Genomic DNA, 57,671 nt, shown 5'->3' with positions numbered 1-57,671 from the left:
ACGCAATGTAGTAGATCTCACTGAAAAAACCAACGGAAAACCAGAATACAAAAATATGAATGCCTTAGCAAAAACACTTAAAGTAATGGCATTCCAGCGTCTCACAGATTTATACGGAGACATCCCGTATTTTGAAGCAGGTTTAGGCTATCACAAAGTAGTTCTCTATCCCAAATACGACAGCCAAAAGGATATCTACACTGACTTTTTTAAACTTCTGGACGAAGCTTATAACCAACTACAATCAGGTACAGATCCGATAAGAGGGGATATTTTTTATGCTGGCGATATCTCAAAATGGAAAAAAATGGTTAATTCATTGAGATTACGCTGCGCGATGAGGATTTCAAAAGCAGATCCTGCCCTTGCCAAAGAGCAAATTCAAAAAGCCGTTACCAATGGTATATTTACGAGCAATGATGACAATTGTTTCATGAAACACGACTCGACACTTCCGGAAACAAGTGGGGCAACAAACAATGGTAATGGACTTTCTCACGCCTTTAAAGGCAATGAATTATTCGATCGTGCTACCATCACGATACTTAACGCACTGGGGGATGATCCGAGGAAAAAAATATGGTTCTTACCCGTAAATGGCAATTATGTTGGTATTGACCCAAACATCTATGGATACGAATTCGCACCCGGAGGAAGCGATGGCCTTTCTAAAATACAACCTTATTTATACGAAAACAGTGCTCCGTACCTGCATCTCACCTACTCTGAAACACAACTCCTTTTGGCAGAAGCTTCTTTTAGAAATCTATACACAGGCGACATCAAAACTCTTTACAAAAAAGGAATTGAAGCCGGAATCAGACAATGGATTATTTTTAAAGATGCCAGCATTATCGACAACAACGCTATTACTGCTTTTCTTGCTACTAAAAATCTTACCCCCGGAAAAGAATTGGAAGAAATTGCCACACAACAATGGCTTACTTTATTCTTAAACGGAATGGAAGCTTATAGCAATTACAGACGCGTAAATTTTCCAACTTTGATTAAGATAACCACTGTAAGATCTACAACAAACGGAATTATGCCTTCAAGACTACCCTATCCGCCTGAAGAATCTACCGCTAACAAACAGAACTACCTTGCTGCCAGTGCTAAATACAACAACAACAGCTGGTTTGCTAAACTTTGGTGGGATGTAGATTAAACTACTAAACCCTATCCAACACAACTCCTTTCATGTTGATCCTAATACCATTCGTAATTTATAAAGAATTGCGAATGGTATTTTTTTAGGCCTTTCCGATCAAAAACAAGCAAAATCACCGATTCCTACCAATCTAAAAATACGAATTTTAAGATTAAAATAAATTCTTTCCAAAAAAACTCAATCTGCAAAATTTTCTCAGAACACCTTTAGAAACCTCATTTCTTTTGGATTATAAAAACACTTCAGAAAAAAATATTGCAAAAAAAATGCATTTTATGCAAAAAAAATGCAAATGAATAGAAATTATCTATATATTTGATCGCCAATAAAACCAAAATAAAACATGAAAACCAAAGTATTATGAAAGCAAAGCTAATTTCATTAGTATTTATTGGGGGAGTAATCTTCTCAGCAAATGCAAAAGAGACTGCAATTAAAACGCATCTCTTTGAACAAAAAAGCAGTCAGATTGAAATTTCGGGCCAAGTCATTGGTCAGGACGATGGAATGCCAATTGCCGGAGCTACTATTTACGCCAAAGGCAATACGAAAACAGCTACTATAACCGATGAAACAGGAAAATTTAAACTAAATGTTCCGGAAAATGAAACTCACATCATCATTTCTTACATGGGTTACGGAACTTTAGAGTATAAACTAGATAAGGTCACAGATGTAGTAATAAGTTTAAAACCTGCTGAAAATGTACTCGAACAGGTTTTAGTAACTGCACTGGGAGTTAAAAAAAGTACAAAAGCAATTTCTTATGCTGTAACCGAACTTAAAGGAACTGAATTTACAAAAGCCAAAGAAACGAACATCACTAGTGCCCTGGCAGGAAAAATTGCCGGTGTAAACGTGAGTGGTACTGCAACAGGGCCAACCGGATCAACCAGAGTTGTAATTCGTGGAAATGGTTCCTTAAACGGAAACAATCAACCGATGTACGTTGTAAACGACTTGCCAATAGACAATACACAATTAAACTTACCAGGTACCGGAAATGCACCGGGATCACCAAGAATTAACGTAGACCGTGGTGATGGTACTTCCGTTATCAATCCCGATGACATCAAAAGCATCACGGTACTAAAAGGAGGAACCGCTGCTGCACTGTATGGTGCAAATGCTGCAAACGGTGTGATCTTAATTCAGACTAAAAGAGGATCAGCTCAAAAAGGAATTGGTGCAGAATACAACACTTCCTTCACTTTTGAAACTCCGGCTATTAAACCGGACTGGCAATATGAATACGGATCCGGAGATGCAGGACAAAAGCCATTAACTCAAGCAAAGGCTATAGAATACGGACGCTGGTCGTGGGGAGCTAAAATGGACGGGACAGACGTAATTCAGTTCGACGGTGTAAAAAGACCTTACTCTCCTCAAAAAGATAACATTAAAAACTTCTACCAAACCGGAACTACATTTATCAACTCTCTAGCTTTATCAGGAGGAACCGACAAAGCATCCGGACGTCTTTCGTTTATGAATATGGACAATCAGGGTATTGTACCTAATACTTCTTTTAATCGAAAAAGCGTCAACATTGCGAGTAATGTTAACGTAACAAACTGGTTAAAATTTGACGTTGTCGCACAATACAATATCGACAAAACAGAGAACAGAACTACAGTATCTGATGCAGAAGCAAATCCGAACTGGGCAACTTATATGATCGGCAATACAGTCGACATTAGAAATCTTTCTCCGGGTTATGATGCGAATGGCAGAGAGGTAGCCTGGAATCCCGTTGCAGTGGCTACCAACCCTTACTTCGCCGTTAATAAAATTAAAAACAACGATACCAAAAACCGCTTTATCGGTATGCTAAACGTAAAAGTGAACTTTACTCCCGAATTATTCCTTCAGGGAAGAATCGGGCAAGACTATACGAATTACGATTTTTACGCCTACATTCCTAAAACAAGTTTAAACAATCCTGTTGGATACGGACAGGGATCAAAAGTTAAATTATCCAATTTAAACTCTGAAGCCATTCTGAACTACACTAAGAAAAACATCTACAAAGATTTCTCTTTGAATGCTTTGCTTGGAGTTAACTCCCGTACCAATGTAAGAGATGAAGTGAGAATAGACGGATCTAATTTTATATTAGACGATTTCTACTCTTTAACCAACTTAGCCACCATAACCTATGCTTATCCGTATGGAAAAACCAAAACAAATTCTGTGTACGCTGCCGCAGATTTAGATTATAAAAATGTGGTTTTCTTAAACTTTACTGGACGTCAGGACTGGTTTTCTACCCTTTCAAAAGACAACAATAAGATATTCTATCCGTCAGTAGGAACAAGCGTAATTCTTTCAGACATTGTAAAAATGCCGGAATGGATTTCATTCAGCAAAGTAAGAGCTTCCTGGGCACAAGTTGGTGGAGCTACTCCGGACCCATACGCCTTAAACCAATCCTACTCTATGATTCAGGGTGGACATAACGGTCAATACTTACAAAGTACAACAGGTTCAAGAGTTCCAAATTCGACACTAAGTCCATTAACTTCAACAACTGTGGAGGTTGGAACAGACATGGGATTCTTCAACAATCGCTTAAATCTTGATTTTGCCTGGTACAATCGCGAAACCACAAATGACATTGTAGAAACTACCATCTCCAACGCCTCAGGAGCAAGAACCGCATTACTGAATCTTGGAAAAATGAAAAACACCGGAGTTGAACTTTTACTGAGCGGAAAAATCATTAACAACGATAACTTTTCATGGGAAGCCAGCATTAACGGATCTTACAACAAAAACACCGTTGAATCACTTACTGGTCAATTGAATTCGCTTACTATGGCAACTTCTGTGAACGGATATGTCACCGTGAACAGCGACGTTGGTCGTCCTTACAGTACTATAAAAGGTTACAAACCTCTTAAAGATGCCAATGGCAACACAGTGTATAATGTAAGCGGCAATACGGCAACTGTCGCACAAGGTCCTCTTGAAGAATTGGGTCAGGGTGTTCATCCCTGGTCGGCAGGTATCAGTAATGAATTTAAATACAAATCAGTATCGTTCAGCTTTTTAATTGACGGTAAATTTGGTGGAGATTTATACTCCGGAACTGACTTGTACGGAACCCGTATGGGGTTGACCAAAATGACACTGGAAGGTCGTGAGAACGGATTGCCAATTTCAGGTGTTGATCCTAAAGGAAATCCTGTAAATATGGTTATTGCGCCGGCAGATCTAAGAACTTATTATGACGGTTTAAGAAACATATCTTCATATTTCGTTTACGATGCCAGTTTCATAAAACTAAGACAAGTAATTATTGGCTATCAACTGCCAATTGAAAAATTCGGTTTTTTATCCAAACTTCAGGGAGCCTCAGTTTCTTTTATTGCAAGAAACCTGTTCATTCTTTACAAGAAAACTCCAAATGTGGATCCTGAATCTGTGTTTAGTGCAGGAAATGCTCAGGGTATAGAGCAATTTGGAGTACCTAGAACAAGAAGTTTCGGACTAAGTTTAAATGTTAAATTTTAAAGAACAAAACCATGAAAAAAAGAACCATTTTATATATGGCAGGTATACTTTTAGGAAGTATGACAGCCTGCACCAAAGATTTTGAAGAAATCAACACCAACCCCAATTCGGTTGAAGTACCAAATGCGACTTTTATTTTTAGTCAGTCACAACTTGATGGCCTAAACAACAACTACTTTTTTACAAACGTGCTGCAATGCGGAGGTATGCTCCAGCATTATGCTACCTACAAAGAAGCATCAGGTGTGGGAGACAAGTACTTAAACAACGAGTCTTACTATTCTGCTTACTTCAACAGAGGTTATCCAACTGCTGTCAATGAAATCCAAACGGTAATTAACACTTTAAAAGATAATCCGGTCGAGAGCAACAAACTCAATATCGCAAGAATCTGGAAAGCCTATATCTACCACCGTATGACCGATTTATATGGAGACATTCCTTATACCGAGGCATCAAAAGCTTATACTAACGAACATTTTCTTCCAAAATACGACAGTCAGGAATTCATCTATAAGGACTTACTAAAAGAACTTGATGAAGCAGCAGCAGCCTTAGATCCGGCCAAAGCAAGTTTTGGCAAGGCCGATTTTATTTATGAAGGCAATATCGCCAAATGGAAGAAGTTTTCTTACTCCTTAATGCTTCGTCTTGGTTTACGACTTTCAAAAGTTGATCCTGCATTATCCAAAACCTGGGTAACAAAAGCCATTACCGGTGGAGTAATCGTAAACGGAACGGACAATGCGCTTATTAAATACACTGATGGGCCAAATGATTTCAACAGAAATCCTGCCGGTATTGACTCCAGAAGTCTTGATTTTGCCAAAGACTCCTTTGGACAAAAAAATACAGAAGGCGGAAAACTGGCCAAAACTTTCATCGATGTACTAAAAGCTACTTCAGATCCAAGACTTAGTGTTTATTCTGGTGTTTGGCAGGGAACGGTACAAAATACAGATCCTGCAGTACAAAAAGGTTTTCCGAACGGAACTAAAACGGCTCCGTCTCCGGCAGAACAAGGTACTTATTCTGAACCTAACCAAAGTACTGTGTTCCGATACGATGCTCCGATGATGATCCTGAGCAATGCCGAGACTAATCTTTACCTGGCCGAAGCAGCCATAAGAGGATGGTACACCGCTGAAACCGATAAAGATTTATATGAGAAAGCTGTAAAAGCATCTTTCCTGAACATGGGAATTTACGGTGCAGCTTATGCTATTACCGACGCAACAGCGTATCTAACAACAAATCCGTATAATGTGGCAGGAACTTTTGACCAAAAGATGAATCAGATACACAGCCAGATCTGGATCGCATTGTTTGTAGACGAGCAGGAAATTTATGCCAACTGGAGAAGAACCGGGTATCCTGCATTAGTCCCGATAAACTTTCCCGGAAATGTTACAAACGGAACCATTCCGAGACGTATCAAATACCCGGTAAGTGAATATTCCGTGAATTCAGCTAACTTAGCAGAAGCAGTTAAACGTCAGGGACCTGATGCGTTTACTACAAGAATCTGGTGGGATAAATAAAAATAATAACCGTTGACAAAATCAAACACATAGAAACATAGATTCTGCAATCCTAAAAAGATGTTTCACTTGCATTAATACGCATCCCGATGCATCGGGACTATGTTTTAAAAGCTGACTTTTTTGTTATTCTTTTATTAAGTAAAAAAATCTATGTTACTATGTGTTTAATAAATTTTAAACGAATTACTCTCAACGGAGTTAATAATACAAATAGATAAATGAGCATTTTAATTCTTACGGCATGCATTGCGTTTCTAATCGTCCAGATCGCCTGGCTTAAAATCAATCCGTTTATCGCCTTTATCATAACAGCTTTATTAGCAGGCCTTTTTTTAGGTCTGCCGATAAACACTTTATCACAAACTGTACAAAAAGGTTTGGGCGAAATGTTAGGATCTATTACGCTGATTATTGTTTTCGGAACCTGTATTGGTAAACTTACCGTTTCATCAGGTGCCGCCAATGTTATTGCTAAAACGGTTATGGGATGGACGGGTAAAAAATACGTTCGCCTTGGCTTAATGATTACCGGATTTATTGTTGGGATACCTCTATTTTATAGTGTTGGTTTTGTTTTGTTAGTACCCTTAATCTTCTCAGTAGCCCATCAATTTAAGCTGTCAAAAGTATATCTCGGTATTCCAATGCTGGCGTCGCTTTCAGTAGCACACGGTTTCTTACCCCCACATCCGTCACCCATGGCTTTAAGCAGTATTTTTAATGCCGATCTTGGACTCGTTTTAGTTTATGGAATTATCATCGCCATACCAACCATTTTTATTGCAGGTTTATTGTTTTCGAATTTACTCAAAAACATCAAAACCGAATCGGATCACGAAATCTTAAATGTTGAAGAAGTTGTAAACGAAGGCAAACTTCCGAGTTTTTCACTGAGTTTGTTTTCTGCTTTATTTCCGGTTTTCGGATTAACAGTGACCTCGATAGTACCCATGATTTCTAAAAATGAAACTCTGGCTGATATCTGCAAAACAATCGGAGAACCGAGCATGATCATGTTGATCTCTTTACTGATCTGTACTTATACTTTAGGCATCCGAATGAACCGCAGCATCACCTCTGTAATGGAGGACTATGCCGTTGCGATAAAAGATGTTGCCTTAATCGTTTTAATTGTTGGAGGAGCCGGCGGTCTGAAAGAAGTCATGATTGTGAGCGGTGTTAATGAAACCATCGTTACAGCTTTAACACAAATAAACATTCATCCTTATCTATTGGCATGGATGATGGCAGCAATTATTCGTGTTTGTGTAGGTTCAGCAACAGCGGCCGGATTAATGACCGCCACGGTTCTATTGCCTTTATTACAAACAGCCGGACTTGATCCTAACCTATTAGTACTGTCTGTTGGAGCAGGAAGTTTAATGTGCTCTCACGTAAACGACCCAAGCTTCTGGATGTTCAAAGAATATTTTAACATCAGCCTGAAAGATACTTTCAAATCATGGACCGTTATGGAATCCTTAGTATCCGTTTTAGGAATCATTTTCGTTTTTATTTTAAACTCTATAATACATTAATATCATGAATTTATTACCACAAGAAAAATTTGAAACCCTTGGATTGTCTCTTCCTCCGGCGCCTCAGCCTTTAGGAATATACAAGCCCTATTTAGTTGATGGTAAATATTTATACCTTTCAGGTCACGGGCCTGTAAGAGACGACAAATCCTTAATCATTGGCCGAATTGGCGATGACATGGACATCGAAGAAGGAAAATTAGCCGCAAGGCAAGTCGGATTAACCATGCTCTCTACAATTGTAACCAATTTTGGAAGTCTGAACAAAGTAAAAAAAGTGATAAAAGTACTCGGAATGGTGAACTGCAATGGCGAGTTCTTAAGACATCCGTACGTTATAAACGGCTGCAGTGAATTATTTGCTGAAGTTTGGGGACCCGAAAACGGAATTGGAGTACGAAGTGCCGTAGGAATGGGCTCTTTACCGGACAATATTCCTGTTGAGGTTGAAGCCGTTTTCGAATTATATTAAAAAAAGTTATGCCACAGATTACAGGATTAAAAAGAATTATTTTTCCGTCCGTTGTGACGAACAAACGAAACAATTTATGAATTTCACCACTACGGCAGTAAATTAAAAATTCGTGAATTGCTTCGCCTGTTCGCTATCGTTCGAGTAGTTCGCTAAAAAAAAATTAACCGTACCTTTAATAAATCCTTGAAATCCATATAATCTGTGGCAAAAAAACAAAAAACATGAATACAAATACCTCACAAACAAAAATCGCAACTTTCGGTGAATTATTACTCCGGATGAATGTTGCCAACGGAAATCGATTTACACAGGCCAACGAAATAAAAGTTTACGTGGGTGGTGCCGAGGCAAATGTTTGTGTTTTGCTTTCCCAACTAGGAATACCTACCGATTACATTACCCGATTACCTCAAAATGACTTAGCGCAATTGGCTGTAAACGAACTTCAGAAATACAAAGTAAACACCTCGAAATGTGTTTATGGCGGAGACCGTTTAGGTTTATATTTTGTCGAAGCCGGAAATCAAATCCGACAATCACAAGTGATTTACGACCGAAGCAATTCGTCTTTCTCGACCATACAAAAAGATCAGATTAACTGGGATTTGGCTTTGGCCGATGTCACCCATTTTCATTGGTCCGGAATAAGTCCGGGAGTTTCGCATGAAGCAACTCTGGTTTGTAAAGAAGCCATTCTCGCGGCACATCAAAAAGGACTCCCTATTTCTTCCGACTTTAACTACCGTTCCAAATTATGGCAATACGGAAAGCATCCGTCAGAAGTCATGCCTGATCTGCTTCAATACAGTACCATTACAGTTGCCGATTTAGATGCGATTGAAATTTATTTCGGAATAAAAACCGACACACGAGAATCGGATGCCGACCGTTTTCAAAAGACATTCGAATTGTTAAAAGCAAAAATGCCTTTTCTAAAAACACTTGCCATGAGTTTCAGAAAGTCTGACGGGCCGGCACATTTATACAAAGGATTACTCATTCATGAAGGCAATTTTTATCAGACATCTGAACATAAAATTCATGCGGTAACAGATCAGATAGGTTCCGGTGATGCCTTCAACGCAGGATTATTATACGGACTGACTCATAAATTATCCGGTCAGGATTGCATCGAATGGGCAACTGCCTGTGGTGTCATCAAACAAAGTATTCATGGAGATTTCGCGATAAGCACTCCTGACGAAGTAAATCATTTTATTAAAAATGGCTCAAGTAACAGAATTAACAGATAAAACAAAAACATGTACAGCATATTAAAAACGCAAGGTGTACTTCCGTTAGTGACACAAATCAACATTGAAACAGCCCAAATAGTCTTGCAATCGGCGGCTGATGCTGGCATAAAAATTATCGAGTTTGCTGCTCGTGCAACTGATGCTAAAGAAGTTTTTAGCCAAATGATCCATTTTAAAAAAGCAAATAATTTAGAGGTTAAGATAGCCGTTGGATCAATATTAAGCGTTCAGGATGCTGAAACCTTTCATCAGTTAGGAGCAGATTGTATCGTTTGTCCACATACCGATCCGGAAATTGGGAACTACTGTTTCAAAAACAATATTTACTGGATTCCCGGAGCCGCGACCTTAAACGAAATACTCCATGCCAATAAATTAGGTGCCGAAATTGTAAAACTTTTTCCAGCCGATAAAATTGGTGGTCCCGGATATGTAAAAGCTATCAGAGCCCCTTTTCCAAACTTAAAAATAATGCCGACCGGCGGAGTAACCTTAGAAGAAAGCAACCTGAAATCATGGTTCAAATCGGGAGTGGTTTGCGTTGGAATTGGTTCTAATTTATTTACAAAAGAAATGATGCTCGATTTAAGTTATGAGCAGTCGCTTCAGGCTTTTCAAAATTTAATTGAAGTTGTCAAAAAAACAAGAAACTAAGTTATGCAAAACAATTGGTGGAAAATTAGCTCCGAAATCCGTGTAGACACCCCATTTTTGGCCGTTTACGAAGATCGTATTCAGACCAACATTGAACGTCTGATAGAATCTGTGAACGGTGATACTCAAAAATTAAGACCACACATCAAAACCCACAAAATTGGGGAGATTCTGGACTTGTTTAAAACCTATAACATCAACAAAGTTAAATGCGCCACAATTGCCGAAGCAGAACTTGCTGCCATACACGAAATTGCAGACGTACTTCTCGCCTATCAGCCTGTAGGCAATAAAAAAGAGCGATGGATTTCGTTACTTAAAAAATATCCTGCTACCGCTTTTTCAACCATTGTTGACAATTACGAATCCGCAAAAGCACTGGATATTGCGGCACATAAAAACAATCTAAAACTTACCCTTTACCTGGATCTGAACTCCGGGATGAACAGAACCGGAATTTCAATTTCTAAAAACTGGGAAGCGCTGATTGACGAAATTATCAAACTTAAAAACATTCATTTTGCAGGTATTCATCTGTATGATGGTCACCTGAAAGGAGATATTGAACATCGAAATTCGGTTGCCTCAAATATCTTCTTTAGCATAAACGAAGAAATTGAAGCTATACAGAAAAAACTGGGTTATGAATTAAAAATTGTAGCCGGAGGATCTAACACCTTTCCTTTTTACGCCACGCAGAAAAATGTAGAATGCAGTCCGGGAACTTTTGTCTTCTGGGATTCCAACTATCAAATTAACTTACCGGAGCAAAATTTCGAACCCGCTTTGGTAATCGTTGGAACTATCATCTCAAAACCAACCGATACTACGTTTTGCATTGACATTGGCTACAAAGCCGTTGCTTCTGAAAATCCTATCGATAAAAGACTGGTCATTTTAAATGACAATAACCTAATTCCAATTTCACATTCTGAAGAACATCTGATCATCGAAAATCGTGGTGAAAATAACTATGCGATTGGTGATACTATTTATGCGCAGCCCTACCACGTTTGTCCCACTTGCGCATTGTATGATTCCGTTCAGGTAGTCAATAGCGAACAGCAGATTTGTGATCAGTGGCTAGTGGTTGCGAGAAGTCGGAAAATTAATATCTAGTGAAGAGATATAGAATCAAGAGAATAGAATAAAGAATAAAGAAAAAAGACTATAGACCTTGTAGAAAACCTCTGAACCTTTGTCCCTTTGTCCCTTTGAACCTTTGCACCTTAAAAATAATACTATGTTTATAATAGACGCCCATTTAGACCTTAGCATGAATGCGATGGAATGGAACAGAGACCTACGAAACGACGTTTCCACTTTACGCCATTTAGAAAAAGGCATGACAGACAAACCCGATCGCGAACGTGCCACTGTTTCTTTTCCTGATTTGCGAAAAGGAAATATTGGAATTGTGGTCGCCACGCAAATTGCACGATTTGTAAAACCCGACAGCCTTATCCCCGGCTGGAACTCTCCTGAACAGGCATGGGCACAAACACAAGGGCAGCTCTCCTGGTACAAAGCCATGGAAGAAGCCGGAGAAATAACTCCCATTACAGACAAAAAATCACTACTGAAACAGATTGATTTATGGAATGACGGAACCCCAAATGATAAAAAGCCGATTGGCTATATTTTAAGTTTAGAAGGCGCTGATTCTATTATTGATATTTCTTACTTGGAAAAAGCATATCAGTACGGATTACGCGCTATCGGACCGGCACATTATGGTCCCGGCCGATACGCAAACGGAACGGATGCCACCGGAAAAATGCAGCAAAACGGACTTGATTTACTCAAAGAAATGGAACGATTGAACATTATTCTGGATGCCACTCATTTGTGTGATGATGCTTTCTGGCAGGCATTAGACCACTACAACGGACCGGTTTGGGCAAGCCACAACAATTGCCGAAGTCTGGTAGATCACAACCGTCAGTACAGCGACGAAATGATCAAGGCTTTGATTTCGCGTGGAGCAGTTATTGGAGGTGCTTTAGATGCCTGGATGCTGGTTCCGAATTGGGAGAGAGGCGTTTCAACCCCACAGGGAACAAACTGCAATCTCGAAACTGTTTTCAAACACATGGATCACATCTGCCAATTGGCCGGAAATGCGAATCATATAGGTGTAGGCTCTGATCTTGATGGTGCTTTTGGTACAGAGCAATCTCCGTACGATTTAAACACTATCGCCGATTTGCAGAAACTAGTTCTGATCTTTAAAAATCATGGGTATACTGACGAAGATTTAAATAAAATCTTTCATCAAAACTGGATCAACTTTTTACTAAAAAACTGGGATTAAACAAAAACTAAACTGGGAACTGCCTTCTTATACGCCTGTAGTTTTTCGTGATCGGGATCTACTTCCGTCACCACATAATCAACCTCCGATAAGTTGGCAATTTTCATTTTTAGAACCGTATCCAGTTTTTCAGAAATCGTAAGAATGGCTGTTTTTTCAGAAGCCTGAATCATAGCTTTTTTGACCTGAACTGTTTCCCAGTCAGAATCCGAAAAGCCACCTTCGATGTCTAAGGCATTGGTTCCTAATATTAACAAATCGACTTTAATATTAGCCAGCTGATTGTAAACATCGCCGCTCACACACATTTGGCTGTACGACGAAATGCTACCGCCAATCATGATAATTTTAACATTGGGTTTGTCCAGAAGCTCCACTGCTGATAAAACAGTAACGGTAAAAATAGTCAGATTTAAAGTGTCGGGAATCAATCGGATAAACTCTCTGATCGTTGTTCCGCCACCAAGCAATAAAACCATACCATCACGAAGTAAACCTAAAGTTTTCTGTGCAATGGTTTGTTTTGCTTCACCTGCATAAGTTTGATTGGAAGACGAATGGTGATAGGCTTTTGTCATCGCACCACCCTTTACTTTAATCAATAAGGACTCTGATTCAAGTTCATTAATATCCCGTCTCACAGTATCTTCTGAAACAAATAATTTAGCCGAAAGGGTTTCAAAACTTACACGGGTGTGCAGGTTAATCTCTTTTAAAATAAGATTTTTACGTTCTTCCTTGGTGTAATTAACCACTTCATTATCATTATTCATGCAAGTTCATTTTTAGTAAAGCAAATGTAAACAATTAATGCAATATTATTGCGAAACAAATTACAATACAATGTAATAAAAAAGTTAATTCATCTATTATAAAGACTTTTAAATACAAATCGCTTTTGCAAAAAAAATGCAACTCAACCAACAAACCTTATATTTGTTTAACAAACTCAAAAAGTAACCATGCAAAAAAGTGTTTTTCTTCTTTTACTATTTTGTTATTCTTTTGGAAGTGCTCAAACTTCCTCAACTAATAATTCAATCATTCCGGCTCCCAATTTTTATAAGGCAACCGGAGACAGTATTCGTTTCAACGGACAAATTAAAGTGCTGTTTGAAAAGAATAAATACAGCGCTAAAGAACAAAAAACGGCAAAGCTGTTGGAGTCTGCCATAAACGCAAACACAGCAAACAAAAAAAGCACTATCGATGTCGTATTCATAACACAAAATCCAGCTTCCTCTCTAAAAAAAGAAGGGTACAAAATTGTTATCACTCCAAAAAAAATAACCGTTACCGGAAGTGAAGAAGGATTGTTTTATGCGGTTCAGAGTTTACTGCAAATGCTTCCGAACAAACCCAAAAGTCAGGAAATAAAACTTCCTTGTGTCACCATAGAAGATGAACCGAGATACGATTACCGAGGTCTGCATTTAGACGTTTGCCGACACTTTTTTAGTGTTGACGTTATAAAAGATTTTATCGCTCAGATGTCCAGTTATAAATTAAATAATTTTCATTGGCATTTAACTGACGATCAGGGCTGGAGAATTGAAATCAAAAAATACCCAAAACTAACCGAAGTAGGTTCCAAAAGAGCACAGACTCTCGTAGGAAACAAGTTCGAGAGATTCCCTTATTTTTTTGATGGAAATCCGTATGGTGGTTTTTATACTCAGGAAGAAATCAAGGACGTGGTAAAATTTGCTGAAGAACATTATGTCAATGTGATCCCCGAAATCGAAATGCCGGGACATGCCACTGCAGCCGTTACTGCTTATCCAAATTTATCCTGTTTTCCCGATCGTTCTTATAAAGTTATTGAATACTGGGGAGTGTTTGAAGATATTTTCTGTGCAGGAAAAGAAGAAACCTTTACTTTTCTGGAAGATGTTTTAACCGAAGTCATGGCGTTATTCCCTAGCAAATACATTCACATTGGTGGTGATGAATGTCCAAAAGCCAGATGGAAAGAATGCCCAAACTGTCAAAAAAAGATCAAAGAATTAGGATTGAAAAACGAACATGAATTACAAACTTATCTTACCACCAGAATCGAAAAATTCCTGAACAATAATGGTAGACAAATTCTTGGTTGGGACGAAATGCTCGAAGGCGGATTAACTCCAAACGCAGCAGTAATGTCCTGGCGCGGGGAATCGGGCGGAATTGCCGCAGCCAAACAAAAACACTTTGTCATCATGAATCCGGAGCACATTTTGTATCTGGATTACAACCAGGCGTATTCGCCAAATGAACCTTTAACGGTGGGAAGATTAGTCACGGTCGAAAAAATGTACAACTACAACCCGACTCCGGTGGACAGTTTAACGATTGACGAACAAAAGTACATCATGGGCGTACAATCCAATTTGTGGTCGGAATATTTAACGAGCCCTGCCAAACTAAATTATCAACTTTATCCCCGAATATTTGCTTTGGCAGAAACTGCCTGGACAGCACCACAAAATAAAAATTACGATAATTTTGTTCTGAATCGCATGCCTCATCATTTAGAAAAACTGGAATTACAGAAAAGATTATACAAAGTACCAACACCGTTTGGAGCAAACGAAACCGCTTTAATCACTTCTAAATATACCTTGGATCTAAAACCAACCATCAAAAACGGACAAATTTTTTATACCATTGATGGCTATAACCCCGATGAAACGGCAGAACTTTACACCAAACCTGTCACGATACATGTTCCAAAAGGAGAATTCAGAATCGTAAAAACAGTTCAGATTAGCCCAAGCGGAAGAAAAAGCTCTATCAATAAAATTATACTCCGAAATCCTGATTTAAAACCTGCTTTAGCTGTAAAACCAACCAAACAAGGTTTAAAATACGAATACTTTATCGGAACCTTATTTCAGCAGGTTCAGGATTTAGAATTAGTGAAACCCGTAAATTCAGGAATATTCGAAGGTACCATGAGCAGTGAAAAGTGGAAAACGAAAAAAGAGCGCTACATTGGCCTAAAATTCGACGGATATATTTACGTACCGGAAACTGCAAATTATACCTTTTCAACGCTCTCAGACGACGGGTCGAAGCTTTTTATCGACAATGAACTGATCGTAAATAACGACGGAATACATTGGCTCAACGAAGCCTACGGAACCGTAAAACTTGAAAAAGGGTTTCACAAGTTCAACATCAGCTATTTTGATCAGGTAGGCGGAACCACTTTAAACTGTTTCATCCAGCCCGAAGGAAAAGAAAAACAGGAAATAAGCGCTTCGCAATTCTATTACGAATAAAAGCACAAAAGAGATAACCCAAAATAACAACTCCTTTGATGGAACAAAAATTCATAAAAAAGCAACAATAAAACCCCAACGGGGTAATATATTTATAAAACTTCAACAAGACCTATAAAAAAGCTCCAGAGGAGCGATATATATTTACAATCTAACACCTATCGCTCCTCTGGAGCTAACAAAAAAAAGCATCCGCCTATCGACGGATGCTTTTTGTATATCTAAAAGGCTACGTTTAAAATTATCCTTTCAAGCTTGCTGCTAAATACTCACGGTTCATACGTGCGATATTTTCAAGAGAGATTCCTTTAGGACATTCTACCTCGCAAGCTCCGGTATTTGTACAGTTACCAAAACCTTCAGCATCCATTTGGTGAACCATATTTAAAACACGGTCAACTGCTTCAACTTTACCTTGCGGTAATAAAGCATATTGAGATACTTTTGCAGAAACGAACAACATTGCTGATGAGTTTTTACAAGTTGCAACACAAGCTCCACAACCAATACAAGCTGCAGCATCAAAAGATTTATCTGCATCGTCTTTGTTGATAGGAATTGTATTCGCATCAATTGTATTTCCTGAAGTATTTACAGAGATAAATCCTCCTGCATGTTGAATTCTGTCAAAAGAACTTCTATCAACTACTAAATCTTTAATTACCGGGAAAGCTTTTGCTCTAAATGGCTCGATAAAAATCGTATCACCATCTTTGAACATACGCATGTGCAACTGACAAGTAGTAACTCCTCTGTCTGGTCCATGTGCTTCTCCGTTGATAAACAAAGAACACATTCCGCAAATTCCTTCGCGACAATCATGGTCAAATGCTACCGGTTCGTCTCCTTTATTGATCAATTGTTCGTTAAGAACGTCAAGCATTTCAAGGAAAGACATATCCGGTTCAATTCCGTCAATAGGATATTCAACAATCCCTCCTTTATCTTGGGCGTTTTTCTGACGCCATATTTTTAATGTAAGTTTCATTTTCTATAAGTTTAAAAGTCTTAAAGTCTAAAGTCATAAAGTCAAAAATCGAAAGCTTAATACTTTAAGACTTTGGACTTAGGACTTTGGACTAAACCCTATTTATAACTACGTTGTACTAATTTGATGTTTTCGTAAACCAGAGGTTCTTTGTGTAATACTGCGTCACTTGGTTTCCCTTTGTATTCCCAAGCTGCAACGTATGCAAAGTTCTCATCATCACGAAGTGCTTCACCTTCTTCTGTTTGATACTCTTCACGGAAGTGACCTCCACAAGATTCGTTACGGTGTAAAGCATCTTTTGCGAACAACTCTCCCAATTCTAAGAAATCGGCAACACGAGTTGCTTTTTCTAATTCCTGGTTAAATTCGTTAGCACTTCCAGGTACTTTTACGTCTTTATAAAACTCCTCACGTAAAGCGGCAATTTCTTCGATAGCTTCGGCTAAACCTTTTGCATTACGAGCCATACCTACTTTATCCCACATGATTTTCCCTAATTTCTTATGGAAATAATCTACAGAATGAGTTCCTTTATTATTGATAAATTTCTCGATTTGATCTTTTACTCCTTTTTCTGCTTCTACGAATTCTGGCAAATCTGTAGAAATAGGTCCCATTTTAATATCCGGAGCCAAATAATCTCCGATAGTATAAGGCAATACGAAATAACCATCTGCTAAACCTTGCATTAAGGCAGAAGCTCCAAGTCTGTTTGCTCCGTGATCAGAGAAGTTAGATTCTCCGATTGAGAAACATCCCGGAATGGTAGTCATTAAATTATAATCAACCCAGGTACCACCCATAGTGTAGTGAACCGCAGGGTAAATCATCATTGGCGTTACATAAGGATCTTCATCAACAATTTTCAAGTACATCTGGAATAAGTTTCCGTACTTACTTTTTACGATATCCGTTCCTAATTTAGTTACTAAAGCACTGTCATTTTCATTCAATCCTTTTACGTGAGCAGCCTCAGCACCGTAACGTTTAATAGCAGCGGCGAAATCTAAGTAAACCGCTTCTCCTGTTTTGTTCACACCAAAACCGGCATCACATCTTTCTTTTGCAGCACGAGACGCTACGTCACGAGGTACTAAGTTACCAAAAGCAGGATATCTTCTTTCTAAGAAATAATCTCTTTCGTCTTCAGATAAATCAGTTGCTTTTTTCTTTCCTTCACGAATTGCTTTCGCATCTTCTAATTTTGCAGGAACCCAAATACGACCGTCATTACGTAACGATTCAGACATCAAAGTCAATTTTGACTGGTGATCTCCCGAAACCGGAATACAAGTTGGGTGAATTTGTGTGTAACAAGGATTCGCGAAAAACGCTCCTTTTTTATGTATTTTCCAAGCTGCTGTTGCGTTACTTCCCATAGCATTTGTAGATAAGAAAAACACGTTTCCGTATCCTCCTGAACCTACTACTACCGCGTGAGCAGAGTGTCTTTCAATTTCTCCTGTGATAAGGTTACGAGCGATAATACCTCTCGCTTTTCCGTCAACGATTACAATGTCAAGCATTTCGTGACGGTTGTACATTTTTACTTTTCCACGACCAATCTGACGGTTCATTGCAGAATAAGCTCCTAACAATAATTGTTGTCCGGTTTGTCCTTGTGCGTAAAAAGTACGGGAAACCAAAGTTCCTCCAAAAGAACGGTTATCCAATAATCCACCATATTCACGAGCCAATGGTACCCCTTGAGCCACACACTGGTCGATAATATTAGCCGAAACTTCAGCCAAACGGTGAACGTTTGCCTCACGTGCACGGTAGTCACCTCCTTTTACAGTATCGTAAAATAATCTGTAAACAGAGTCACCGTCACCTTTATAATTTTTTGCAGCATTGATACCACCTTGTGCAGCAATAGAGTGCGCACGACGTGGTGAATCCTGAAAACAGAAAGCTTTTACGTTATATCCTAACTCAGCCAAAGTAGCCGCAGCAGAACCTCCAGCCAAACCTGTTCCAACTATAATAATATCTAAATTACGTTTGTTAGCAGGGTTTACTAAATTAATATGATCTTTATAATTTGTCCATTTGTCCGATATTGGACCATTTGGAATTTTTGAATCTAATGCCATTATAATTGATATTAATTATTGAAATGATGAAATAATGCGATGATAACGAAAAGTGCCGGTACTACAACCGCAAATCCATAACCAACTTTACTTAAGAATCGAGAATACTTATTGTGCATCCCAACGGATTGAAGAGATGAACTGAATCCGTGCCAAAGGTGAAATCCTAATAACACAAATGAGATACAGTAAATACCTGTGCGGATTGGATCATGAAACTTATGCACTAGCTCTCCATAATATCTTGTCGCGTCCGGTGCTGTACCTGCAATATATTTGTAAGTAACTTCAGGAAACCAAAAATCATAGAAATGCAATCCTAAGAAAGCCAAAATAACTAAGCCTGAGATAATCATGTTTCTCGAAGTCCAAGAAGCATTAGCAGCTCCGTTGTATTTTGCATAAGCAATTGGTCTTGCTGCGCTATTTTGAGCAGTCAATACAAATCCCATTACGAAATGGAAAATTACTCCGATTGCCAAAACAGGTTGCATTACATATTGAATCAGCGGATTGTATCCCATAAAGTGAGAAGCTTCGTTAAAAACATCTTCACTAATAATAGAAATAAAATTTAAGGAAACATGCAGCGCTAAAAACGTGATTAAGAATATTCCCGAAAGAGCCATAGCCACTTTCTTTAAGATGGAAGCATTCAATAGTGCAGATTGTGCCATAAGTGTTAAAGTAGTTTGTTTTAAAAAATTAGACAAAAATAAAGCAATTAGACATGAACTACAACCATTTCGTTGTTATTTATAATGATTTTAAAGAGCTTTCGGTGATATTATTGCAAATTATTTAAAAACAAGAAAATAGAAATTTTTCGCAAGTGATTTTAACGAATTCCTAGTTTTTATATAATTACCAAATTGTTATTTTTCACCCCTTTTTGCTCTGTTTTCCTCAAAAGTAAAGCGAGCCCGAATTTTATTGAATGAAAACAAGGGAATTTTAAGAGCATAATTTTACCTTTATCGGCTTCAAAAAAAATGACAATGAAAACAGGAATTGACGCTATTTCTTTTGATGTAGCCAACATACATTTACCTATAAAAACTTTGGCGACTGCCAGAAATATTGAACCCGAAAAATTAGAAAAAGGCCTTGGACTAATTAAAATGACTTTACCCGATGTTCATCAGGATCCGGTAGTTTTTGGCGCCAATGCTTTAACGAAACTTATTCTGGATCACAATATCAACTTAAACGAAATTAGCAGGATCTATGTTGGAACCGAAAGTAGTATCGACAGTTCTAAACCGATCAGTTCTTTTTTAATTAGTTTGATGGAGCAAAAATTTGGAGAAGATACTTTGGCGGAATGTGATGTAGTCGATTTTACTTTTGCCTGTATTGGCGGTGTTGACGCTTTGCAAAATTGTATTGACTTCGTAAAATTGAATCCGGCCAAAAAAGCAATTGTCGTAACAACTGATTTTGCCAAATACGATTTAAACTCTACCGGAGAATATACCCAGGGTGCCGGAGCAGTTGCAATGTTAGTGACTTCTAACCCCAGAATTATCGCTTTTGACGAAAACTGGGCAACCAGCACAAAAGGAGTTTTTGACTTCTTTAAACCGTATCGAACCCTCTCTAAAGAAGAAATCACCAAAAACACCAACAACGATCTCTGGTTTGATAATTTAGAAGCCGAAATAGAAATCCATAAAGACCAACCGGTTTTCGACGGTCAGTACTCCAACCAATGTTATATGGATCGTACCCGTAATGCTTATTTCTCCTTTAAAAAACTAAAGAATACAACTGAAACTTTATACAATTCCTGGAACAGTATTATCATGCATCTTCCGTATTCTTTTCAGGGACGACGTATGTTATCTGAAATTTACGCTTTAGACAATGCCGAAAAAATCATTTCAGAAAACATTGAGTCAACAGAATATCAGCTTAAAATTAAGGAAGTCGCAAAATCTGAAGAATATAGAAATTTTGTAACCGAGAAATTACAACCTGCTGAATTGGCTTCGTCTTTAATTGGTAATCTTTATACAGGTTCTATTTTCATGGGATTGTTATCGACTTTGGCTCATTATTATGATACCAATAAAGAAATCGCCGGAACTCAATTTGGATTTTTAGCTTACGGAAGCGGATCGAAATCGAAAGTTTTTGAAGGTACAATCCAGCCGGAATGGAAAGCTGCACTGGAAACCGTGAAGCTTTTTGAAAATTTGAAGGAAAGTGTAGAAATTGATTTCAACACTTACGAAGGCCTTCATAAAAAAGAACAAAAACAAAGCGTCAGAACTCCAAAAAACGAATGGATTCTAGACCGAATCGAAAAAGAGATCCCTGTTTTGATTGGGGCGAGATATTATAAGTGGGTTGATTAAGTAAAATTCCAAACTTTTTAAATTCCAAATTCCAATAAAAAAACCGAAGCAGTTTGCTTCGGTTTTTTGGTTTTATACAGATAGTTTCTCATTTCGACGAGGGAGAAATCTTCGCAAATAGCTGCGATTAGAATGTTACCAATCTTTGTAGAATTACTCTCGAAGATTTCTCCTTTCGGTCGAAATGACAAGATTGCGCTAAAAACTTTGTCAAAAGCTACAGAAACCTTTTTAACTACGTGGAGCAGTCTTTTATAAAAATCATTGAGAATCAAAAACTTGATAATGCTGTTTAACATCTTTCAATATCGCATAAACGACATCCATGTTTCCTTCCTGACTTCTTCTTGCCCAAAAGCTGTAAATCCAAACTGCTGTCGCTTTATTTTTGTAGTCAGTTTTTGTATTTTGCTTAGAATTTCTAGTAATCAAACCCCACGTTTTTTTTGAAACAAAAGGGCTGATTTCATTAAAATGATGATTTGGAAACTCTTTTTCAGCACCATAAATCATTGTTTTATAAATCATATCTATTACTTCAATTTCACCCTTATTTTCATTTTCAGCACGAGAAATATCATCTCTGCTCGAAATCAAGACCTCTATAAGTAAATCTAGATTTGAATCGTTGTATATATTTCTTGATAAGAGCGCAAACAAAATCGGTCTATAACTTTCATATGCATCTCTAAGTTCATCAGGATTCTCTCTTAACTTATCCGTGAGAAGCTTAGTTTCATATACATATTCATCAATATGTAACCCAATTTTAGTTTCATTTCTATAACCTGTTAAAGACTGATTTTTCCTTAAATACAAAAAATCTCTGAAGAAAAATTTTATCTCGTTACTTATTCTAGAATCGCTATATTCTTCATCATATCGATTCCTCAAAAATCCCGTAGATTTTACATTAGAGGTATTCATATCTATAAAACCATAATAATCCTCTACATATTTCACTCCATTTCCAATTACTTCAGTTTCCTCTACAGTACTGCTATCAACTAAAGCCAGTCTTTCATCTACTAACGGCATTACTTTTATAGCGTCAAACATTACATTTAAATAGCATTCCGGAGTAGCCATGCTTCCAACCCCAATAAAGAAAGCTCCTCCAAAAAGAATTAGCGAAAGAAAAACCATTAAAGAACTAAGCATTTTACTTACTTCATTAACCTTTTCTTTTACCTTAAAAAAAAGACCAATAATTAAGCTTACTACCATTAAAAGAACTACGAAAATACAGAGCTTTAAAATAAAAACTTTATACTCTTCTGCTGCACTTCTGAAACTTAAAGCAATACAAATGAGAGAAGTTAAAAACATAAAACTCGCAAAAATTACATAGGTAAAAAAAGAAATGGTCCAAAATTTATCTTCACCTTCTTTTTCAGAATGATTTTTTGATAAGTCCGAATAAATAACTGTTATTACTAATCGCTGTACTAGAATAGAAACTCCCAATAAAATAAGAGGAAAAAAGCCAATTAAGAATAATGGAATTTTTGTAATTATAGAAAAAAACTCCCCATACTCTACCTTAGAAAAGGTAAAACCTAATGCGATAAGTACAAAAAACTGAACGATTAAAATTATTTTATAAGATTTTATCATTCTTCAGAATTTTCATAATGTTCTTTTATTTCTTTTAAAATCAAGGCTACTTCTTTTAAATTCCCTTCCTTATTTCTTCTGACCCAAAAACCATAGAACCACATCAAATCTGCTTTAGTATAATCATCTTGATCTGCAGAAGTTTTTAAATCTTTAATCTTTTGAATGGTTTCCTGAGAAAAATAGCTTTCAAATTTTAAAAAATATTCTTCTTGATACGGACCATTTTTTTGCTCAGTTCCCATAACTCGATATATTTCAATCAATTTATCTTTTTGACTTCCAATATCCTCATAGGCTAATAATAATCCGTTTACTATTTTATCAAAATTAGCTTCTTGATAAGTTTCATCCGATACAGCACTATAAAATACTCGTTTATACATTTCAAATTCAGAATAAAGCTTATCTGGCTTATTTCTTAAACTATCAATGAATTGTACGAGATAATAATTTTCATTTTCTGCAATATGATTTTGCATACTATAATCTATCGATTGTCTAACACCAAAAAAATTATGCTCTCCTTTTGTTCCGCCCCAATTCTCAATTAAAGAAATCCATGAATCATACAACAAAACTGCAGTGTCTTCGCTTTCGTCGTCACCTTCGTCGCTCTCGCCATAATCTTCATAAACTTCTTCTTGATTTCCTGTTTGTTTTTGTCCTTTAGCAATAAAATGTCTTTCTGAATTTTCTATAAATACTGAAACAAATGCCAATTCAAAAACACTCGAAACGGTTAGAATTAAGAAACTAAATACCAAAATAGCCGTAGCTAATGATTTATTTGTTTTCCAATAAATACCAGCCGCTAATAAAAAAGAGGCAACAACCAAACTAATTACAATAACAAGCAGGAATCTAGAAAATATAATTGCATAAAAATGAACCGGCTGATCTATAATTAAAGCATCCTTTTGAAAAACCAATACTGAAAATATACCAATGACCAACAATAAAAAAACGTTGCAATAGAAAGCAAATTTCCAAAAGTTCTGTTTACGCTTTCTTTTTACAATTTCTTCATCATCTTCTGGAGTTTTTGGAGTTTTTGGAAACAAAGTAAAAAGGGCAACGATACAGCAGACAGCAAAAGAAATTAAAGGCAGCAATTCACCATAATTAAACTCATAAGGATGAATTTCTCTAATTCTGATTACTTTTTGACTTTTCGGATTAGAGAGTATAAAAACACCTAATAAAAAAACAGGGATAAACTGAAGTAATAAAACGTTTTTAAAAAACTTAGTTTTTTTATTCATAAACGGAGTTAAAAATTGTGTAGGAATTTGCCCAAAACTATTAAAAAAATTAACATTTACCGTGTGTTTTTTATTTTTTTCCAAGAAAACACACGGTATTTTAAGTTAAAAATAAAAAGTCAACAATCAATCCTTCTTATGCTGTTCCGTATAATTCTGATTGCCTTTTAGTTGAGAATCTTCGCTATGCATTCCGTTTGCCATTCCGAGCATGAAAGCGGTCATTATTAAAATTAGTTTTCTCTTTACCCCATAAAGAAGTGGTCGCTTAGATGGCTCTAAACGTGTTTTATTAGGTTTATACATTTGGTAAATAATAAATGATTAGACATTTTGAGTCGTTTAACGCCTTAATCAGCATAAAAACTCAGAAAATAAATTCCTTAAATAATGTCTAAACTTCCTCTGAAGTTACCCGAAGCCATCATTTCATTTACAAAAACAGACTGTCTAATAAATGAAGTTAAATTTTGATAGCGCTTTTGCTGTAATTTGAAAACCATCTTGCTTTGAAAACTAAAAACATTTTCAAAGCTCAAAAAATTCAAAACAATCGAAAAAACCGATTTAACACAAGAAGTAATTTGTCCAAATTGGTAGCAACGAGAACTTTTTAGATCCGAACCTGCTTTTACAACTACAAATGAAGACTGGTAATACTCAGCCGATTTTGATGGAGCATATAAAGTACCGTCACCTGCAATCACGACAAAAGTCAGAAAGAGTGCGATGAGATATTTTAGATGTTTTTTCAATTGATTTAAATTTGGATTCCGAATTAGCTTTCAAAAATACAAATTAACACAGAAATTTCAATTTTGAACGACTATTTTTCCTCAGTAAAATCTTTACTTTCATTCTGAAAAAGCAGCAACCCTAATCCTAAAACAAAAACCAAACAACTCAAAAGCATTAAAACGCCATTTTTCAAAGCAAAAAATGAAAATCCCACAGCAACCGAACCAACAATTACCATCAAAGATTTTACAGTTTCCGTTTTTATAAAAGTAAATGCATGAACTGCCAAACCAACAAAAAGCAAAGAGGGCCCAACAATCACAAAAGGATAAAGAATAGATGGTGTATCACTAATCTGCTTGCTCAATGCCTCTCTGGCAATATCGTTATTCCCAAAACTCCACATTATAAAATCAATCGTACAAAGACCAATGTGGGCAATAATACCAAAAGTGGTTAATACTGATGCAATCGAATTTAGCTTGCTTTTCGGAAACACATCATTAAATGACAACAACAAACAGGCGCCAACTAAATTAAACCAATGCGCAAAATCGATTGGTTTTTGAAAGTCTGGCAAAATTTTAGAAAAGAAAAGATAACTCACAAGAAAAAATAGCAATCCTAGCAGGCAAATGTGTTTTGTTTTCATAATTTATTTTTAAAATTGATGAAGCAAAACTATTTTTTTAAATCCTCTCAAATCCCATTTTTATTGGCTTTGGTACAAAACTTACTGTTTTAGGTACAAAACTACAAAGTCAAAAGACTTGCTTTATAATTTTTAGATACCGGAAGTTCTATTTGAGTAAGAATGATTGTATTTGAATTCCTCCAGGATTTAAAATGCAATGGATTTATTAAATGCGAACGATGAATTTGAAGCAAAAAATCAAAATCTTCCTGCACTTTTTTGAGTGAAGAACGAATCAATTTTGCCCGAAGCTGATTGTTTTCCAAATAAAAGATCTCTACATAATTCTGAGCATTTGAAATACAAACCAAATCTGCTTTTTTGATTTTTAAAACATCTAATTTGTTTTCTCCTTTAATAACCAAAAAATCCTCTTTTATCGGAATCAGTTTAAGCAAATAACGTCTTGCCAAAACAATTACAGGAGTTAAAATCAGGGCGACTTTGATAAAGATAATCGAGAAAAATGCTGTAAAAGTATATCCTCCGTTTAAAATTGGACTTTTATAATAGGTGTAAGTTCCAAAAAGATAAATCAAATAAAAGAAAACTATACTTGCGATTTCTAAACTAACGCTCCATTTGGATATCTTCTTGTAAATACTCTTTTGAATAAATCCAACAATTGAATAACATAAAAATGCCAAAGCACTAAAACCTAAACTAATTAAAAGCCATGATTTAAAATTTATCGTACCGTCGTCAAATGGTCTGATGATGAAAGCAAAAACAAACAGCCAAACACTAATTAGTGCGCCAACTACCAAATGATGTTTTATGGACGTATTTAATTGCTGCATTTTTTCTTTAGGCAAATTATTAATTTACAATATTAAACTTTTACCCAACTTTCATCAAGTAAAAATCACTCCGAATCGAAAACTTTCCTTTGTAAGTATTTATTTAAAAATAATTCATATTTTTATCAAAGTGGTATCCGAAAAACTTATAGAGTAGGAAAATCAAAAAAACAAAAAAACCATTTATGAAAAATTTCCAAAAATTAACCAAAGAAGAATTAAAATCCATTAATGCCGGTACCGGAAAATGTATAGCATATCCTTTATGCAACGGTGAACAAGTTACTCCTATTGGACAAAACTCATGTGGCTGGTATTTATATAAAACAGCATCAAACAGTACTTGCATGGAATACGGACTATCTTAACAACATACTCCTCAATTTAGTAAAACTGCTATCAACAAAATAGCAGTTTTTTTTATACTCCGTCTTTTTCATCGCCAAAATGCTTACTTATAAATCGTAAACTTATTATGCGTTAAACCAAAACCAAGATTTTCGTAAATCAACACGTTTTCAACCCGTCTTTTATTGGTCGTAACTTCAATACTTTTCAAATTATTCCGATCGGCATATTGCAAAATCTCATTTATTAATTGCCTTCCAATGCCTTTCCCGCGATAATTTTGATGAATAAAAAACTCCTGGATTTCACCCACCAAACCGCAATGATGCAAAAGATTTTGGGTGTGAAAGCTAATAAAACCTAAACCTTCATTTTCGTTTTCAGCAATTAGATAGACATTTCTAGGATTTGAAATGTTTTCATTGAATATTTCCTTAAAAACTTCAAAATCTAAAACTTCGTTTTCAAGCTCGTTTATAGCTTGGTAAACAAAATCTAAATCCTGTTTTTCTACTTTTCTGATTTTAATATTTGATTTCATGATTTCTAAATTCATTTAAACTGACAACCATTCTAAAGCTATAAATTTATCACAATCATCTTTCCAATCAGGAGTCCGGTCCAGAAGTATCGCACCACCTCCTTTTTTAATCTCATTCTTAACTATATTACAAGTTTCTTTTGCATCATCAGATCCTTGTCCTGCTAATTCAAAAACTATATATTTTGTTTTAGAAAATGTCGCATATAACGAAAGTAACCTTTTAGTATTCCAATAAAGCTCATTAATTTTCGTCTTTTTATTAATCCATGGTATTTCATAGATTTTCTGAATAAATTTACTTTCCAAATTTGCTTTTTTCCTTAAATACTCGTCAACTCTAACCGGGAAAAACAAACTCCTGAATTTTGATTCTCTAAAATAATCTACATAAGTTAAAGACTTTGTCACAATTACATTTTCATTTTTTATTCTTCCCGCAAAAATAGCCACCAACTGCTCCTTTAAATCATAAAAATGAGCTCCTTCTCCTAAATAAATAATAACCAACTCTCCTTCTCTTAACTCAAAAGGCGGTATAAAATAATGATCAGTCTTGATCCCTTTACTTTCAATTATAAGTTCGTTCATTTTATCAGAATAAATATTCATTCAAACCAATACGCTCAAATTTAACCTTGTATTTTTGAACATAGTTATCCCATTTCGGTTTATTTTCTTCATTATTATAAAGAGATGCCGCATAATCAGCAACTTCTTTACTAAAGTGATTACCCAAAATAGCGTCGAGATATTCTATTCCGGAATCGATGACACTTTTTAAAATAGATAATTTATCCTTTCCGTTTTCTTTGCAAATCTTGTCGAGCCACAATCCTTTACCAATTTTCACATATGCGGAGAGCAAACTATCGGTGATAAATTCCGCAGGAACATCATTGATATTGGGTTCGTGTTTACCCTTTTTAAAAGTCGTAATAATTAATTCTTCCGAATAAAAACGCCCCGGAATCAATGAAACCAATGTTCCGCTTTGAGCCGCTTTCCAGCAAAGTTCTTCGGTTATAAATGGATCGGGAATTACCTGAAGCGCAAAACCATCCGTACTCACTAATTTTTCACAAATTTCAAACGTAATAAAATCTTCTTCCACAAACGGTAACGCATGATGGGTTATATTTAATGCCATCTCGCACAATGCTGCTGTTTTAAACTGGAGCGGAACTATTTTTAAATCTCTGTAATTTGACGAAACTCTCTTTTGCCAGTATTCCTGGTTTTTCGGTAACGGATTACTTTCTTTTAAAACCAACTCACCCTCCTCCAACTCTCTTTTGAGCTCTTCAAAAGTAGTTACTAGAGAATTATTAAGATGTTTTCGCAATTCGGCTGAAATAACTTCTTCGTCAGTTTCCTCATCATATTCCGATTCATTTTCCGGATCCATGTCGTCTGTTTTATCATTGTAGTAAAACAAATTGTTATTACGGCTTGAGAATGTGGTATAATGATCTTCAACTATAAAAACCGGAGCTTCAATACAGCCCGAACATTTAAAATTACCATGATTATAGGAAGTCATCACTACTTCTTTCGCTGTAACATTGCCTTCAATTTCTACATACGAACCTCCCAACAACATGCTTTGACAACTTACATCTCCTTTAATAAGAACATAAGGTCCGTAATCGCCTTCAGCATTTATAATCGTTCCGTTTACAGAAAGATTTCCATTTATTAAGACTCCCTCGATTCTAAGATCTTCCATTTCTTTTAAGGGAAGATTTAATACCCTGGCAAGCCATTTTTTCTCTTTATTCTCATAAAGATCGAAATAAAAGTTTCCTTCAAAATTTACACTTTCGGATGCAATCAAAAAGAAATCCTCCTCTTCCCATTCCTCAAAATAATCGAAACCTTCTCGATCGATTAAAAATGGATATTGCGATTTGACTTCTTTGATTGTAATTAATTTGAAACCTGGGTGATGCATTTTATACTTTATTGGGCTATTATTTATACTCGATTATACAATATTACGCAATATTGTCCTTTCGACGAAGGAGAAATCACACACGTTGATCGGCAAAGATTGGCGACCTTGATTGCGGAATTTCTAATGTGATCTCTCCTGCGTCGAGATGACAAGGATCGCATTTCTTCAGAATCAAAAACAGTAAGAAAAATTGTATATTTATAACATTGAAAAACAATTTACAAAATGTATCTCACAAGTGAATACTTGTTTTCGACCAAAACCAAAAATGTAAAAGAATTTTAAATATCTTTGAATTATGAGCACAGCAAAACCAAAACATATCGGCCGAAACATAAGCCGAATAAGAGAATTGAGAGATATGAAGCAGGAAGCTCTTGCACAGGCAATCGGTACAACCCAACAATCTATCTCTATTATTGAAGGAAGCGAAAGCGTTGACGACGAAAAACTTAAAAAAATCGCCGAAGCTTTAGGCGTACCTGCCGAAGTAATCCGGAATTTTTCTGAAGAAGCTGTTTTTAATATTATTGGAAATACTATTGACATCGAAACAAGCAATGGTTCTTCTGTTATTAGTTATGGATGTACTTTTAATCCGTTTGACAAACTTCTCGATGTTCTTGACAAAAATGAAAAACTTTACGAAAGACTAGTTGAAGCGGAAAGAGAGAAAGTGGCTCTTTTGGAGAAACTGTTGAAATAGAAACTTATTTATAAATGAAAAACCGAAGCTGGATTAGCTTCGGTTTTTTTGTGTAAAAAAGTTACTCTATTCAACGAAGAAAAATCTGCAAAATCTATGAAATCTGCGTGAAATAATAATTGCCAATCTTTGTCGAGTTTCGAGTATGATTCTTCGTTCCTCAGAATGACAAGATTGCACTTAATTGCCTCTTTGTGAATTTGCAAGAAAAAACTACCGTGCTTTGCGTAAACCTTAGCGTACTTTGCGGTTAAATCAAAATATTTATTTTCTTGATGATTCCAGTCTCTTTATTTTTTGTTTCATTAACTTCAATTCTTTCTCTTGTTTTTCACTTTTCTTATTTTGAATTTCAAGTTTTTTATTTTGTTCGATGGTATACAAAGTAAGTTCTTCGATTTTCTGTAGTAATTTCATTTGAAATTCTTTCATTTCAAGTCCGTTTGCAATCATCTCTTTTTCAGATGCAATTTCCGGAAGATGTTTATTTCGAGTTACAAATTCTTCCAACTTATTCAAATCCATTAATTTATAATTATCTTCAAAAACAAAATCGCAACCTCCCGATAAATCAACTTTTACCTCTTGTGCTCTAATTGTACCGCAAACATCTAATTTGTAAAGTGGAGATACTGTCCCAATTCCAACAAGTCCTTCCCCCGTAATAACCATTCTATCATAATTACTTAAATCTGAACCATTCCATGTTGTAGTATGAAAACGAATGTCTCCATAAAGATAACTCCCCGCGGGATTAGGATTTACAGAATAAATTCCTGAACCACCTCTTCCGAAACTTAATCCTCCTTTATAAGTAACTTGCCCTCCAGTGGCTGGAATAAATGTTCCTGAAGTTTTTTCACTAATAACCAATGTTGGTTCTTTACCATTAGGAAGAAAACCATTAACCGTTGTTCCGGAATAAGAAGCAAAATCACTATAAACAGCAGAATTACCTCGTACTTCAAGTTTGGCTGTCGGAGTATCCACCCCAATACCAACTTTTCCATTATTTGGTTGTAAAATTGTTCCACTTTTAGAATGTTCAGATCCACCATCAATAATAATACCTGTTAGAAAGGCTAATTTTAGTTGTTGGTAATTTGGTCCTTCAAACACCCCAGTCGTCCTGTATATTCCATAACTCAAAGGACTAGGCTTAAACCAGGTAATCCCATCAGGAACATTACGTCCGTCATTAACATCACTAAAGTTTATTGAATTATGCAATTCATAAGTTTGCGCATTAAGAAACTGAAACAAAGTCAGCGTAAAAAAAGTAAATAAGCCTTTAATCTTCATATAAATATTCATTTGTTAAAACAGTTCTTCAATTATAAATCTACATTTTAATAATTGAATGAATCTGCCTACATTATTAATTTTTTTTGGCTAAAATAGTATTTCAACTTGTACATTTCGATAAATTCAAAAAAAGTTAATCCATAAAATTTATTTGAAACAAAACCGTCAATCTTTGTCGAGTTCCGTGTGTGATTCTTCGTTCCTCAGTATGACAAGATTGTGTTTAAGGCTAACTGTAAAAAGAAAAAAAATCTGCAGAATCTGCGTGAGACAAAACCGCTAATCTTTGTCGAGTTTCGAGTGTGATTCTTCGTCCCTCAGAATGACAAACCTTATACCTATCAATCTTTGTCGAGTTACTTACGAAGATCTCTCCTTCGTCGAGATGACAAGATTGTGGTTAAGGCAAACTGTAAAAAGAAAAAATCTGCAGAATCTGAGAAATCTGCGTGAAACAAAATCGCCAATCCTTGTATAGTTTCGTATGTGATTCTTCGTTCCTCAGAATGACAAACCTTACGCCTATCAATCTTTGTCGAGTTACTTACGAAGATCTCTCCTTCGTCGAGATGACAAGATTGTGGTTAAGGCTAACTGTAAAAAGAAAAAAAATCTGCAAAATCTGCAGAATCTGCGTGAAACAAAATCGCCAATCTTTGTCGAGTTACGAGTGTGATTCTTCGTCCCTCAGAATGACAAACCTTATACCTATCAATCTTTGTCGAGCTACTTGCGAAGATCTCTCTTTTTGTTTTAGTGAGTCTTTATGCATTTCAAAGTTTTCGTAACAAAAAATGAACTAAAAATATTTTGTTACACTTTTTGAAACAAAATTAAAATTTTAAAAAAAATGTTACAGCTTTTGAAACAAATTAGAATAAAATAAAAATTTGTTACAACTTCCTTTGCGCCCTTTACGATGATCATTTGACTTCGCTCAGGAAGACAGAAACAACTAAAACTTTGCGGCTTTGCGACTTTGCGAGAAAAGAAACTAGCGTGCTTCGCGTAAACCTTAGCGCCCTTTGCGGTTATCCTTCAACTTCGCTCAGGAGAACACAAAACAAATAATAAAACTTTAAGAAATCAATTTCATGCTGTTTGCTGAAAAAACGTAATTTTGAAATTCCAAGTTCAAAAATGAAACGATTATGAAATATCACCAAATAAACAGCGCTCTTTTTGTAAAAAACCGCAAAAAATTCACGGCAGAAATGAAACCTAATTCAGTTGCCGTTTTTAATTCTAATGACATTTACCCGGTTAGTGCCGACAGTACTTTACCGTTTGCACAACACCGAGACATTTTTTATCTGAGTGGTGTAGATCAGGAAGAAAGTATTTTACTTTTGTTTCCGGATGCGCCTTACGAGCACCAAAAAGAAATTCTTTTTCTGAAAGAAACCAGCGAACACATTGCGATCTGGGAAGGCGAAAAACTGACTAAAGAACGTGCTTTTCAGGTTTCAGGAATCAGAACGGTGTATTGGTTACAGGATTTTCATAAGATTTTGAACGAAATGATGACGTATGCCGATACGATGTACATCAACACCAACGAACATTACCGTGCTACAGTGGAGACAGAAACCCGTGAAGCCCGATTTGTAAAATGGTGGAAAGAGCGTTATCCGGCACACAATGTAGCCAAAAGCAACCCGATTTTACAACGCCTTCGTTCAGTAAAAGAAAGCGAAGAACTTGATTTGATTCAGCAAGCTTGTGACATTACCGAAAAAGGTTTCCGTAGATTATTATCATTTGTAAAACCAAATGTTACCGAATATGAAATCGAAGCGGAATTGATTCATGAATTTATCCGTAACCGTTCTAAAGGTTTTGCTTACACGCCAATTATTGCTTCGGGAAATAATGCCAATGTTTTGCATTACATCGAAAACAACCAGCAATGTAAAGAAGGAGATTTAATTTTATTGGATGTTGCTGCCGAATACGCCAACTACTCAAGCGATTTATCCCGTACAATTCCGGTTTCGGGAAGATATAACGAAAGACAAAAAGCAGTTTACAATGCTGTTTTAAGAGTAAAAAACGAAGCTACAAAAATGTTGACTCCGGGAACACTTTGGAAACAATACCATGTAGAAGTAGGAAAAGTGATGACCTCTGAATTATTAGGTTTAGGTTTGATCGACAAAGCCGATGTTCAGAACGAAAATCCGGAATGGCCGGCTTACAAAAAATATTTCATGCACGGAACGTCCCACCATATGGGGCTGGACACGCACGACTACGGATTGCTTCACGAACCAATGAAGGCCAATATGGTTTTTACGGTTGAACCGGGAATTTACATTCCGGCAGAAGGTTTCGGAATTCGTTTAGAAGACAACGTAGTAATTCAGGAAAAAGGAGAACCTTTTAACCTGATGCGCAACATTCCGATTGAAGCTGACGAGATTGAAAGCTTGATGAATGAATAAATAGAAAAAAGCCCTTAATAAATTTATTAAGGGCTTTTTCAATTTTATATATCAGTTACTCTCCGATTTTTGCGATTTGCACATCTAACTGGAATTTACCGGCAGCTTCGCTTTCATCAATCAAATCAAAAAGCTCTAAAGCTCTTCTTGCGTTTTTCTCTTCCTCTCTCTGCTCAGCAACATACCACATCATAAAATCTTCTGTAGCATAGTCATTTTCAGCTCTACATTTTGCAATTACTTTATTCACTGCTTGTGTAACTGCAATTTCATTCTGCAAAGCAATTTCAAATACTTCTCTCAAAGAAGCAAACTCTTGTTGTACTTCCGGAACAGACGGCGTAACGGCAATCCCTCCCATATCTGTAATATATTTGAAAACTTTTAGGAAATGCTCTCTTTCTTCTTCGGCTTGTTTGTACAAATAAGATGCTGTATTGGCATAACCATTTCTATCTAACCATGCAGCCATAGCTAAATATTTGTTAGAAGCGTCACTTTCTAATTTTGCTTGTAAGTTTAATATATTTTCTACACTTTCAACTAATGAAGTACGTGTTCTTAATAAATCTTTCATATCCTCTAATTTTTATATGTGTAAAATTACAAAAATTAAAGGAGGCTCCTCCAACTGCTTGAAAATTTGGATTTGATCTAAGTAAGAATCTAAATAAGCTCTACGTTTACAATGTTACAAAGCATAGAATGTAAAGTGAGGGTAAATTTAGTTCCGTTTAATAAATCTCTTAACTGCACTATTTCACAGATAGTAAGATTTCTGGAAAAATTTCTTTTGGTGGTTTCAATCAATTGTGCGTCTGACCGATCAGATAAGTCATAAAGCATATTAAGAATATCAACGCTATTGACCTTTCTTTGAAAAATCAAAAAATCATGAATTTTGTAACTTGACACTGTATCAACAAAATTGATAATTATACTATTAGTCAAATCACATTGATAACTGTATCCTTTTTCGGTTTCAAATAATACTTTGGTGGTCAAATCACTAACTAATGCCATTCTGATAAAATATAATAACGTTGCAAAAATATAAAATTCAACGCAATAAAAAACATAATTAAGACTAATTTAAAATAACAAAATCTTTTAATGTTCTTAAAAACAGCGGTAACTCACTAAAGAGTGTAACATTCTACGGCATTATCAGTCTAATTTTAAAAACAAATAAATTAAGAAATTATGCAAGCACACGAAATAGATTATCAGATTTTTGGTGAAGAAATGCAATATGTTGAAATAGAACTGGACCCGCAGGAAATTGTAATTGCCGAAGCCGGCAGTTTCATGATGATGGAAAACAATATCCAGATGGAAACGATATTTGGAGACGGTTCTCAACAACAAGGCTCAGGTTTGTTTGGCAAACTTTTAAACGCAGGTAAAAGAGTTCTTACCGGCGAAAGTTTATTTATGACAGCATTTTTAAACCAAGGCAATAGCAAAAGCAAAGTTTCATTTGCGTCGCCATATCCCGGAAAAATTCTTCCGATTGATTTAACAGAATTTCAAGGCAAATTTATTTGCCAAAAAAGCTCGTTTTTATGCGCTGCTAAAGGTGTTTCTGTCGGAATAGAATTTTCTCAGAAACTTGGACGTGGTTTATTTGGCGGTGAAGGCTTTATTATGCAGAAAATCGAAGGAGATGGAATGGCATTTGTACATTCGGGCGGAACAATGGCTAAAAAAGTATTGGGGCCAGGCGAAGTTCTAAAAGTAGATACGGGATGCATCATAGGTTTTACCAAAGATGTAGATTATGATATTGAATTTATTGGCGGAATTAAGAATTCTATTTTTGGCGGCGAAGGATTATTTTATGCCACATTAAAAGGTCCCGGAACGGTTTACATACAATCGTTGCCTTTCTCGAGACTGGCTGACCGCATTATTGCATCTGCACCAAAATCTGGCGGAAACAGCCGCGACGAAGGCAGCCTTCTTGGCGGATTAGGAAATCTTTTAGATGGTGATAACCGATTTTAATTTGTAATGGCTTTCAGAAATGGAAGCCATTTTTAATTCGTTCGCAAACTGTATTTTGCTATAAATAAATTTATTCCCGGTTTAAAGATTTCCCAATTAAATCAAGACATCTCGATATTTTACTTCAGCTTTCTTAACTTTGTGCCTGACAACAAAAAAAGTTCATTTTGAAAACGCTTTTATACAAAAACACCAAAATATCATACTCAGATTCGGGAACTGGAAATGCAATTGTATTCCTTCACGGCTTTCTGGAAAACAAAAAAATGTGGAAAGACTATGTTGATTTTTTCTCCCAAAAATATCGTGTCATTACAATCGACTTATTAGGACACGGCGAATCGGATTCTTTGGGATACGTGCATACGATGGAAGACAATGCCAATGCCGTTCAGGAAGTGCTTAATCATTTAAAGATTGAGAAAACTATTATTGTCGGGCACTCGATGGGTGGTTATGTTGGTTTGGCTTTCGCCGAATTGTTTCCAAAAAACATTCAGAAACTGGTTTTACTCAACTCTACTTCAAAGGAGGATAGTCCGGAGAGAAAACTTAACCGAACACGAGCTATCAAAGCAGTCAAACAAAATTACGTAACCTTTGTGAGCCTGGCAATTGGCAATTTGTTTAGTGAGAACAACCGAATCCGATTAACCGAAGAAATTGAAAAAGTAAAAACACAGGCACTCCAAACACCTTTACAGGGAATTATAGCTTCGCTTGAAGGAATGAAAGTCAGAAAAGACAGGGAAGCACTTTTACAACAAGACCTTTTTCCCGTTTTATTAATTTTAGGAAAAAAAGATCCTGTTCTGGATTACGAAGAATCCCGCACTCAGATAGATGATACTACAGCAGAACTCATTTCTTTCGAAGACGGACATATGAGTCATATTGAAAACAAAGAGGAATTAAAAACCGTTTTATCTCAATTTTTCTCTTAGATCACGGCCTTCAGCATAAAAAAAGACCGTTCCGAAAAATTATCGAAACAGCCTTTTCTTCTTTTTGTTGGGGGCAAAAATTTATACTTTTTAAAAAATTTCTTTTTAAAAATTTCGGCAAAGTTATTCCTTTTATGCACTAATCCTAAGCCCCTGAATCACTTTTATTTATAGTTTATGCTTTGATTGTTTAAAGAGTGAAATTTGTAGATAAATTCATCAAAAAGAAACATACTCCATAAAAATTATAACATTTTACTTCATAAAATTCATTTAAAAAAAGAGCCTTTTTGATATAATTTCAGAAATGAGATCGCTTTTTTCATCAGGAAACCATAAAAATTGATTTTCTGAACAAAGACCATTAATCTATTTTCTCTTCAAAAGAAATTGTCGGGTCAAAAATCTCTTTTAACAGTAATACGATTTCCTCTAAATAATTACTCAAAATTTCTCTGGAAACTGTGGTAGTAATCTCTTTATCTTCTTTGAATGTGAAAGGCAAAAAACCTGATTTAAGATTTTTAAAAGAAATTATACCTGCTTCTATGGGAATTTCTTTCGCTTTGGTTTCAAACATAAAGGCATAAGCCAAAACTTGGATAATTTTATCATTTTTAAGCTCCTGAGCCAATCCATTCCATGATTTCAGGATAACATTTGTCTTTTCAACTTTTCCTGTCTTATAATCGATAATTCGGATTTTCCCGTTGCGTAATTCAATACGATCCACATTTCCTTTAATTAAAACAGGAAACGGCAAATCCGGATGATTTAATTCGCGTTCAAATGTTTCCTCCAAAGCTATGATCTGAACCGCATCTCCATTTTTAAGAGATTCTAATTCCATTTTCAAAAAATTAGAGACATTTCGTTTGGCTACTTCAAAAGCTAGAAGATTACGCCCTTTTTTTATCTCCCCTTCTTTATAAACCAATTTAAACTGATTTAGAACTTCAGCATCCAATAATTTGAAACAATTTTCGAGATTTGTTTCTGATATGAACTTACCTATAAAGGGCTCGTAAAGTGTTTTTAACGTTTCGTGAATGATAGTTCCGAGCGTATTTAGCGCGATATTCTCCTCAACCTCTTCCACTTCCCTAATTCGAAGTATTTTTTGAAAATAAAAGTCTATCGGATTTCGGATGTAACTCGTCAAAGCCGACGGAGAAAAACCGGCAAGTGCAATTTCTTTTAAACGATCCATCACAGCCTCAGACTTAGGAACCACCATAGGCTGATAAGCTGTTGTAGGTAAAACGGGATTATAGATATCAAACGTTAAGTTGTGTTTCTTTTGTTTCTCTACCTCCAATTGTGTGATGAAACGACTACGTTCTCCGGCATCCAATCCATCATTTTCCGTATTATAAATCAAATAGATATTTTGGGCTCTTTGCAGTAAATGGTAAAAGTGATAGGTATAAATGGCATCTTTCTCTTTAAAAGTAGGCAATCCCAATTCGTTTTTAACATCATAGGGAATAAATGAATTCTGAGATTTTCCAGCCGGAAACTTTCCTTCATTCATAGATGTTACAATTACGGTATCAAAATCCAGCACACGACTTTCCAGAACCCCCATAATTTGCAGTCCGCGTAAAGGCTCTCCTTCAAACGAAACTTCAGCAACATCAATAATCTGTTTATAGATCGCATGCAAAGTGTCTATGTTATCAATGTGATTGTGTTTTGTGTAATAATTGATCAGCTTATTAATTACTTTAAAAACGGCATAAACAAAAGCTTTGGCAATTTTTTCCTCCTCATTATCATTGCTGAAATTTTCTTTTATCATAACCAAAAGTGCCGAAACATTTTCAAGAACAGCAATCGATCCATTCTCCCATTTTTGAAAAAGCAGATCAAACAATGGCGATGGATTCAAATTGAGTTCTAAAACCCGATTATGCGTAATAAAAGTGTAATTATTCTCCTTGATAATCCGAACCAAATTACTGGCATTGGCATAAGGTTCAACCAACGGATGTGTAAGAACATCAAGTATATCTTTATAATAAAAAACATAACTTTCTCCTTTACGTGAAAGCGCATTGGTATGCATTCTAAACAATTTCGCGATTAATATCTGCGATGGGTTGTTCTTTCCCGAATATCCCATTGTAATATTCAAACTTCCAACCGAAGAAGGCAGGGAATACAAAACCGGCATCAATAGATTCTCCTCACCCAGCACAATAGCCACTTTATCTAAAGCAGCAGTTGGGTTTTCTGTGATCATATTTTCGATAATACTACCCGCCAATTTTGCCTGACCAATTGTTTTAGGCGTCCCTATGATCTGAATGTTTTTAGACTGTGAAAAATCGTCTACAATCCATTCAAACGGATTTGCTTTATAATGTTTCCAGCTTTCTTTAAAACGTCTCACAAAGAGTCCAGCATCATGATAAGGATCATTTAAGAAAGTCTGATCAACATCCCAATAAATTCTAGCCTGATCTAAAGCCAAAAGATGCTGTACAATTTTTTCTTCAGCAGCATTTAAAGCATTAAATCCTGCAAAAATGAAACTACGATTTGAAACGGTATTCGAAAAGTGATTGAGATTGTTTACAGCTTCACGATAAATCAATCCCTGATATCCAATTGATTTGTTCAGTAAGTGATTGTATAGCGAATCATAATACAGTGGAAGAAGTTTCCAGAAATCAATATAATTCTCTAAAAGTTTGGTTTTGTTCTCGACTTCAATCCCCCATTTTTTGATATCTTCAATATCACTCAAATAGGACAAGACATGCGAAGGATCTAACAGATAGCGATCGATTTCATTAAAATCCTGTAGAAGCGTTTTTGCCCAATTGGCAAATAATTCAAAAGACTGCTGATGTTGTTTCTCTGTTACAGAAAGATACACTTCATAAAACTCAAACAAAAGCTCAATTGAATCAACGGATCGAATCGAGGCTACGTCCTGTACAAAATCTTCAATACTAATAATTTCAGGCGAAAGTATCGTTTTCTTCGTCTCATTTTTCAGGGCCTCAATTAAAAAAACTTTTGCTCTTTTATTAGGCAAAACAATAGTTGTCTCAGCAAGTTTATCTGAATAGTCCTGAATTATAACCGTTGCTATTTTCCCGAGAAAAGAAGTATTTATCATGTGATAAAAATAAAAAAAGCCATTCAATTAAGAATGGCTTTTAGTATTTATTTAGACAGTAAATTAGATTTTACCTTGGTATTTAGAACCAATGTGTTTAATTTCTGTTCTTCTGTTTTGTGCTTTACCTGCAGCAGTTTTGTTGCTTGCAACTGGTTGAGAAGATCCGAATCCTTTAGACTCTAAGTTCTCAGCATTTACACCTCTTTCGATTAATGCATTTTTCACAGCGTCAGCTCTTTCTTGAGAAAGTTTGTCGTTGATTTTTGCAGAACCTGTACTATCTGTGTGTCCTTCGATAGAGAATTTCGCGTTTGGATAGTTTTTAAGGATTTCTTTAATTGCATCTAATCTAGCTGGAGTTTCTTTGTCACCAGTTTTGAAAGTAGCTTTTCCTGAGTTAAAGTAAACCGCTCTAGCTTGAACTTTAAGATCTTCTAAAGCTTCAGTAGTTACTTCAGGACAACCTCTGTTAGAAGCAGGACCAGCAACTGTAGGACAATCGTCATCTTTATCAGCTACACCGTCTTTGTCAGCGTCTAAGAAAGGACAACCACCATTTTCTCTAGGACCAGCAACTGTAGGACATTTGTCATCTTTGTCAGCGATACCATCACCGTCAGTATCAGGACAACCTTTTAAAGCAGCTAAACCAGCAACATCTGGACAAGCGTCATCTTTATCAGCAATTCCGTCTCCGTCAGTATCAGGACATCCGTTTAATGCAGCTAAACCAAATACATCTGGACAAGCGTCAGAAGCGTCAACGATTCCGTCTCCGTCAGTATCAGGACATCCGTTGAATTGTTTTAAACCAGCAACATCTGGACAAGCGTCATCTTTATCGTAGATTCCGTCTCCGTCAGTATCTTTACCTCCGAATTTGAAAACTAGACCTGCAGTGTGTTGGAAGTGAGATGGAGCATCTGGAACACCAGCTTTGTCTGTTCTATCTCCACTAACTGACCATTTGTATCTTGTAGCAAGCTCAAGACCAATAGCATCAGTAAACCAGAAAGTAAGACCAGCACCTGGGTTAACAGTTCCGTAGCTGCTATCTCCGAAGAAAGTATAACCTCCACCAACAGATAACGAAGGATCGATTACTTTAGATTTGATTAATTCCTGGAAGCTATATTTAATTGTAGCATCAATTCCGTAATACATCAAGTCACCAGGATTAGTTACTACGTTACCTCTACTATCATGCCCTGCAGCAGATGGGTTGAAAGTAACATACTTATCAATCTTGTTCACAGATCCTTGTAAACCAACAGAGAAACCGCTACCTACATATCTATTTACACCAATGTAAGATAGAGAAGGAAGAATATTCCAGTTGTCTTTTACAGCGAATGGCTGAGAAAAGTGTTGATCGAAGAAACCACTTCCTGATCCAGAACTTGTTCTAGTATCAACGGCATTAACTCCAAAAGAGATAGCCCATGGATTGTTGCTGTCTTGTGCGTGAGAACTTAAACCCATCACCATCATCACAGCAACTAAAAGTTTGTTAAGATGTTTCATACTTAATTTTTTTAATTACAATTTAGTTAATTACAAGCAAAAGTAACACCAAAATTTTTAAATACAAAATGAAATGTTAAAAAAAACCTACAAAAATTCGACCAAAGTGGGAATTATATAACTTTTAACATTTGTCCGACAACTGTAAAAGCGTCTATAGCCCTGTCTAAGTGCTCTTTTGTATGCGCAGCCGATAATTGCACTCTAATCCTCGCTTTTTCTTTAGGTACTACAGGGAAGAAGAATCCGATTACATAAATGCCTTGTTTCAATAATTCATTTGCCATAGTCTGTGACAATTTTGCATCATATAACATGACTGGAACGATTGCCGAATCTCCATCAATGATATCAAAACCGGCTTTTTTCATTCCTTCTTTAAAGTAATTTGTATTCCATTCTAATTTATCTCTTAAGGTAGTATCCTTTTCTAACAATTCAAATACCTTAATTGAAGCCCCAACAATAGCCGGTGCTAATGAGTTTGAGAATAAATACGGTCTTGAACGCTGACGCAGCAATTCGATGATCTCTTTTTTGGCAGTGGTATAACCTCCCATTGCCCCACCTAAAGCTTTACCAAGGGTTCCGGTAATAATATCAACTCTTCCCATAACTCCTTTTGCTTCGAGAGTTCCTTTTCCGGTCGCTCCGATAAATCCTGCAGCATGACATTCATCCACCATCACCATAGCGTCGTACTTATCTGCCAGATCACAAATTTTATCAAGAGGCGCTACAAGGCCATCCATGGAGAAAACTCCATCAGTAACAATTAATTTGAAACGTGCACCAGCTTCATTTGCTTTAATTAACTGCTGCTCCAAATCTTCCATATTACTGTTCTCATAACGGTAACGCGCTGCTTTACACAAACGAACCCCGTCAATAATAGACGCATGATTCAGACTATCTGAAATAATAGCATCATTTTCTCCTAACAAAGGTTCGAAAACACCACCATTGGCATCAAAAGCTGCTGCATAAAGAATAGTATCCTCTGTACCATAAAAATCTGCAATCTTTTTCTCTAAAGTTTTATGAATATCTTGTGTTCCGCAAATAAAACGTACTGATGACATCCCAAAACCATGTGAATCCATTGCGTCTTTTGCCGCTTGTACCACTTCAGGATGTGATGAAAGTCCTAAATAATTGTTGGCACAAAAATTCAAAACTTTTTCTCCTGTGGAAATCGTTATCTCAGCATCTTGTGCCGAAGTTATAATGCGTTCTTTCTTAAAAATTCCGTTTTCTTCAATTGTTTGCAACTCATTTTGCAAATGTTCTTTTATTTTACCGTACATTTCTATTTATTTAAAACGTTAAAAATTAACAACTTAAGACAAAAACACCTAGTCAAACCTTTAACATCTGATTAATTTTTTCACAAATTTACTACATCGATTTCTGATCCTATGTATACCAGCGCTTTTTTTAACACTTTATACCCTAAATCCTCTATAGCCTCCTCATACTCCTGAATTTGCCTTGTATATTTTGAATTTATCACTCCTGTTTTATAATCCAACAAATAGGCTTCTTTATTTGAAGTAAGAACAATACGATCGGGTTTTAAAATCCTGCCTTCTTTCTGAACAATTGTCTGTTCGTTTAAAATAGTTGCATTCCCGTCGAAACAAATACTTAATTCCGGATGATTCACAATTTCCTGAAGTGTCTTTGAAACCATCTCGACCTGATCATTTGTAATAAGTCCGTTCTCAATTCCTTTTGTAATTGCTAAATCCACATCCGACCGATCCTTAACAAAAGCCAGAATTTCGTGAACTATATTACCATAAGCGATTGCTTCCTGCTGATGTGTTCCCCACATTAAAGCCTCCCGTTGTGCAATCTTGATATTTTTCGGATCTAAAACTTCCGAAACAACAGGAATTGTCTTTACCAAATCAACTGATTTTACAGAACTCGAAAGCCTAATCTTACTGCCAAACTCATACTCTGATCTTTCAGCATCATAAACCCCTTTATGCATTAAATAGCGAATAAAAAAGGAAGCCATATTATTAGGCAATTCACCATCTTTCCGTTCTTTCATTCCTTGCGATATCACATACAATTGCTCTTCAGCACGTGTCAAAGCTACATACAAAACATTTATATTATCCAGCAGCTCTTCTTGTTTCTTCAAATTAAAAACTGCCGAAGCACTCTCACCGAAACCTTCAACCGCACTACTATTATCGATCAAAGCTTTTGGAACATCTAAATTCACATCTTCAGTATCCAGCCATAATTTATCCTTTGGTTTTCGATTGTAGTCTTCTTCTGCAAATGGCATAATCACAACCGGAAATTCTAACCCTTTTGATTTATGAATCGTCATGATACGAACCGCATTATTCCCTTCAGGAGACGGAATACTTAATTTCTCCGCATTTTTATCCCAATAACTTAAAAAATCAGCTATACCAGCCTGATTTCTCATGTCTCGTTCTAAAACAATATCTAAAAAGAACTGAACATATGCATTTCCTTCATCAGGAAGAATAAATTTTGCAATTATAATTTCAACTGCCTCATACAAGGATTTTTTACGTACATCTTCAAAAGAAAGCGAGACATCAAAAGTTAAAAGCCATTTTTCAAAATCATCTTCCTTTTTTTGAGACATCCCTAAGGCAATAAAATCATGAATCGGCATCTTAACTTCTTTATTGGATCCCAAAAAATGAAGAAAATTTGCTTTCGACTCTAAATCAGCACTGTTGTTTAAATATTTCAGCAAATAAACAATCAAACGCACCTCTGTTGCATTTTGAATCATCAGGGTCTCGGATGATAAAAGTGGGATCTTTTGCTCCGTTAAATAATTCGCAATCGCAATTCCCTGATCTCTTTTTCGGGTTAAAATTACAATATCCTTGTATTCAAAACCTTCCCTAAGAACTTTTTGAATGGTATTTAAAGTCGCTAAAACATACAGATCCGATTTCTCGACCACTTCTTCTTCGTCTGCATAATCTGACTTCTCGATTACAGGAAGAAAAGCAATATTGACATACCCTCCTTTCTTTGAATTTATGTTCTGAAAACTATGATTTTCATACAAATCTTTGTAATCTTCATTGGTAAATTCGGCCGAAATTAATTTAAAAAAATCGTTATTGAATTCAATTACCTCACTATAACTGCGATAATTTGTATCTAAATGCTTAACCTCTTTTTTATGGTTAAAAAAAGAATTTTCTTCTTTTCCTAATTCTATAAACTGCTCTGCTTTTCCACCTCTCCATCGGTAAATAGATTGTTTCGGATCTCCCACTATCATCAACGTCCCTTTGTTTCCAAAATCATCTTCTCCGGAAAGGGAATTATGAATCAGCGGAATCAAATTCTGCCACTGCATCTCGGAGGTATCCTGAAATTCATCGATAAAAAAATGGCGGTACTTCTCTCCCAAACGCTCATAAATAAAAGGTGCGGGCTGATTCTGAATTTCACGGTGAATAATGGCGTTGAATTCAGAAATCGACAGTACATTTTGTTCTGATTGAATTTTAGCCAATTCATTACTAACGGTATTCAATAGCGAAAGCGGTGTAATATTTTTCAGAAAGGCTTTATAGAAATCTCTTTTTTCGAAATTCTTATAGATTTTTACCAGAATCTGAAGCAGTTCAGGTATTATATTTTCAATTAACGCACGGTCTTTTGCTGTTTTATTGATTGCTATATCGTCAAATTCGTGAAAAGTTTTATTTCGGGGATTAAATTTCCCGTCGCGAATACTTTCCAAATGATTTGGAAAAGTTCCACGCGAAAATGACTTCAAATCGATTCCGTTTTTTTCGATTAAAGCAAGTGCCTCAATCGCAAAATTTTCATTTTCAGACTCGAGTTCTTTACACAAAACGAGCATTTTTTTCTTGATCTCAATAAACTCTTCGATAGATTTATCCTGAAAATGAGAGATTTCATTCCGATTGTTTTCATTCAGAACCAGCCTACCCGTTTCTAAGATTTCCCGGGAAACATCCCAACTTTTATCGTCGTCGGTTTTTTCCATCGTGAAATCAACCAACAGCTTAGTCAACGTTTCGTCCTGACCGGCTTGTGCAATTATAGCGTCAACCGCCTCAACCAGTAAATTCTCTGTATCCAAAGTGACTTCAAAAGTCATTGGCAGATTAAGATCATGTGCAAAAGCACGAATTACTTTATGTGTAAATTTATCAATGGTAGAAATATCAAAAGCAGCATAATTATGAATTAGGTGCTTGATAATATTTTGAGATTTTGTTTTAATCTTAATAACCGAAAGTCCGGTATCCCGAGACAAATCCTCCATCAAATCGATTGCTTTTGCAGAAGGCTCTTCTTTTGCAAACTCAGACAAACTCCCAACAATACGGCTTTTCATTTCATGAACTGCTTTATTGGTGAATGTAATTGCCAGAATGTTGCGATAAGCATCGTTCCTTGGAGAAGAGAGAATAATTTTAAGATACTCTTTTACCAAAGTATAGGTCTTTCCGGAGCCTGCAGATGCATCATAGATAGAGAAAGACGGACTTTGCATAAGTTTGGTTTTTCGTAGGGTAAAAATAACACATTAATTTTAAACAGGCTCTAAATCCCAATAATGTAAAATTCCAAATTCCAACAGGATGTACTGCCATTGGAATTTGGAATTTGAATATTTTAAATTTTCTATAAAAATTATGCTGTTTTAGGAAATGCTCTTTTATTAAAAACCAGTAATATACCTACTCCTGTAGAAATTGCCACATCGGCAACATTAAAGATTGCATTAAAAAAAGAAACCTCTTCACCTCCCCATAAAGGAAACCAGGCAGGCAAAGTACCTCTCCAGATCGGAAAGTAAAACATGTCTACAACCAAACCATGAAACCATGTTCCATAAGGTTCCGGCGAGAAAAGCGTTGCCAAATTACCATGACTGGCGTCAAAAATAACTCCGTAAAATACTGAATCGATTATATTTCCGGCAGCTCCGGCAAAAATCAAAGCAATGGCAACAATCAAATAATTAGAATAACGTTTTTTAACCGAATCGGCTAACCAATATCCAATTCCGAATACAGCAAAGATTCTGAAAACGGTCAAGATCAATTTACCATATTCTCCGGGAATTTTAGTTCCCCACGCCATTCCTTCATTTTCAATAAAATGAATTCTAAACCAGTCAAAAACTTCCACTTCATCTCCTAGTACAAAGTTTGTTTTTACATAGATTTTTGAAAGCTGATCAACAATTAAAACTAAGAATATAAGCAAATACGCTTTTCGTAATGACATTTTATTAAATTTTGATGCGGCAAAAATAACAATTTAATCAAAAAAAACGCTCCCAATGGAGCGTTAATTGTTTTTGAGGACAAACGAGCAGGTATTACATCAATTCATCACCCATATAGAGAATCTATTTTCTAACATTTGACTGCGCTGACTTTTTAGGAGGATCAGCGAAGAATTCTGAAATCGACTTAAAGAGCCCTTTCCCTTCTTTTCCTGCTGCTGCGTTCTTAGCCTCAGCTTTTTTGACCTGCGTCTTTAACTGAATACGAATCTTTTCAAATTCTTTCATTCTGTGCTCCACATCAGAGCTTACCTCTTTAAATTTCAACACTTTAGCCATTTTACAAGATTTTAATGTTAAATAAATAAAATTATTCATGATTTGGTACTACAATGATACATAATTTAATTTATATTTGTTAATAAAAATTAACACTTGTTTAGATTAAAAGATCATATTTACCCTTTATACGGTATTAAAACGAAAAGAATTTAACAACTTTCTTAAATCCTACAAATATGAATGAAATCACAACTACTCTAAACGATTTTCTGCTTCATACCAAATCTTCCGCAGCATTAATTATCAATGGAAAAGGAAAACTAATCACATCACTTCACTTAGACTATGCAGACAGTATTGCCGCAATGAGTTCTGCCATAGTATCGATGAGCGACAAATTATTATTAGATCTTGAAAAAGGTTCCTTAAAACAACTCTTTTTAAAAACCGCAGAAGGAGTTATTATCGGAAACAAAATAAGCGGCACAAATTTCATTATTACATTTTCAAAAGACGGAAGCAATCTGGGTTTATTATTAAGATCGACCGAGGAAACTGCTGCCGAGTTAAGCAAAAATTCACTGTTAAAATAACATATTTCTATTAACACCAAACCCCGAAAACTATGAGTAATGACTTTTTAAACGTTTTTTTGAATGAAATGAAAACTAACGTAAACGGCTTTATTGCAGTAGCTGTAACAGAAATCGAATCAGGATTAAGCTTTGGAAACCTGACAACAGACCCGGCGTTTGATCCTGAACTTGCAGCAGCTTACAACCTCGAAGTGGTAAAAGCAAAATTAAGTGCTGTAAAAGCTTTAAATTTAAACCAGGAGATCGAAGACATTTTGATTACACTCTCGAATCAAATTCACATCATCGACATTTCTCCCAACAAAAAATTCATGATCTATCTTGCCGCTGACTCTACTAAAGCAAATTTAGGAATGACAAGAGCTGTTTTAAGAAAACACAAATTAGAACTGGAAAAAAATCTGGCTTAATTACAAGCCTTCTTTTTTAATTAGAACTGCCTTCCAAACGGGCAGTTCTAATTATTTTTACTTGTTTTAATCCCAAAAACTATCGCTTAAAAAATTCCTACAAAAAACAAACGCTATTTTTTTACTACATTTAGTCCTTTTGTAATTGAATTCTTTAATTTATTATTCTGTTACTCCTTAAACAAAACCATTTAAACATTAAACAAAAAAAACGCCCCTGGTAAGGAGCGTCTATTTTATGGAGTATTAAAATTGAAAATTATCTCTGCAAGTTTTTAGCTTCGATACTCATTGTAGCATGAGGAACGATTTTAAGCCTTTCTTTGCTGATTAATTTACCTGTTACTTTACAAATACCATAGGTTTTATTTTCAACACGGAACAATGCGTTTTTTAGATCGCGTATAAACTTTTCCTGTCTGATCGCCAACTGTGAGTTTGCTTCTTTAGACATTGTTTCGCTTCCTTCTTCAAATGCTTTAAAAGTTGGAGAAGTATCATCTGTTCCGTTATTCAAATCGTTCATGTAAGCACTCTTTATCAAATCCAGATCAGCTTGTGCTTTTTGTATTTTGCTTTGAATTATTTCTTTGAACTCTGCTAAATCAGCATCAGAGTATCTTGTAATTTCATCTATCATCTTATATTATTTTGAAATTAATATCATTGTTTTAATGTCATCAAATTCAATTTCTGTGCCGTTTTCCAAAGCGTCAACAAAAACCAAATCATCAGTCAATGTCTCAGACTTAATATAGTCTTCATTTTTTAGAATTGCCTCTTCTAAAAGGCCACTTCTTTTTATTTGAACTTTAATTTTATCGGTAACTTCAAATCCTGAATCTTTACGAATATTTTGAATTCTGTTTACCAATTCTCTCGCGATTCCTTCGTTTTTCAATTCTTCTGAAATTGTGATATCAAGTGCAACCGTAATTCCATTTGAATTTGCAACCAGCCAGCCTTCAATATCCTGAGATGTTATTTCGACATCTTCTAAGGATAAAGTTACGGTATTTCCTGCAATTACAATATCCAATGCTCCCTGCTTGTCCAATTGATTGATTTGATCTGCCGAAAAAGACTGTATCTCTTTGGAAATCAACCCCATATCCTTACCGAAACGTGGCCCAAGAGCTTTAAAATTAGGTTTAATCTGTTTCACCAAAATACCTGAATCGTCGTCTAAAAGCACAATTTCTTTAACGTTAACTTCTGCTTTTACAAGTTCAGAAATCGCTTCAATTTCGGTCCTCTGATTCTCGTCAAGTACCGGAATCATTACCTTTTGCAAAGGTTGACGTACTTTAATCATTTCCTTTTTACGCAGTGACAAAACCAAAGACGATATAGTTTGCGCCTTCTGCATTTTGCTTTCTAACGTTTTATTAACAAAGTTTTCGACAAATTTCGGGAACTCTGCCAAGTGAACACTGGCAAATTGCTCTGTTTGCGTCGAACCTGTTAAATCGCGGTATAATTTATCCATGAAAAAAGGAGCGATCGGAGCACTTAACTTACTTATCGTTAATAAACAAGTGTAAAGCGTTTGATAGGCCGCGATTTTATCATGAGCGTATTCTCCTTTCCAGAAACGACGACGACACAAACGAACGTACCAGTTACTTAAGTTTTCCTGAACGAAGTCAGAAATAGCCCTTGCTGCTTTCGTAGGCTCATAATCTTCATAACATTCGTCAACAAATTTTATCAAAGTATGTAATTCCGACATGATCCACTGATCGATTTCCGGTCTTTCATTTAACGGAATTTCAGCTTCTGCATATTTAAACCCATCAATATTGGCATATAACGAGAAGAATGAATATGTATTATACAGGGTTCCGAAGAACTTTCGGCGAACCTCAGCAATTCCTTCAATATCAAACTTTAAGTTATCCCATGGATTTGCGTTAGAGATCATGTACCAACGTGTGGCATCAGGACCGTACTCCTTAATTGTTTCAAAAGGATCTGTTGCATTTCCTAAACGTTTCGACATTTTTTGTCCGTTTTTGTCCAGAACTAAACCATTCGAAACGACATTCTTGTACGCAATTTTATCAAAAACCAAAGTTCCGATTGCATGCAGTGTATAAAACCATCCACGAGTCTGATCGACACCTTCTGCAATGAAATTCGCAGGGAAATCTTTATTCTCATCAATTTTATCTTTATTCTCAAAAGGGTAATGCCATTGTGCATAAGGCATCGCTCCCGAATCAAACCAAACATCAATCAAATCGCTTTCACGTTTCATTGGCTGGCCTGAAGCTGAAACCAAAGTAATTCCGTCGACTACATTTTTATGCAGGTCAACTAAATCATAGTTTGATTCAGACATATTTCCGATTTCAAAACCTTTGAATGGGTTTTCTTTTTGAAAGCCTGCTTCGATAGATTTTTCGATCGCATTATACAATTCTTCAACAGAACCAATAAGAACTTCTTCTTTTTTGTCTTCTGTTCTCCAAATTGGCAACGGAATTCCCCAATATCTAGAACGAGATAAGTTCCAGTCGTTAGCATTTTTCAGCCAGTTTCCAAAACGTCCTTCACCAGTAGACTTAGGTTTCCAATTGATAGTTTCGTTCAGGTCGAACATTCTATCTTTGACATCGGTTACTTTAATAAACCATGAGTCTAGCGGATAATATAATAACGGCTCATCAGTTCTCCAACTGTGTGGATAACTATGTACGTATTTTTCAACCTTAAAGGCTTTATTTTCTTCTTTTAATCGAATAGCAATTTCAACATCTACAGAACGCTCTGGCGCCTGACCTGCATCATAATATTCGTTTTTCACATATTTCCCTGCCAAATCACCTACATGAGAAGTGAATTTCCCTTGTAAATCCACTAAAGGAACTGCTGTACCATTTTCGTCTAAAACCAACATTGGCGGTACTTCCGGTTTTGCTTCTTTTGCTACTTTAGCATCATCAGCTCCAAAAGTAGGTGCCGTATGCACTACTCCTGTTCCGTCTTCTGTGGTCACAAAATCTCCTGTAATTACTCTGAACGCATTTTCAGGATTCTGATAAGGCAATACGTATGGCAATAATTGCTCATAACGAATTTCTGCTAAATCGGCTCCTTTTGCTTCTGCTACAATTTTATACGGAAGCTGCTTGTCGCCGCTTTTCACTTTATCAAAATCAGCATCGTCTTCGCTGGCAAAAAATCCTTTTCCGAATTGTTTTCCAACTAAGTTTTTAGCCAAAACAACATTAATTGGCTCAAAAGTATACTGATTGAACGTTTTTACTAAAACATAATCGATTTTTGGTCCAACTGTCAAAGCGGTATTCGATGGTAATGTCCATGGAGTAGTCGTCCAGGCCAGAATGTGAATATCTCCAAAACCTTTCAAAAATGCAGGTAATGTTTCCGGTAACGTTTTAAATTGTGCTACGATTGTAGTATCTGTAACATCACGATACGCTCCAGGCTGATTTACTTCGTGAGAAGACAATCCTGTTCCTGCTTTAGGTGAGTAAGGCTGAATGGTGTATCCTTTATACAACAAACCTTTGTCGTAGATTTGCTTCAAAAGCCACCAAACCGATTCCATATATTTTGGCTTATAGGTCACATACGGATCTTCCATATCTACCCAATATCCCATTTTTTCGGTCAAATCATTCCATACATCAGTATAACGCATTACGGTTTTTTTACACGCTTCGTTATATTCTTCAATAGAAATAGTTTTACCAATATCTTCTTTTGTAATTCCAAGTTCTTTTTCGGTACCTAATTCTACAGGCAATCCGTGAGTATCCCAACCGGCTTTTCTTTTTACCTGAAAACCTTTTTGAGTTTTGTAACGACAGAAAATATCTTTAATTGCGCGAGCCATCACGTGGTGAATTCCCGGCAATCCGTTTGCTGAAGGCGGACCTTCAAAAAACACATAAGGCTCAGCACCTTCACGGGTACTTACACTCTTTTCAAATATATTTTCTTTCTTCCAAAAATCAAGTACTTCTGACGCTACTGTTGGCAAGTCAAGTCCTTTGTATTCAGTAAATTTTGTGCTCATTTTATACTTTTCTTAAACGAGGTGCGAAAGTAAGGAATTTTGAGGAATATAGATAAAAGATGTTTAAAAAAAGCGTCCGGATAGAAAATTTCTAATAGATCTCGTAAAAAAGATTGCCGATTTTAAAAAATTAAGAAAAAATCTCCTTTAAAACCTCTAAAGATTTTGGTTTTTTGAATCCTTCCAAATGAAAACTGTAATAATCAATAAGGATTTTCAGTAAAATTTGCCTTTCAGCTACGTGAAAAACCTTCTGATCGTTTTCGAATTTAAGATCAATTAATTTCTTAAAAAGATTTGTTTCATGCTCTGTCAAAGTATTCGCCCCATGAAACAAAGTAAAAACGCCGTCAATCATTTCAAAATAAGAAAATTCGACTTCTGAAACATCAGGATAAAAACCAAAATACTTTGTAGCTTCCAAAAGCAGAATCAAATGAAAATTCGAAATTTCATCATGGTGATCCAGCCAACTCAATGCTGTCTCTAAAAACACAAAAAAGGCTTCATTTTTTTCTTCTTCCTGAATGGAATAATGAAGCATTTCAGACAAAAACATAACCATTGTACTTTTTACAAGATCGGTATGAATGCTTTGAAAAGGTACTGCTATTTTTATCTCTTTAAAAGTCTCTAAAGTTCCTTTATTCTTATGCATCGCCTCAATCTCAAGAACGGACAATGGCTGAAAATAAGCAATTTTCTGACTTGCTTTCCGACTCGAAAAGGCATCACGTACAAAATAAGATTTCAGTCCGTGTGAAAGTGTAAAGCACTTTACGATCAGACTTTTCTCCTGAAATTTTAACGATGAGATTACTATTGCTTTGGTTTTGACTAGCAAGATTAGATTTTTAGATTATTAGATTTCTTAGATGTTAGACTTCTTAGATTATTGGATTTTTAGACTAGTGGACTGCTTAGATGTTAATTCTTTCTAATGATCCAACAATCTAAAAATCCAATTAGCTAATTATCTCAATTAGCTAATTACCTAATTATCATCACCTTTTTTACTTTAGTTTCACTTCCATCTTCGGCTGAGATAAAAACCATATAGACGCCGGAAGCAACTTTATACTTTCCGAAAGCAGTCGTGTCCCATTCGATTGTTCCGCCTGATGAAGTAGTTTCGTAAACTAAATTACCTTCGATGTCTGTAATTTTAATATTGGCTTTATCAATAAGTCCGGCAACTTTTACGGTTCCGGCATAATTAGGACGCACGGGATTTGGATAAACGTAAACATTATTCAAATCTTCGTTTGCTCCTGTTGCAATTCCTTTAAACGAAATCATTCCTTTATTTGTCGCAATAAAGACTTCACCGGTAACACTATTAATTTTGACATCGTTTATGACATTACTTGGCAAAGGTGAATTGTTTATTGTAAAATGATATTTTGTTTCCTGACCGTTTGGCGATACCATGAAAATCCCGGAATCAATTGTACCAATCCATTTATTATTTGCTCCGTCTACTGCAATCGATGTGATAAACTGCTCATAAAGCAGCTCCTGAGCCAAATTGTCTTCCATAATTATAATTGGATTCGCTTTTAGCTGGCTTTCGGTCTGGAATCCTCCAACATTGGATAAAACTCTCAGTCCTTTTGTGGTACCAATCCAAAGTTGATTTTTTGTATCAAGCGCCACAGCTCTCACATCTTCGATTGGTAAATTCCCTAAATCAGCACCGGAAGTAATCTTTTTAAAAGTATTGTTACTTTCGTTAAAAGCAATTACTCCGTCATTACTTGTTGCGATCCATTTGGTATTGTTTCTATCGATCACTATCCCGGCATAATTGGTTGTTTCAGCATCTTTAAGAATTGCACTTGTCGCATAACTTTGCCATTTTCCATCGGTTTTCAAAACTTTTAATCCGTTCTTAATCCTACTGTTAGTGACCCACAAATTCCCCGTTTTATCAAACACAGTTCCATTAATACGAACATCAATATAGTTGGGCCCTGCGAACGAAATCGACTCTAATCCGCTATTTTTTTCATTGTACAATAAGACCGGGATATCGTTTTCTATTTTCAACAACCCGGAGAAGAAGGAACTTACAAAAACCTGTTTTTCATTACTGGGGTTCGTAATTACCCTTGTCATTGATTTTGCTCCAAAAACCCCTGAGTAAGGAATGTTTAGCCAACCAGAAGCACTATACTTACTCACTCCATAGCTATCTAGCTCATACGGATTGTAAAAAGTATCATAATCCCCATACACTGCCCAAAGCGCATTAGGACTTACATCTAAAGAAAAAATATTATTTCGAACTGGTCCTGATGGTGTATTCTCCTGAAAAGCGGAAGTTCCTGAAAGTGTCGATGAAAACAATCCCTTTTCTTTTGTCCCTATATATATTTGATCTCCAACAACACTAGAACAGGTAAAATTCAGCGTATTATCCAAGACCTGTGTATTGGTAATCTGACGCATCAATACCATTTGATTGTTATACACATAAACAACATCCGGCGTCGTGATTATTAGATTATGATTTACAGTACGCATATCGACTGAAGGTTTTGGAAGCTGTAAAAAACCAATAAATGAATTGGAGTTGTATCGGTGTATAAATCCTGCCGAACTTATCGCAATCAGCTCTGAATCCAACGATTCAATACTGCTCCAGTCACCGCCGTTTACCAGACTCCATTGGTTAAAATCAATAAGATTAGCATTTGTACTGTTGGCTTTTTTAATTCCGTTTGAAGTCGCAGCATAAAAGAATCCATTAAAATAAGCCGTTTGTCTTACTCTAACTTCGGCACCATTATCTCCAATAAAATAAGTATCTCCAAATTTCAGACTAGTTAAATTGAACTGTACAATTCCGAAATCGCACGAAACATAAACCACTCCCTTATATTCCATAAAATGGTTAATTCTTTTCAGGTTGGACGGTAATTGTTTATTTATAATATCAATAACCTTTAATATACTGCCATCGGTTTCATTTACCACAATCATTAGTCCGTTTTCGTATCCAATTATGGTTTTCTTAAATTCTTCACTATGGTATGAAGCAGAAATGGTCTGCCCGGAAAGTCCATCGACCGTTGTAGTCATTTTAACTGTGTTCAGAGCTGTATTTTTAGAGAAAAGAGCATTCTCTGAAGCTACAAAAACAGTTGTTGAAGATTGCGAGATATCTTTTATTTCGTTAAACGAAAAATACCCCTGCCAGGACAATTTATTCTGAGAGAAACAAAATTGTACTACCAACAAAAGCAAAACATACAAAAACTTTCTTTTCATTATTTTATAAATTCAGATAGACAAATATACTACAAACGAAAGTATTTGATTTTTGTTCTCCTGCAAATAAAAAATGCCTCCGATTTGTCTTTAAAAAAGACAAATGGAGGCACTAAAAAACTATAACTAAAAAATTATACTACACCCTGAGCAAGCATAGCATCGGCAACTTTAACAAATCCTGCAATGTTAGCTCCTTTTACGTAGTCAACATAACCTGATTTATCCGAACCGTATTTTACACATGAAGCATGAATTGCTAACATGATTCCTTTTAATCTTTCGTCAACTTCTTCAGAAGACCAGCTTAAACGCAATGAGTTTTGCGACATTTCAAGACCTGAAGTTGCAACACCACCAGCATTAGAAGCTTTTCCCGGAGCGAATAAAATTTTAGCATCAAGGAAAGCAGTAACTGCCTCTGGTGTAGATGGCATATTTGCTCCTTCTGCAACAGCAATACAGCCGTTAGCCACTAAAACCTTAGCTTCATCACCATTCAATTCGTTTTGAGTTGCACATGGTAATGCTACATCACATTTAACTTCCCATGGACGTTTTCCTTCTACATATTTCGCATTTGGATATTTCGCCACATACTCACTAATTCTTCCTCTAAGCTCATTTTTCAGCTCCATTACGAAAGCTAATTTTTCAGCATCGATTCCGTCTGCATCATAAATATATCCTGCAGAATCTGACAATGTAACTACTTTTGCTCCTAATTGAGTTGCTTTTTCAGTTGCGTACTGTGCTACGTTTCCAGAACCTGAAACAGCAACAATTTTCCCTTTAAAGTCATCTCCTTTAGTTGCCAACATACTTTGAGCAAAATAAACTGCTCCATAACCTGTAGCCTCAGGACGAATTAACGATCCTCCGAAAGAAATTCCTTTCCCGGTTAAAACTCCGGTGAATTCATTTCTTAATCTTTTGTATTGACCAAACATATATCCTACTTCTCTACCACCTACTCCGATATCTCCGGCAGGAACGTCAGTATCAGCTCCGATATGTTTTGAAAGTTCCGTCATAAAACTTTGACAGAATTTCATGATTTCATTATCTGATTTTCCTTTTGGATCAAAATCAGATCCTCCTTTACCACCACCCATTGGCAATGTTGTTAAACTATTTTTGAAAGTCTGCTCGAAAGCCAAAAACTTCAAAATACTTAAGTTAACAGAAGGATGAAAACGCAAACCACCTTTGTAAGGTCCGATTGCTGAGTTCATCTGGATACGATATCCTTTATTAACCTGGATTTCTCCTTTGTCATTTAACCAGTTCACTCTAAACAAGATAACACGTTCAGGCTCTACCATACGCTCTAAAAGCATTTTGTTCTGGTATTTTTTATTTTCTTCAATAAAAGGAATTACCGTTTCGGCAACTTCTAAAACTGCTTGTAAAAACTCTGATTCATTCGGGTTTTTTTGACTAACCGAATCCATAAAAGCGGTAATACTTTGTGACATGATTATTAGATTATTAACATTTAAGAAAACGTTTTCGTTATTTACGACAAAGGTAATCGAAAATGACATTTATTGAATATTTTTTTACGATTCTCTTAAACTTTTATTCATTATCCACTAAATCAAGAAAAAAGACATTTTAGGTTTTGCTTTTTAAAGTAAATTACTACCGATATATCTAATATTTTAATATTTTTAATAAATATTCATCAATACAGCTCTTTATACTTCTTAGTTCCTCCTCTTTTTATATATTTGCCGGGATTTGAAAGCCCAAACCTATGCTCAAACCTATAATACTCACGTTATTTGCCTTTCTGGGCATCTCAACAGTATCAACCGCACAATCAAGACTGGCTCACGAAGTTGGTTTAATATTCGGCCCTGTAACTTTTCAGTCTGATTTTGGAGAAAGAAACGACCTGGACACTAATCTTGGAAATACAGGATTTGGAGTTGGATTGGTTCACTTTATCAATTTTTCCACCAACAGTAACAGAGAACGATTCTTTTCGGAACATTTCAAAGTGAGAACAGAACTTTCATTCAATAGTACCAAACTGAATCATTTCGGAAAATGGATCGAGAAAAAACCTGAAACACTAGGCGTTAGACAACTTAAAGCCATGCAAGGAAAATCGACTGTAATAAGTCTTGGATCCCAACTGGAGTTTTCTCCCCTGAAAATACATTATTATGAAAATTCTGTAGGTGCTTTCAGTCCTTATGTCAGTTTAGGTTTCTTAGTAAGTTATTATACTACAGAAGTTAGTTCGAGTCTTGGGAAGTTGGGAAGTCCCGAAGCTACATTTCCTAAGTACCAGACTCCTTCAGATGGTCGACAATATGGCTTTTCGAGTGAAAATGGTATTGTTTTGTCGGGTACTGCCGGAATAGGTGTTCATTATAAATTAAATGAAATGAGCGATTTAATGCTTGAAGGTCGTTTTCAGGCTTTTAGCTCCGACTGGGTAGACGGTCTAAATCCGAATAAGAAAATTTACAAAGAAAACAAATCAAACGACGCTCAGATTTGGTTTAATATAGGATATATTCAATACTTATAGTTTTATAAATCCCAAATAAAAAATCC

The 57,671-nt window shown here is 35.8% G+C and carries 46 protein-coding genes (1 of these 46 running past the window's edge); 19 read left to right on the top strand and 27 right to left on the bottom strand.

Annotation, left to right across the window (positions count from 1 at the left end):
* The 9 genes from C245_RS0116530 to C245_RS0116490 form a co-directional block, all read left to right on the top strand.
* Positions 1-1,168, top strand: the 3' portion of a protein-coding gene (locus C245_RS0116530; RefSeq protein ID WP_017497721.1) for a SusD/RagB family nutrient-binding outer membrane lipoprotein. It extends 332 nt beyond the left edge of the window; 1,168 of the gene's 1,500 nt are visible here — the last part of the coding sequence; its start codon lies off the left edge, out of view; it ends in the stop codon at positions 1,166-1,168.
* 363 nt (positions 1,169-1,531) lie between these two features.
* The gene (locus C245_RS0116525; protein ID WP_026110116.1) at positions 1,532-4,687 is read left to right on the top strand and encodes a SusC/RagA family TonB-linked outer membrane protein; all 3,156 of its coding nucleotides are present in this window, start codon (positions 1,532-1,534) and stop codon (positions 4,685-4,687) included.
* An 11-nt stretch (positions 4,688-4,698) separates the two neighbouring features.
* Entirely contained in the window at positions 4,699-6,228 is a 1,530-nt protein-coding gene (locus C245_RS0116520) for a SusD/RagB family nutrient-binding outer membrane lipoprotein (protein ID WP_017497719.1), read from the top strand.
* Between the two features lie 221 nt (positions 6,229-6,449).
* Positions 6,450-7,769 carry a GntP family permease gene (locus C245_RS0116515; protein WP_017497718.1) on the top strand — a complete coding sequence of 440 codons (1,320 nt, stop codon included), beginning with the start codon at positions 6,450-6,452 and terminating at the stop codon, positions 7,767-7,769.
* 4 nt (positions 7,770-7,773) lie between these two features.
* A complete protein-coding gene (locus C245_RS0116510; RefSeq protein WP_017497717.1) occupies positions 7,774-8,241 on the top strand; it encodes a RidA family protein in 468 nt (155 codons plus the stop codon).
* A 224-nt stretch (positions 8,242-8,465) separates the two neighbouring features.
* On the top strand, positions 8,466-9,497 hold the full coding sequence (locus C245_RS0116505) for a sugar kinase (RefSeq protein WP_017497716.1): 1,032 nt from the start codon (positions 8,466-8,468) through the stop codon (positions 9,495-9,497).
* 9 nt (positions 9,498-9,506) lie between these two features.
* A complete protein-coding gene (locus tag C245_RS0116500; protein WP_017497715.1) occupies positions 9,507-10,154 on the top strand; it encodes a bifunctional 4-hydroxy-2-oxoglutarate aldolase/2-dehydro-3-deoxy-phosphogluconate aldolase in 648 nt (215 codons plus the stop codon).
* A 3-nt stretch (positions 10,155-10,157) separates the two neighbouring features.
* Positions 10,158-11,273 (top strand): D-TA family PLP-dependent enzyme, encoded by a 1,116-nt coding sequence (locus C245_RS0116495; protein ID WP_017497714.1) that lies wholly within the window; start codon positions 10,158-10,160, stop codon positions 11,271-11,273.
* A 124-nt stretch (positions 11,274-11,397) separates the two neighbouring features.
* The gene (locus C245_RS0116490) at positions 11,398-12,468 is read left to right on the top strand and encodes a dipeptidase (protein ID WP_026110115.1); all 1,071 of its coding nucleotides are present in this window, start codon (positions 11,398-11,400) and stop codon (positions 12,466-12,468) included.
* Here C245_RS0116490 and C245_RS0116485 read toward each other — a convergent pair.
* On the bottom strand, positions 12,465-13,241 hold the full coding sequence (locus C245_RS0116485; RefSeq protein WP_017497712.1) for a DeoR/GlpR family DNA-binding transcription regulator: 777 nt from the start codon (positions 13,239-13,241) through the stop codon (positions 12,465-12,467). The genes C245_RS0116490 and C245_RS0116485 overlap by 4 nt on opposite strands.
* Before the next feature lie 189 nt (positions 13,242-13,430).
* Between C245_RS0116485 and C245_RS0116480 the strand changes: the two genes are divergently transcribed.
* A complete protein-coding gene (locus C245_RS0116480) occupies positions 13,431-15,734 on the top strand; it encodes a family 20 glycosylhydrolase (protein ID WP_017497711.1) in 2,304 nt (767 codons plus the stop codon).
* A 241-nt stretch (positions 15,735-15,975) separates the two neighbouring features.
* On the opposite strand, the gene C245_RS0116475 is transcribed toward C245_RS0116480, so the two are convergent.
* The 3 genes from C245_RS0116475 to C245_RS0116465 form a co-directional block, all read right to left on the bottom strand.
* Positions 15,976-16,722 carry a succinate dehydrogenase/fumarate reductase iron-sulfur subunit gene (locus C245_RS0116475; RefSeq protein ID WP_017497710.1) on the bottom strand — a complete coding sequence of 249 codons (747 nt, stop codon included), beginning with the start codon at positions 16,720-16,722 and terminating at the stop codon, positions 15,976-15,978.
* 98 nt (positions 16,723-16,820) lie between these two features.
* Entirely contained in the window at positions 16,821-18,821 is a 2,001-nt protein-coding gene (locus tag C245_RS0116470) for a fumarate reductase/succinate dehydrogenase flavoprotein subunit (RefSeq protein WP_017497709.1), read from the bottom strand.
* Between the two features lie 11 nt (positions 18,822-18,832).
* Positions 18,833-19,498, bottom strand: a complete 666-nt coding sequence (locus tag C245_RS0116465) for a succinate dehydrogenase cytochrome b subunit (RefSeq protein ID WP_017497708.1) — start codon at positions 19,496-19,498, stop codon at positions 18,833-18,835.
* A 321-nt stretch (positions 19,499-19,819) separates the two neighbouring features.
* Between C245_RS0116465 and C245_RS0116460 the strand changes: the two genes are divergently transcribed.
* A complete protein-coding gene (locus tag C245_RS0116460) occupies positions 19,820-21,181 on the top strand; it encodes a hydroxymethylglutaryl-CoA synthase family protein (protein ID WP_026110114.1) in 1,362 nt (453 codons plus the stop codon).
* Positions 21,182-21,442: 261 nt separating this feature from the next.
* Here the strand turns inward: C245_RS0116460 and C245_RS0116450 are convergent, their stop codons facing one another.
* The 6 genes from C245_RS0116450 to C245_RS0116425 all read right to left on the bottom strand — a co-directional run bounded on the left by C245_RS0116450 (position 21,443) and on the right by C245_RS0116425 (position 26,295).
* Positions 21,443-22,798 carry a hypothetical protein gene (locus C245_RS0116450; RefSeq protein ID WP_017497705.1) on the bottom strand — a complete coding sequence of 452 codons (1,356 nt, stop codon included), beginning with the start codon at positions 22,796-22,798 and terminating at the stop codon, positions 21,443-21,445.
* Positions 22,795-24,147, bottom strand: a complete 1,353-nt coding sequence (locus C245_RS0116445) for an ABC transporter permease (protein ID WP_017497704.1) — start codon at positions 24,145-24,147, stop codon at positions 22,795-22,797. Before C245_RS0116445 ends, C245_RS0116450 begins: the two co-directional genes overlap by 4 nt.
* A 42-nt stretch (positions 24,148-24,189) precedes the next feature.
* Complete coding sequence (locus C245_RS0116440; RefSeq protein WP_017497703.1) at positions 24,190-24,369, bottom strand: hypothetical protein; 180 nt, start codon at positions 24,367-24,369, stop codon at positions 24,190-24,192.
* Positions 24,370-24,446: 77 nt separating this feature from the next.
* Positions 24,447-24,818, bottom strand: a complete 372-nt coding sequence (locus C245_RS0116435; protein ID WP_017497702.1) for a hypothetical protein — start codon at positions 24,816-24,818, stop codon at positions 24,447-24,449.
* 71 nt (positions 24,819-24,889) lie between these two features.
* Positions 24,890-25,381, bottom strand: a complete 492-nt coding sequence (locus tag C245_RS0116430; protein ID WP_232424376.1) for a hypothetical protein — start codon at positions 25,379-25,381, stop codon at positions 24,890-24,892.
* A 173-nt stretch (positions 25,382-25,554) separates the two neighbouring features.
* A complete protein-coding gene (locus C245_RS0116425) occupies positions 25,555-26,295 on the bottom strand; it encodes a LytTR family DNA-binding domain-containing protein (RefSeq protein ID WP_017497700.1) in 741 nt (246 codons plus the stop codon).
* 185 nt (positions 26,296-26,480) lie between these two features.
* On the opposite strand from C245_RS0116425, the gene C245_RS0116420 reads away from it, so the two are divergent.
* Entirely contained in the window at positions 26,481-26,663 is a 183-nt protein-coding gene (locus C245_RS0116420; RefSeq protein ID WP_017497699.1) for a hypothetical protein, read from the top strand.
* Positions 26,664-26,746: 83 nt separating this feature from the next.
* Here C245_RS0116420 and C245_RS0116415 read toward each other — a convergent pair whose 3' ends face one another.
* The 3 genes from C245_RS0116415 to C245_RS0116405 are packed head-to-tail and all read right to left on the bottom strand — an operon-like array spanning position 26,747 to position 29,138.
* Positions 26,747-27,184 (bottom strand): GNAT family N-acetyltransferase, encoded by a 438-nt coding sequence (locus C245_RS0116415; RefSeq protein ID WP_157495889.1) that lies wholly within the window; start codon positions 27,182-27,184, stop codon positions 26,747-26,749.
* Between the two features lie 15 nt (positions 27,185-27,199).
* Positions 27,200-27,775, bottom strand: a complete 576-nt coding sequence (locus tag C245_RS0116410; RefSeq protein WP_157495888.1) for a hypothetical protein — start codon at positions 27,773-27,775, stop codon at positions 27,200-27,202.
* A 4-nt stretch (positions 27,776-27,779) separates the two neighbouring features.
* The gene (locus C245_RS0116405) at positions 27,780-29,138 is read right to left on the bottom strand and encodes a polymer-forming cytoskeletal protein (protein WP_017497696.1); all 1,359 of its coding nucleotides are present in this window, start codon (positions 29,136-29,138) and stop codon (positions 27,780-27,782) included.
* Positions 29,139-29,439: 301 nt separating this feature from the next.
* On the opposite strand from C245_RS0116405, the gene C245_RS0116400 reads away from it, so the two are divergent.
* Complete coding sequence (locus C245_RS0116400; protein ID WP_017497695.1) at positions 29,440-29,847, top strand: helix-turn-helix domain-containing protein; 408 nt, start codon at positions 29,440-29,442, stop codon at positions 29,845-29,847.
* 264 nt (positions 29,848-30,111) lie between these two features.
* Here C245_RS0116400 and C245_RS23760 read toward each other — a convergent pair whose 3' ends face one another.
* On the bottom strand, positions 30,112-31,149 hold the full coding sequence (locus C245_RS23760) for a TMF family protein (protein WP_017497693.1): 1,038 nt from the start codon (positions 31,147-31,149) through the stop codon (positions 30,112-30,114).
* Positions 31,150-32,303: 1,154 nt separating this feature from the next.
* Between C245_RS23760 and C245_RS0116380 the strand changes: the two genes are divergently transcribed.
* Complete coding sequence (locus C245_RS0116380) at positions 32,304-33,596, top strand: aminopeptidase P family protein (protein WP_017497691.1); 1,293 nt, start codon at positions 32,304-32,306, stop codon at positions 33,594-33,596.
* Between the two features lie 55 nt (positions 33,597-33,651).
* Here the strand turns inward: C245_RS0116380 and C245_RS0116375 are convergent, their stop codons facing one another.
* Together C245_RS0116375 and C245_RS0116370 are read right to left on the bottom strand one after the other, a co-directional pair.
* Positions 33,652-34,173, bottom strand: coding sequence for a ferritin (locus tag C245_RS0116375; protein ID WP_017497690.1), 522 nt, complete (start codon positions 34,171-34,173; stop codon positions 33,652-33,654).
* Positions 34,174-34,262: 89 nt separating this feature from the next.
* Positions 34,263-34,619 (bottom strand): hypothetical protein, encoded by a 357-nt coding sequence (locus tag C245_RS0116370; protein ID WP_017497689.1) that lies wholly within the window; start codon positions 34,617-34,619, stop codon positions 34,263-34,265.
* Positions 34,620-34,799: 180 nt separating this feature from the next.
* Here C245_RS0116370 and C245_RS0116365 point away from each other — a divergent pair, with 180 nt between their 5' ends.
* Together C245_RS0116365 and C245_RS0116360 are read left to right on the top strand one after the other, a co-directional pair.
* Positions 34,800-35,603, top strand: a complete 804-nt coding sequence (locus C245_RS0116365) for a TIGR00266 family protein (RefSeq protein ID WP_017497688.1) — start codon at positions 34,800-34,802, stop codon at positions 35,601-35,603.
* A gap of 167 nt (positions 35,604-35,770) precedes the next feature.
* Positions 35,771-36,547 carry an alpha/beta fold hydrolase gene (locus C245_RS0116360; RefSeq protein WP_017497687.1) on the top strand — a complete coding sequence of 259 codons (777 nt, stop codon included), beginning with the start codon at positions 35,771-35,773 and terminating at the stop codon, positions 36,545-36,547.
* Positions 36,548-36,911: 364 nt separating this feature from the next.
* On the opposite strand, the gene C245_RS0116350 is transcribed toward C245_RS0116360, so the two are convergent.
* The 6 genes from C245_RS0116350 to C245_RS0116325 form a co-directional block, all read right to left on the bottom strand.
* On the bottom strand, positions 36,912-39,677 hold the full coding sequence (locus C245_RS0116350; RefSeq protein ID WP_017497685.1) for a PD-(D/E)XK nuclease family protein: 2,766 nt from the start codon (positions 39,675-39,677) through the stop codon (positions 36,912-36,914).
* Between the two features lie 63 nt (positions 39,678-39,740).
* Complete coding sequence (locus tag C245_RS0116345) at positions 39,741-41,204, bottom strand: OmpA family protein (protein ID WP_017497684.1); 1,464 nt, start codon at positions 41,202-41,204, stop codon at positions 39,741-39,743.
* Positions 41,205-41,317: 113 nt separating this feature from the next.
* The gene (kbl, locus tag C245_RS0116340; protein WP_017497683.1) at positions 41,318-42,511 is read right to left on the bottom strand and encodes a glycine C-acetyltransferase; all 1,194 of its coding nucleotides are present in this window, start codon (positions 42,509-42,511) and stop codon (positions 41,318-41,320) included.
* A gap of 80 nt (positions 42,512-42,591) precedes the next feature.
* Positions 42,592-45,750 (bottom strand): exodeoxyribonuclease V subunit beta, encoded by a 3,159-nt coding sequence (locus tag C245_RS0116335; RefSeq protein ID WP_017497682.1) that lies wholly within the window; start codon positions 45,748-45,750, stop codon positions 42,592-42,594.
* A 140-nt stretch (positions 45,751-45,890) separates the two neighbouring features.
* Positions 45,891-46,490, bottom strand: coding sequence for a lipoprotein signal peptidase (locus C245_RS0116330; protein WP_017497681.1), 600 nt, complete (start codon positions 46,488-46,490; stop codon positions 45,891-45,893).
* A gap of 124 nt (positions 46,491-46,614) precedes the next feature.
* Positions 46,615-46,830, bottom strand: coding sequence for a hypothetical protein (locus C245_RS0116325; protein WP_017497680.1), 216 nt, complete (start codon positions 46,828-46,830; stop codon positions 46,615-46,617).
* A gap of 179 nt (positions 46,831-47,009) precedes the next feature.
* On the opposite strand from C245_RS0116325, the gene C245_RS0116320 reads away from it, so the two are divergent.
* Both C245_RS0116320 and C245_RS0116315 read left to right on the top strand, forming a co-directional pair.
* Positions 47,010-47,366, top strand: a complete 357-nt coding sequence (locus C245_RS0116320; protein WP_017497679.1) for a roadblock/LC7 domain-containing protein — start codon at positions 47,010-47,012, stop codon at positions 47,364-47,366.
* A 32-nt stretch (positions 47,367-47,398) separates the two neighbouring features.
* Positions 47,399-47,779 carry a hypothetical protein gene (locus C245_RS0116315; RefSeq protein ID WP_017497678.1) on the top strand — a complete coding sequence of 127 codons (381 nt, stop codon included), beginning with the start codon at positions 47,399-47,401 and terminating at the stop codon, positions 47,777-47,779.
* A 259-nt stretch (positions 47,780-48,038) separates the two neighbouring features.
* Here the strand turns inward: C245_RS0116315 and C245_RS0116310 are convergent, their stop codons facing one another.
* From C245_RS0116310 to gdhA, 5 genes are all read right to left on the bottom strand, one after another.
* On the bottom strand, positions 48,039-48,419 hold the full coding sequence (locus C245_RS0116310; RefSeq protein ID WP_017497677.1) for a TraR/DksA C4-type zinc finger protein: 381 nt from the start codon (positions 48,417-48,419) through the stop codon (positions 48,039-48,041).
* A 6-nt stretch (positions 48,420-48,425) separates the two neighbouring features.
* Complete coding sequence (gene ileS, locus C245_RS0116305; RefSeq protein ID WP_017497676.1) at positions 48,426-51,827, bottom strand: isoleucine--tRNA ligase; 3,402 nt, start codon at positions 51,825-51,827, stop codon at positions 48,426-48,428.
* A 130-nt stretch (positions 51,828-51,957) separates the two neighbouring features.
* Positions 51,958-52,671: a DNA repair protein RecO gene (gene recO, locus C245_RS0116300; protein WP_017497675.1), complete on the bottom strand. Its 714-nt coding sequence runs from the start codon at positions 52,669-52,671 to the stop codon at positions 51,958-51,960.
* Between the two features lie 146 nt (positions 52,672-52,817).
* Positions 52,818-55,100, bottom strand: a complete 2,283-nt coding sequence (locus tag C245_RS0116295) for a T9SS type A sorting domain-containing protein (RefSeq protein ID WP_017497674.1) — start codon at positions 55,098-55,100, stop codon at positions 52,818-52,820.
* A gap of 134 nt (positions 55,101-55,234) precedes the next feature.
* A complete protein-coding gene (gdhA, locus tag C245_RS0116290) occupies positions 55,235-56,578 on the bottom strand; it encodes an NADP-specific glutamate dehydrogenase (RefSeq protein ID WP_017497673.1) in 1,344 nt (447 codons plus the stop codon).
* Between the two features lie 281 nt (positions 56,579-56,859).
* On the opposite strand from gdhA, the gene C245_RS0116285 reads away from it, so the two are divergent.
* On the top strand, positions 56,860-57,645 hold the full coding sequence (locus tag C245_RS0116285) for a hypothetical protein (RefSeq protein ID WP_017497672.1): 786 nt from the start codon (positions 56,860-56,862) through the stop codon (positions 57,643-57,645).
* Positions 57,646-57,671: the final 26 nt, after the last annotated feature.

It is taken from the genome of Flavobacterium sp. WG21 (assembly GCF_000335775.1).
In the GTDB taxonomy this organism is placed as follows: Bacteria; Bacteroidota; Bacteroidia; order Flavobacteriales; family Flavobacteriaceae; genus Flavobacterium; species Flavobacterium tructae.
Note: the sequence above shows the minus strand (reverse complement) of the source record. Positions and strands in the feature narration are given on the sequence as shown.

Coding starts and splice junctions, on each gene's coding strand:
- C245_RS0116525 (WP_026110116.1), top strand. CDS start 1,532: ATGAAAGCAAAGCTAATTTCATTAGTATTTATTGGGGGAGTAATCTTC.
- C245_RS0116520 (WP_017497719.1), top strand. CDS start 4,699: ATGAAAAAAAGAACCATTTTATATATGGCAGGTATACTTTTAGGAAGT.
- C245_RS0116515 (WP_017497718.1), top strand. CDS start 6,450: ATGAGCATTTTAATTCTTACGGCATGCATTGCGTTTCTAATCGTCCAG.
- C245_RS0116510 (WP_017497717.1), top strand. CDS start 7,774: ATGAATTTATTACCACAAGAAAAATTTGAAACCCTTGGATTGTCTCTT.
- C245_RS0116505 (WP_017497716.1), top strand. CDS start 8,466: ATGAATACAAATACCTCACAAACAAAAATCGCAACTTTCGGTGAATTA.
- C245_RS0116500 (WP_017497715.1), top strand. CDS start 9,507: ATGTACAGCATATTAAAAACGCAAGGTGTACTTCCGTTAGTGACACAA.
- C245_RS0116495 (WP_017497714.1), top strand. CDS start 10,158: ATGCAAAACAATTGGTGGAAAATTAGCTCCGAAATCCGTGTAGACACC.
- C245_RS0116490 (WP_026110115.1), top strand. CDS start 11,398: ATGTTTATAATAGACGCCCATTTAGACCTTAGCATGAATGCGATGGAA.
- C245_RS0116485 (WP_017497712.1), bottom strand. CDS start 13,241: ATGAATAATGATAATGAAGTGGTTAATTACACCAAGGAAGAACGTAAA.
- C245_RS0116480 (WP_017497711.1), top strand. CDS start 13,431: ATGCAAAAAAGTGTTTTTCTTCTTTTACTATTTTGTTATTCTTTTGGA.
- C245_RS0116475 (WP_017497710.1), bottom strand. CDS start 16,722: ATGAAACTTACATTAAAAATATGGCGTCAGAAAAACGCCCAAGATAAA.
- C245_RS0116470 (WP_017497709.1), bottom strand. CDS start 18,821: ATGGCATTAGATTCAAAAATTCCAAATGGTCCAATATCGGACAAATGG.
- C245_RS0116465 (WP_017497708.1), bottom strand. CDS start 19,498: ATGGCACAATCTGCACTATTGAATGCTTCCATCTTAAAGAAAGTGGCT.
- C245_RS0116460 (WP_026110114.1), top strand. CDS start 19,820: ATGAAAACAGGAATTGACGCTATTTCTTTTGATGTAGCCAACATACAT.
- C245_RS0116450 (WP_017497705.1), bottom strand. CDS start 22,798: ATGATAAAATCTTATAAAATAATTTTAATCGTTCAGTTTTTTGTACTT.
- C245_RS0116440 (WP_017497703.1), bottom strand. CDS start 24,369: ATGTATAAACCTAATAAAACACGTTTAGAGCCATCTAAGCGACCACTT.
- C245_RS0116425 (WP_017497700.1), bottom strand. CDS start 26,295: ATGCAGCAATTAAATACGTCCATAAAACATCATTTGGTAGTTGGCGCA.
- C245_RS0116420 (WP_017497699.1), top strand. CDS start 26,481: ATGAAAAATTTCCAAAAATTAACCAAAGAAGAATTAAAATCCATTAAT.
- C245_RS0116415 (WP_157495889.1), bottom strand. CDS start 27,184: ATGAAATCAAATATTAAAATCAGAAAAGTAGAAAAACAGGATTTAGAT.
- C245_RS0116410 (WP_157495888.1), bottom strand. CDS start 27,775: ATGAACGAACTTATAATTGAAAGTAAAGGGATCAAGACTGATCATTAT.
- C245_RS0116405 (WP_017497696.1), bottom strand. CDS start 29,138: ATGCATCACCCAGGTTTCAAATTAATTACAATCAAAGAAGTCAAATCG.
- C245_RS0116400 (WP_017497695.1), top strand. CDS start 29,440: ATGAGCACAGCAAAACCAAAACATATCGGCCGAAACATAAGCCGAATA.
- C245_RS23760 (WP_017497693.1), bottom strand. CDS start 31,149: ATGAAGATTAAAGGCTTATTTACTTTTTTTACGCTGACTTTGTTTCAG.
- C245_RS0116380 (WP_017497691.1), top strand. CDS start 32,304: ATGAAATATCACCAAATAAACAGCGCTCTTTTTGTAAAAAACCGCAAA.
- C245_RS0116375 (WP_017497690.1), bottom strand. CDS start 34,173: ATGAAAGATTTATTAAGAACACGTACTTCATTAGTTGAAAGTGTAGAA.
- C245_RS0116370 (WP_017497689.1), bottom strand. CDS start 34,619: ATGGCATTAGTTAGTGATTTGACCACCAAAGTATTATTTGAAACCGAA.
- C245_RS0116365 (WP_017497688.1), top strand. CDS start 34,800: ATGCAAGCACACGAAATAGATTATCAGATTTTTGGTGAAGAAATGCAA.
- C245_RS0116350 (WP_017497685.1), bottom strand. CDS start 39,677: ATGATAAATACTTCTTTTCTCGGGAAAATAGCAACGGTTATAATTCAG.
- C245_RS0116345 (WP_017497684.1), bottom strand. CDS start 41,204: ATGAAACATCTTAACAAACTTTTAGTTGCTGTGATGATGGTGATGGGT.
- kbl (WP_017497683.1), bottom strand. CDS start 42,511: ATGTACGGTAAAATAAAAGAACATTTGCAAAATGAGTTGCAAACAATT.
- C245_RS0116335 (WP_017497682.1), bottom strand. CDS start 45,750: ATGCAAAGTCCGTCTTTCTCTATCTATGATGCATCTGCAGGCTCCGGA.
- C245_RS0116330 (WP_017497681.1), bottom strand. CDS start 46,490: ATGTCATTACGAAAAGCGTATTTGCTTATATTCTTAGTTTTAATTGTT.
- C245_RS0116325 (WP_017497680.1), bottom strand. CDS start 46,830: ATGGCTAAAGTGTTGAAATTTAAAGAGGTAAGCTCTGATGTGGAGCAC.
- C245_RS0116320 (WP_017497679.1), top strand. CDS start 47,010: ATGAATGAAATCACAACTACTCTAAACGATTTTCTGCTTCATACCAAA.
- C245_RS0116315 (WP_017497678.1), top strand. CDS start 47,399: ATGAGTAATGACTTTTTAAACGTTTTTTTGAATGAAATGAAAACTAAC.
- C245_RS0116310 (WP_017497677.1), bottom strand. CDS start 48,419: ATGATAGATGAAATTACAAGATACTCTGATGCTGATTTAGCAGAGTTC.
- ileS (WP_017497676.1), bottom strand. CDS start 51,827: ATGAGCACAAAATTTACTGAATACAAAGGACTTGACTTGCCAACAGTA.
- C245_RS0116295 (WP_017497674.1), bottom strand. CDS start 55,100: ATGAAAAGAAAGTTTTTGTATGTTTTGCTTTTGTTGGTAGTACAATTT.
- gdhA (WP_017497673.1), bottom strand. CDS start 56,578: ATGTCACAAAGTATTACCGCTTTTATGGATTCGGTTAGTCAAAAAAAC.
- C245_RS0116285 (WP_017497672.1), top strand. CDS start 56,860: ATGCTCAAACCTATAATACTCACGTTATTTGCCTTTCTGGGCATCTCA.